General features: G+C 73.0%; 47 protein-coding genes and 2 tRNA genes (1 of these 49 running past the window's edge). 38 read left to right on the top strand and 11 right to left on the bottom strand.

Annotated elements, in window-relative coordinates:
* Window positions 1–565, bottom strand: the beginning of a protein-coding gene (locus AB0C36_RS12285; RefSeq protein WP_358352803.1) for a sensor histidine kinase. 734 nt of this gene lie to the left of the window's left edge; only the first 565 of its 1,299 coding nucleotides appear in the window; its start codon is at window positions 563–565; its stop codon lies off the left edge, out of view.
* 178 nt (window positions 566–743) lie between these two features.
* Between AB0C36_RS12285 and AB0C36_RS12280 the strand changes: the two genes are divergently transcribed.
* From AB0C36_RS12280 to AB0C36_RS12270, 3 genes are all read left to right on the top strand, one after another.
* On the top strand, window positions 744–1,511 hold the full coding sequence (locus AB0C36_RS12280) for an ABC transporter ATP-binding protein (RefSeq protein ID WP_358352801.1): 768 nt from the start codon (window positions 744–746) through the stop codon (window positions 1,509–1,511).
* On the top strand, window positions 1,508–4,081 hold the full coding sequence (locus tag AB0C36_RS12275; protein WP_358352799.1) for an ABC transporter permease: 2,574 nt from the start codon (window positions 1,508–1,510) through the stop codon (window positions 4,079–4,081). The genes AB0C36_RS12280 and AB0C36_RS12275 overlap by 4 nt, the downstream gene beginning before the upstream one ends.
* A gap of 102 nt (window positions 4,082–4,183) precedes the next feature.
* A complete protein-coding gene (locus tag AB0C36_RS12270) occupies window positions 4,184–4,564 on the top strand; it encodes a winged helix-turn-helix transcriptional regulator (protein ID WP_358352849.1) in 381 nt (126 codons plus the stop codon).
* A 36-nt stretch (window positions 4,565–4,600) separates the two neighbouring features.
* Here the strand turns inward: AB0C36_RS12270 and AB0C36_RS12265 are convergent, their stop codons facing one another.
* Entirely contained in the window at window positions 4,601–5,992 is a 1,392-nt protein-coding gene (locus AB0C36_RS12265; RefSeq protein WP_358352797.1) for an FAD-dependent oxidoreductase, read from the bottom strand.
* Between the two features lie 309 nt (window positions 5,993–6,301).
* Between AB0C36_RS12265 and AB0C36_RS12260 the strand changes: the two genes are divergently transcribed.
* The 5 genes from AB0C36_RS12260 to AB0C36_RS12240 all read left to right on the top strand — a co-directional run bounded on the left by AB0C36_RS12260 (window position 6,302) and on the right by AB0C36_RS12240 (window position 11,343).
* Complete coding sequence (locus tag AB0C36_RS12260) at window positions 6,302–7,240, top strand: AraC-like ligand-binding domain-containing protein (RefSeq protein ID WP_358352795.1); 939 nt, start codon at window positions 6,302–6,304, stop codon at window positions 7,238–7,240.
* A 243-nt stretch (window positions 7,241–7,483) separates the two neighbouring features.
* Entirely contained in the window at window positions 7,484–9,889 is a 2,406-nt protein-coding gene (locus AB0C36_RS12255) for a sensor histidine kinase (RefSeq protein WP_358352793.1), read from the top strand.
* Between the two features lie 5 nt (window positions 9,890–9,894).
* Window positions 9,895–10,320 carry a roadblock/LC7 domain-containing protein gene (locus tag AB0C36_RS12250; protein ID WP_358352791.1) on the top strand — a complete coding sequence of 142 codons (426 nt, stop codon included), beginning with the start codon at window positions 9,895–9,897 and terminating at the stop codon, window positions 10,318–10,320.
* Window positions 10,321–10,340: 20 nt separating this feature from the next.
* Window positions 10,341–10,718, top strand: coding sequence for a DUF742 domain-containing protein (locus AB0C36_RS12245; protein WP_358352789.1), 378 nt, complete (start codon window positions 10,341–10,343; stop codon window positions 10,716–10,718).
* Window positions 10,699–11,343, top strand: a complete 645-nt coding sequence (locus AB0C36_RS12240) for a GTP-binding protein (protein WP_358352787.1) — start codon at window positions 10,699–10,701, stop codon at window positions 11,341–11,343. The genes AB0C36_RS12245 and AB0C36_RS12240 overlap by 20 nt, the downstream gene beginning before the upstream one ends.
* 147 nt (window positions 11,344–11,490) lie before the next feature.
* On the opposite strand, the gene AB0C36_RS12235 is transcribed toward AB0C36_RS12240, so the two are convergent.
* On the bottom strand, window positions 11,491–12,306 hold the full coding sequence (locus tag AB0C36_RS12235; RefSeq protein WP_358352785.1) for a DUF4232 domain-containing protein: 816 nt from the start codon (window positions 12,304–12,306) through the stop codon (window positions 11,491–11,493).
* Between the two features lie 222 nt (window positions 12,307–12,528).
* Here AB0C36_RS12235 and AB0C36_RS12230 point away from each other — a divergent pair, with 222 nt between their 5' ends.
* The gene (locus AB0C36_RS12230) at window positions 12,529–14,046 is read left to right on the top strand and encodes a helix-turn-helix domain-containing protein (RefSeq protein WP_358352783.1); all 1,518 of its coding nucleotides are present in this window, start codon (window positions 12,529–12,531) and stop codon (window positions 14,044–14,046) included.
* A gap of 57 nt (window positions 14,047–14,103) precedes the next feature.
* Here AB0C36_RS12230 and AB0C36_RS12225 read toward each other — a convergent pair whose 3' ends face one another.
* Both AB0C36_RS12225 and AB0C36_RS12220 read right to left on the bottom strand, forming a co-directional pair.
* Window positions 14,104–15,732: an ABC transporter permease gene (locus tag AB0C36_RS12225; RefSeq protein WP_358352781.1), complete on the bottom strand. Its 1,629-nt coding sequence runs from the start codon at window positions 15,730–15,732 to the stop codon at window positions 14,104–14,106.
* Entirely contained in the window at window positions 15,729–16,745 is a 1,017-nt protein-coding gene (locus AB0C36_RS12220) for an ABC transporter ATP-binding protein (protein WP_358352779.1), read from the bottom strand. The genes AB0C36_RS12225 and AB0C36_RS12220 overlap by 4 nt, the downstream gene beginning before the upstream one ends.
* 256 nt (window positions 16,746–17,001) lie before the next feature.
* Between AB0C36_RS12220 and AB0C36_RS12215 the strand changes: the two genes are divergently transcribed.
* The 5 genes from AB0C36_RS12215 (at window position 17,002) to AB0C36_RS12195 (ending at window position 20,844) form a co-directional block, all read left to right on the top strand.
* Window positions 17,002–17,487, top strand: a complete 486-nt coding sequence (locus AB0C36_RS12215) for a GbsR/MarR family transcriptional regulator (protein ID WP_358352777.1) — start codon at window positions 17,002–17,004, stop codon at window positions 17,485–17,487.
* 180 nt (window positions 17,488–17,667) lie between these two features.
* On the top strand, window positions 17,668–18,651 hold the full coding sequence (locus AB0C36_RS12210) for a helix-turn-helix transcriptional regulator (protein ID WP_358352775.1): 984 nt from the start codon (window positions 17,668–17,670) through the stop codon (window positions 18,649–18,651).
* Window positions 18,652–18,967: 316 nt separating this feature from the next.
* Window positions 18,968–19,480 (top strand): GtrA domain-containing protein, encoded by a 513-nt coding sequence (locus AB0C36_RS12205; RefSeq protein WP_358352773.1) that lies wholly within the window; start codon window positions 18,968–18,970, stop codon window positions 19,478–19,480.
* Between the two features lie 134 nt (window positions 19,481–19,614).
* Window positions 19,615–20,175: a redoxin family protein gene (locus AB0C36_RS12200; protein WP_358352771.1), complete on the top strand. Its 561-nt coding sequence runs from the start codon at window positions 19,615–19,617 to the stop codon at window positions 20,173–20,175.
* A 285-nt stretch (window positions 20,176–20,460) separates the two neighbouring features.
* Window positions 20,461–20,844 carry a hypothetical protein gene (locus AB0C36_RS12195; RefSeq protein ID WP_358352769.1) on the top strand — a complete coding sequence of 128 codons (384 nt, stop codon included), beginning with the start codon at window positions 20,461–20,463 and terminating at the stop codon, window positions 20,842–20,844.
* Window positions 20,845–20,871: 27 nt separating this feature from the next.
* On the opposite strand, the gene AB0C36_RS12190 is transcribed toward AB0C36_RS12195, so the two are convergent.
* Entirely contained in the window at window positions 20,872–21,441 is a 570-nt protein-coding gene (locus AB0C36_RS12190; protein ID WP_358352767.1) for a TetR/AcrR family transcriptional regulator, read from the bottom strand.
* A 136-nt stretch (window positions 21,442–21,577) separates the two neighbouring features.
* Between AB0C36_RS12190 and AB0C36_RS12185 the strand changes: the two genes are divergently transcribed.
* Together AB0C36_RS12185 and AB0C36_RS12180 are read left to right on the top strand one after the other, a co-directional pair.
* On the top strand, window positions 21,578–23,212 hold the full coding sequence (locus AB0C36_RS12185) for an MFS transporter (RefSeq protein WP_358352765.1): 1,635 nt from the start codon (window positions 21,578–21,580) through the stop codon (window positions 23,210–23,212).
* A 317-nt stretch (window positions 23,213–23,529) separates the two neighbouring features.
* On the top strand, window positions 23,530–24,636 hold the full coding sequence (locus AB0C36_RS12180) for a PucR family transcriptional regulator (protein WP_358352763.1): 1,107 nt from the start codon (window positions 23,530–23,532) through the stop codon (window positions 24,634–24,636).
* 25 nt (window positions 24,637–24,661) lie between these two features.
* Here the strand turns inward: AB0C36_RS12180 and AB0C36_RS12175 are convergent, their stop codons facing one another.
* Entirely contained in the window at window positions 24,662–25,741 is a 1,080-nt protein-coding gene (locus AB0C36_RS12175; protein ID WP_358352847.1) for an epoxide hydrolase family protein, read from the bottom strand.
* Window positions 25,742–26,089: 348 nt separating this feature from the next.
* Between AB0C36_RS12175 and AB0C36_RS12170 the strand changes: the two genes are divergently transcribed.
* From AB0C36_RS12170 to AB0C36_RS12130, 9 genes are all read left to right on the top strand, one after another.
* Window positions 26,090–26,926, top strand: coding sequence for an ABC transporter ATP-binding protein (locus AB0C36_RS12170; RefSeq protein WP_358352761.1), 837 nt, complete (start codon window positions 26,090–26,092; stop codon window positions 26,924–26,926).
* A gap of 141 nt (window positions 26,927–27,067) precedes the next feature.
* Complete coding sequence (locus tag AB0C36_RS12165) at window positions 27,068–28,423, top strand: FtsX-like permease family protein (RefSeq protein ID WP_358352759.1); 1,356 nt, start codon at window positions 27,068–27,070, stop codon at window positions 28,421–28,423.
* A gap of 137 nt (window positions 28,424–28,560) precedes the next feature.
* Window positions 28,561–28,923, top strand: coding sequence for an acylphosphatase (locus AB0C36_RS12160; protein WP_358352757.1), 363 nt, complete (start codon window positions 28,561–28,563; stop codon window positions 28,921–28,923).
* 67 nt (window positions 28,924–28,990) lie between these two features.
* The gene (locus tag AB0C36_RS12155; protein WP_358352755.1) at window positions 28,991–29,161 is read left to right on the top strand and encodes a hypothetical protein; all 171 of its coding nucleotides are present in this window, start codon (window positions 28,991–28,993) and stop codon (window positions 29,159–29,161) included.
* Between the two features lie 153 nt (window positions 29,162–29,314).
* A complete protein-coding gene (locus AB0C36_RS12150; RefSeq protein WP_358352753.1) occupies window positions 29,315–30,256 on the top strand; it encodes an AraC family transcriptional regulator in 942 nt (313 codons plus the stop codon).
* An 83-nt stretch (window positions 30,257–30,339) separates the two neighbouring features.
* Window positions 30,340–31,194, top strand: a complete 855-nt coding sequence (locus tag AB0C36_RS12145) for an arylamine N-acetyltransferase family protein (protein WP_358352751.1) — start codon at window positions 30,340–30,342, stop codon at window positions 31,192–31,194.
* A 93-nt stretch (window positions 31,195–31,287) separates the two neighbouring features.
* On the top strand, window positions 31,288–32,256 hold the full coding sequence (pip, locus tag AB0C36_RS12140) for a prolyl aminopeptidase (RefSeq protein WP_358352749.1): 969 nt from the start codon (window positions 31,288–31,290) through the stop codon (window positions 32,254–32,256).
* Window positions 32,257–32,258: 2 nt separating this feature from the next.
* On the top strand, window positions 32,259–33,374 hold the full coding sequence (locus AB0C36_RS12135) for a winged helix DNA-binding domain-containing protein (RefSeq protein WP_358352747.1): 1,116 nt from the start codon (window positions 32,259–32,261) through the stop codon (window positions 33,372–33,374).
* Between the two features lie 143 nt (window positions 33,375–33,517).
* Window positions 33,518–33,883 (top strand): S24/S26 family peptidase, encoded by a 366-nt coding sequence (locus tag AB0C36_RS12130; protein WP_358352745.1) that lies wholly within the window; start codon window positions 33,518–33,520, stop codon window positions 33,881–33,883.
* Window positions 33,884–33,895: 12 nt separating this feature from the next.
* On the opposite strand, the gene AB0C36_RS12125 is transcribed toward AB0C36_RS12130, so the two are convergent.
* Both AB0C36_RS12125 and AB0C36_RS12120 read right to left on the bottom strand, forming a co-directional pair.
* Window positions 33,896–34,741, bottom strand: coding sequence for a hypothetical protein (locus AB0C36_RS12125; protein WP_358352743.1), 846 nt, complete (start codon window positions 34,739–34,741; stop codon window positions 33,896–33,898).
* Between the two features lie 196 nt (window positions 34,742–34,937).
* Window positions 34,938–35,213 carry a hypothetical protein gene (locus tag AB0C36_RS12120; protein WP_358352741.1) on the bottom strand — a complete coding sequence of 92 codons (276 nt, stop codon included), beginning with the start codon at window positions 35,211–35,213 and terminating at the stop codon, window positions 34,938–34,940.
* A gap of 383 nt (window positions 35,214–35,596) precedes the next feature.
* Here AB0C36_RS12120 and AB0C36_RS12115 point away from each other — a divergent pair, with 383 nt between their 5' ends.
* From AB0C36_RS12115 to AB0C36_RS12055, 13 genes are all read left to right on the top strand, one after another.
* Complete coding sequence (locus tag AB0C36_RS12115; RefSeq protein WP_358352739.1) at window positions 35,597–36,448, top strand: DUF4132 domain-containing protein; 852 nt, start codon at window positions 35,597–35,599, stop codon at window positions 36,446–36,448.
* On the top strand, window positions 36,445–41,619 hold the full coding sequence (locus AB0C36_RS12110) for a hypothetical protein (RefSeq protein WP_358352737.1): 5,175 nt from the start codon (window positions 36,445–36,447) through the stop codon (window positions 41,617–41,619). The genes AB0C36_RS12115 and AB0C36_RS12110 overlap by 4 nt, the downstream gene beginning before the upstream one ends.
* The gene (locus AB0C36_RS12105; RefSeq protein WP_358352735.1) at window positions 41,616–42,818 is read left to right on the top strand and encodes an ATP-binding protein; all 1,203 of its coding nucleotides are present in this window, start codon (window positions 41,616–41,618) and stop codon (window positions 42,816–42,818) included. The genes AB0C36_RS12110 and AB0C36_RS12105 overlap by 4 nt, the downstream gene beginning before the upstream one ends.
* Before the next feature lie 66 nt (window positions 42,819–42,884).
* A complete protein-coding gene (locus AB0C36_RS12100) occupies window positions 42,885–46,796 on the top strand; it encodes a DUF5682 family protein (protein ID WP_358352733.1) in 3,912 nt (1,303 codons plus the stop codon).
* Window positions 46,793–49,117, top strand: coding sequence for a hypothetical protein (locus AB0C36_RS12095; protein WP_358352731.1), 2,325 nt, complete (start codon window positions 46,793–46,795; stop codon window positions 49,115–49,117). The genes AB0C36_RS12100 and AB0C36_RS12095 overlap by 4 nt, the downstream gene beginning before the upstream one ends.
* Before the next feature lie 83 nt (window positions 49,118–49,200).
* Window positions 49,201–49,273 (top strand) — tRNA-Thr (locus AB0C36_RS12090).
* Between the two features lie 47 nt (window positions 49,274–49,320).
* Window positions 49,321–49,393, top strand: a tRNA-Met gene (locus tag AB0C36_RS12085).
* Between the two features lie 81 nt (window positions 49,394–49,474).
* Complete coding sequence (rpmG, locus tag AB0C36_RS12080) at window positions 49,475–49,639, top strand: 50S ribosomal protein L33 (protein ID WP_006604855.1); 165 nt, start codon at window positions 49,475–49,477, stop codon at window positions 49,637–49,639.
* A 210-nt stretch (window positions 49,640–49,849) separates the two neighbouring features.
* Complete coding sequence (locus AB0C36_RS12075) at window positions 49,850–50,323, top strand: FAS1-like dehydratase domain-containing protein (protein ID WP_358352729.1); 474 nt, start codon at window positions 49,850–49,852, stop codon at window positions 50,321–50,323.
* 1 nt (window position 50,324) lies between these two features.
* Complete coding sequence (locus AB0C36_RS12070; protein WP_358352727.1) at window positions 50,325–50,753, top strand: MaoC family dehydratase; 429 nt, start codon at window positions 50,325–50,327, stop codon at window positions 50,751–50,753.
* Window positions 50,754–50,768: 15 nt separating this feature from the next.
* Window positions 50,769–51,833: a UDP-N-acetylmuramate dehydrogenase gene (locus tag AB0C36_RS12065; RefSeq protein ID WP_358352725.1), complete on the top strand. Its 1,065-nt coding sequence runs from the start codon at window positions 50,769–50,771 to the stop codon at window positions 51,831–51,833.
* 141 nt (window positions 51,834–51,974) lie between these two features.
* Window positions 51,975–52,643, top strand: a complete 669-nt coding sequence (locus AB0C36_RS12060) for a TetR/AcrR family transcriptional regulator (RefSeq protein WP_358352723.1) — start codon at window positions 51,975–51,977, stop codon at window positions 52,641–52,643.
* A 149-nt stretch (window positions 52,644–52,792) separates the two neighbouring features.
* On the top strand, window positions 52,793–54,259 hold the full coding sequence (locus AB0C36_RS12055) for a DHA2 family efflux MFS transporter permease subunit (protein ID WP_358352721.1): 1,467 nt from the start codon (window positions 52,793–52,795) through the stop codon (window positions 54,257–54,259).
* Window positions 54,260–54,415: 156 nt separating this feature from the next.
* On the opposite strand, the gene AB0C36_RS12050 is transcribed toward AB0C36_RS12055, so the two are convergent.
* Both AB0C36_RS12050 and AB0C36_RS12045 read right to left on the bottom strand, forming a co-directional pair.
* Complete coding sequence (locus tag AB0C36_RS12050) at window positions 54,416–56,149, bottom strand: SpoIIE family protein phosphatase (RefSeq protein ID WP_358352719.1); 1,734 nt, start codon at window positions 56,147–56,149, stop codon at window positions 54,416–54,418.
* A gap of 256 nt (window positions 56,150–56,405) precedes the next feature.
* Window positions 56,406–57,431, bottom strand: a complete 1,026-nt coding sequence (locus AB0C36_RS12045; protein WP_358352717.1) for an adenosine deaminase — start codon at window positions 57,429–57,431, stop codon at window positions 56,406–56,408.
* Window positions 57,432–57,671: the final 240 nt, after the last annotated feature.

The raw sequence follows: 57,671 nt of genomic DNA, 5'->3' as shown, positions 1-57,671 counted from the left end.
CCGCCAGTCCGGCGAGCCCGATCAGGCCCGACGCCAGGGCGAGCCACCACGACGTGATCTCGAAGAACTGCTCGGCAGTTCTGCCGTCCGGCATCGTCCACCAGTACGTCGGCAGCGCCAGTGACTGCAGCGACAGCAACGGCAGCAGCAGGGCGACGGCACCGAGCGGGATCCCCACGATGACGCGCTGGAGGACGGCGGCCAGGTCGCGGGGCAGTGTGCCGTCGGCGATGTGGTGGCGGGCGACGTCCGGCCCGGCGGTGGCGGTGGTGGCGGCAGCGGGGTGCAGGTACGGCGATGGGATGCGCCGTCCGAGTGTCCGTCCGACCCTGCCGCGTTCCCGGTCGCACCAGCGCCGCAGCAGCCCGGACGCGGCACCGGCGAGCAGGAGCCCGACACCGACCACCGACAGCGCGGCCACCGCCACGACGACCGCGAGGACCAGCAGGCCGTACAGCCCGGAGAGGGCGCTGCCCACCAGATAGCGGAGCGAGGCAGCCGGCCGCCGGACCGACACCGCATCTCGCAGTCTCTCGCCGGTATCGGACCTTGCCTTGGCGCTCACTTGGTGGAGCCTACTTCCACCGTCTGCCCAGATCCCGGTCTGCGCGAGCGTGCTGCGTGCTGCGAGCTGCGCGAGGCGGGGTATAGCCAGCACCACCATCGGGGTGGGCGCGGGTACCACCGCAGGTCGGGTACGCGGGGGACTGTGCCGCGCACGCCACGAACCTACGGTCGAAAACGTGACGAAAAACCAGGGGGAACGCCCCGGAAGCCATGACGACCACGCCGTGACGGTCAGCGGTTTGAGCAAGAGTTTCGGCGCCGAGGCCACCCGTTTCTGGGCGCTGACGAACATCGACCTCTCCGTCGCGCCGCGGAGTTTCACCGCGATCATGGGACCGTCGGGCTCCGGCAAGACCACGTTGTTGAACTGCCTGTTGGGCCTGGAAAAGCCGGACACCGGCTCGATCCGCATCGGCGGCATGGACATCACCGGCCTGGGGGAGGCCCAACTCGCCGAGATGCGACGTTCGCATGTCGGGGTGGTGTTCCAGTCCTACAACCTGATCCCGTCCCTCACCGTCGCCGACAACATCTCGTTGCCGCTGCGACTGGCCGGCCGGCGCATCGACCGCGGCCGCGTACGGGACCTGGCGGAGACCGTCGGTGTCGGTGCCACCCTCGATCGTCGACCGGCCCAGTTGTCCGGGGGCCAGCAGCAGCGGGTCGCATTCGCCCGTGCGCTCGTCACGGACCCGGAGTTGATCGTCGCCGACGAGCCGACCGGCGCCCTGGACACCGCGTCGAGCGATGTCCTACTCGGCCTGCTCCGTTCGATCGTCACCGACCTCGGGCAGCGGGCGCTGCTGGTGACGCACGACCCGCGCGCCGCGGCGGTCGCGGACCGTGTGCTGTTCCTGCGCGACGGGCGCTGGTACGGCGAACTCCGCGGGGCCACCGAAGGGCAGATCGCGGCCACCCTGACCGACCTCGGGCGGCAGCCGTGAACAAGCTCGCCCGATTGATGCTGCGAGCGCGCCGGGGCCAAGTCGTCGCGCTGGCCGTGACCTTGTTCTTCTCGGCCGTTCTTGTCGGAGCGTTCGGCGTGCTGCTGGAGACCGGCGTCCGCGGCGAGGTCTCCACCGGCGAGTACGACGATGCGCCGCTGCTGGTCGCATCCCGGCAGTCGGTGCCGGTCGGCGGCGACGTCGACATGACGGTTCCGGGCCGGGCGCTGCTGCCCGCCTCGCTGGTCGACGAGATCGCCGCGGCGCTGCCGACGTCCCGCGTCGTCGCCGACCGCATCGTGCCCGCGGTCCTCGGCGTCCGGGCCGACGCGGTCGAGCCGGTGGACGTCGAGCCGGTGGACGTCGAGCCCGTGCCCGTCGAGCCGGCGGACGTCGAGCCGGTGGACGCGCACCCCTGGTCGGCGTTCGCGCTCGGGAACCGCGAACTGGCCTCGGGACGCGAGCCGGTCGAGCCAAACGAAATCGTGCTCCCCGACCACGTCGCGCGCTCCCTCGGCGTGGAGGCCGGTGGAAAGGTCCTGCTGGGCTTCGGCGACCAGTCCGTCGAGTACACACTCGTCGGCACCACCACAGCCGACGACACGGGAGTCGACGTCCCGGACGTCTATCTCAGCGACGGGCAGATCGGATCACGGGGCAACCCCGCTCGCAGCGTGGCGGTCATCGGGGTCTGGCCGCAGGCGGCGTCCGACGCACAACTGCTCGCCGGCCTGGCCCCGCAGGCCAACGCCCGGTTGTGGGATCGCGGTGACCGGGGACCCGTCGAGGCGGTGTCCCAAGGGCGGGCGACGGCGGCCCTCGTCTCCGCCGCCGGCGCGCTCGGCGCCGTCGCGTTCATCGTCGCGGTGTTCACCGTCATCGCCCTCACGTCGCTCCAGATCCGCGAGCGGTCACGCGAGTTGGCCATGCTCCGCATCGTCGGCGCCACGCCGCGACAGGTGAACCGGCTGCTGCGCGCGGAGATCCGCGTGGTCGCCGCACTGGCAGGGGGCCTCGGCGGCCTCGCGGGACCATTCGTGGGAGCGCTCATGGTCGGCGCCATCCGATCCTGGGGGGTACTGCCCCGGACCCTTCAACCGGTCTTCGGCCCGCTCCCGTTCGTCGTGGCGATGCTGACCGGTCTCGTCGCCGCGGAGCTTGCCACGCGGGTCGCGGTGCGCCGCGTCGTACGCAGCAGCCCGCTCGCGCAACTCGAGGACGGGGACACAAGTACGTCCGGATCCCCGCGGACGACCCGCCGCATCGTCGTCGGAGTCGTGCTCCTCGCGGCGGGCATCGTGATGGCGTTCGCGCCGACCTACACGTCCAACGTCGATGCGGCCAGCGGACTCCCCGGGATCTCCGGACTCGTCATGGCTCTGTCGATCGGCCCGCTGAGCCCGCTGGTGGTACGCGCGGCGACCGCAATCGTGCGTCGACCGGCGGCTCGGACCGCCGCGGCGTACGCGGCGCTCAACAGCATCCGCCACCGGGCCGCCCGGGTCGGCGGCGCGTTGACCCCGATCGTCCTCGGCGTCGCGCTGGGAGCGGTCCAGCTCTCCGGTGCGGCGACGGTCGGCGCGGTGTCGGCGGCGCAGGCGAGCGCGGGCACGCGTACCGACCTCACGGTCACCGTGCCCGGCGCCGGAGTCGGGGACCGGACGACCGAACTCGTACGGGACGTGCCCGGCGTCGGCTCCGCGACCCCGTTCGTGACCACCGGCGTCATCGTGCGGCCCCCCGCCGGCAGCGGCAACGGCCCGCAGACCCTGAACGCCCTCGGCATCGCCGACGACCAAGTGGAGCGGTACGCCGACCTCGGGCCGAAGGACAACAACCCGATCCGGCTCCGGCAGGGCGAGGTGGCGCTCGGTGTCCTCGGCGCCGCCCAGGTGGGAGTCCACGTCGGGGACGAGGTCACCATCGTGCAGGCCGACGGGCAGGCGATCACGCGGCACGTGAGCGCCCTGTACGAACGCGGCCTCGGCTTCGGCGAGGTCCTCCTCCCATTCACCGACCTGCAGTCGGCGACCGGTTCGGGACTCGCGTCCGGCCTGGCCGTCACCGTCGCCGCATCCGAATCGGCCGCGCAGGTCGAACGCCGCATCCGCAGCCTCCTGGCGGACGTACCCGGAGCCGAAGTCACCCGCTCCGACTCCGCCTTCGCCACCGGCGCCGGCGACGCCCCAGGCGGCGAGGACAAGTTCGGGCTGCTGATCCTGATGGTCCTCTTCGGCTACATCGCCATCGCGGTCACCAACTCCCTCGTCACCGCGACACTTTCCCGTCGATCGGAGTTCGCGCTCCTGGCGGCCGTGGGCGCCACGCCGCGCCAAAGACGCTCGACCCTGCGCTGGGAAGCCGCCTTCCTGGGCGTCACCGCCTGCCTGGTCGGGACGGCGTTCGCGCTGCCCGGCCTGTTCGCCATGACGTACGCCCTGAGCAACGGCGACCGCATCCTGCCCGCAATCGACCCCGTCACCTACACCGGGATCGTCGCCTTCACCTTCCTCCTCGTCTTCGCCGCCACCGCCCTGGCCGGCCGAGCCGCCATGCCCACCCGCCGGTGACCGCCGCGTACCGGAACCTCGTGGTCTCTTGTGGTTACTGAGAAACCATAAGAGAGTGAGGGTCGACCTGGACGAACACAACTATTGGTGACTGGGAACCCGATGGTGACCAAGCAGTTCACGGGCTCGCGCGACGACGCGAACCTGGCGCGCGCGGACTCGCTCGCGCGGGAGATCTTCTCGGACGTCGCCAACAAGTGGGCGTTCCTGATCATCGAAAGCCTGGGCGAAGGCACGCTGCGCTTCAGCGAAGTGCGGGACGCCGTCGAAGGCATCAGCCACAAGATGCTCACGCAGAACCTGCGCATTTTGGAGCGCAACGGGCTGCTCGTGAGGGTCGTGCACCCGACGGTGCCGCCGCGCGTGGAGTACACCCTCACGGAGGCGGGCCACGCGCTGCGGGCCACCGTCGAGGGGATGTGCGCCTGGACGCAGCAGTACCTCGGTCATATCGAGGACTCCCGCCGCCAGTTCGATGCCTGAGACCTCTCGTCGTACGCCGACGACGATGGCCGCTGGTTAGTTGCGGGGGGCGCGGATTGCGCGGAGCAGAGTGCTCGGGGTCATCAGGGTGCGGGGCGGGGCGATCATGTGGAGGACGTGGAGGAACCGGAGACCGACGACCGGGTCGGTGACGGCTGCCCGGTGGACCAGGTCGCCCAGGCGGGTCGCGAGGGCGAAGCCCGGGGGGCGCTTTGCGGTGACGTGCGGCAGGCGGAGGTCGTTGAGGACGGAGGTCTGCCAGGCGTCGTCGGTGACGCGGCGGACCGCCGAGAAGTAGTGGGCCGCGGGTTCACCGGGGAGGCGTCCGGACTCCAGCGCGTCGGCCAGGCACGATGCGTGGGCGGCGGCCGAGGACATGCCCTGGCCGTAGACGGGGTTGAAGGACGCGACCGCGTCGCCGACGCTCACGAGCCCGGCGGGGAACCTGGTCAGGCGGTGGAAGTCGCGCCGGCGGTTGTCGGGATGGCGGTAGACGGCGACTTCGCCTTCCAGGCGCGCGTTTGCGGCGAGTTTGCCGAAGGGCTCCGCGGGGTCTTCGCGGCAGCGCGTGAGGAAGTCCTCCGCGGTACGGGTGGGCTTGTCGTCGGCGTAGCCCGCTGTCAGGGCGATCCAGCGGTCGCCCTCGATGCGACCCAATGTGGCCACGCGCACCCGACCGTCCGGCCGGGTGCTGAGGGACTGGGCAAGTGTCGCGCCGTCCGTGACCGCGCTCGGATCGGAGCCCGACTCGGACCCGGGCCCGGTGCCCGACCCCGACCCGGTGCCTGGCCCGGACCCGGCCCCGGAGCCGCGGAAGATGGCGGTTGCGTACCCGAGATCGACGGTGATGCGCTCAAGGGGCGGCTCCGGCCAGCCGCCCTCGGCGAGCCACGCGGCTATGCGAGTGCCCCGGCCAGTGGCATCGACCACCAGGTCTGTGGGCAGGGTGTCCGGTACGTCGCTACCTCCGACGGCAAGACGTACACCGTCGACGCGCTCGCCGCGGAAGGACAGCCCGCGGACGTTGGCCGTCAGTACCCGCACACCGGGGTACGCGAGGACCCGGCGCCGGATGTGCGCCTCCAGGAACGGCCGTGTCGCACTCACCATCGGCAGGTCGCCGACCAGGACTTTGCGCCTGCCGTCCAGGTAGCCGTACACGTCGGTCCCGGTGTTCGCGCGTACGGCGCCCGCCGCCACGATCTCGTCCGTGAAGCCCGGCAGCCAACGTTCGATGCCGCGTCGGCCCGCCTCCAGGAGCGCGTGCATCTGGGCGCCTTGCGGTACGCCGCGCCGCGGACTCTCCGTGCCGTCCGCGGGGGCCAGCTCGTCGCGTTCGACGATCACCACCTCGTCGGCGTGCTCGGCCAGCACCCGGGCGGCGAGCAGGCCGGCGATTCCGGCTCCGAGCACGGCGACTGTACGCATCAAGGTCCTCTCCCGCGGGATCTGCGCTGCCCAGGATCACCAACGGGACGTTCGTGAACTAGCTGGAACACGAACGTCTTCTGTGCGTTTTTGACGGGCGGCGACGTTCGCGACATCTATGGCCCGTACCATGACCGGTCGCTTCCGAAGTCCCGTTCGCGCGACAGAAAGGCGAAGCCGGTGAGCCGTCGACCGTCTTGGAACCGTGATGCGGGACACCGGGTTTCCGCGCGGCGCCACACCGTCCGACGCGACGGGCTCAGACGGCCCCTGGTCCGGCCGGGACCGGCGGCGAGCGGCGACGGGTACGTGCCGGACGTCGACTCGTGGCGGGCCTCGCTCCGCGACGCCATCGTCGAGATGGACGCCACACCCCTCGACCGGCCCGGGAGTTCCGACTACACCGGCTGGGTCTACATGCTCGACCTCGGTCCGATCAGCGTGACCGACGTCGCGTCGGATCCGGTGCACGTCGCGCGGACTCCGCGCCTGATCAACCACAACCCGGTGGACTTCTACCACTTGTCCGTATCCCGGCGTCCCAGCCTGGCCGAGCAGCACGGTCGGCAGAGTCGGCTGGGGGCGGGCGACGCCATCCTCGTCGACAGCTCCGAGCCGTTCTCCGTGACGGCCGACAGCTTCGCCCACTACCTGATCGTCAACGTGCCGCGCGCGGCGCTGCGGCGCGACCTTCGCGTGGACCGGAACATGCTCGGTCAACACGTGTCGGCACAGAACCCGAGCCTGCGCGTGCTGATGTCGCTGCTGGGCGAACTGGGCCGCGGGGCGCCGGAGCTTACCTCCGAGATGATTCATGAACTCGGCCATACAGCCAGCGAGTTGCTGGTCTCGACGCTGCGTCTGGCGGAGGCGGGCCATCGGCACTACGCCGATACGCGGATGTCGCGCGGCGCACAGCTGCTGCGCATGAAGGACTTCGCCATGCGGCAACTGGCGGACCCGGACCTGTCGCCGAAGCTGCTCGCCGCCGCGTTCGACGTGTCGGTGCGGTACGTCGAACTGGTCTTCCGGGAAAGCGGCGTGTCGCCGTCGCGCTTCATCCGCGAGGCCCGGCTCGCCGAGGCGCGGCGGATGCTCGCCGATCCCAGGCAGCGGCACCGGTCGATCGCCGCCATCGGACGGTCGGTGGGCATCGAGAACGCCAGCGTCTTCGCTCGCATCTTCCGCGCGCGGTACGAGGCCACGCCCCGCGAGTACCGGCAGTTCGCCGGCGTCATGCCCGACTGACGCGCGGGGCACGGTCCCGGCCGTTCGCGAATCGTCGATGAGATGTGCGCAATCGGTCGCATTGCCCGCGTCCGGGGCTGCCAGGGTCACCCGAGTGCATCACCGGGCACGCCCCCCCGCGCCCGGTCGTCGTCCCACCGAGCACCGGGAACTTTCGACTTGCTGCCCGATTCCTCTCGCTCCCGCCGAGGTCGCCTGCGCATTCCGGGCCCGCGCTCGATCCGGGCCCGGATCGTCGTCCTGGTGCTGGTGCCGAGCATCGCGCTGATGGCCGTGTGGGGTACGTACACCTACGGCCGCTACGACCAGGCCGCGGACCTGCGCCAGACCCTCGACGACGTGCAGCGCGTCGCCGTCAAGGGCGAGCTGGCGATGGTGTCGATGCAGGAGGAACGCCGTCTCAGCATGGAGTTCCTGGCCGGGAACGCCGTGGACCGCGCGCGGCTCGACGGGCAGCGCCAGGCCACCGACCAGGCCCTCGGCGTCATGAACCAGGCCGCGGGCCCGGTGGTGGAGCGCCATCCGCCGGAGCTGAAGCGGACGTTCGAGCAGATCACCGCCGGGCTGGGCGGGCTGCCGGCGTTCCGGCAGCAGGTGGACGGACGTCAGGTCGGGCCCGACGCGGCGTTCCAGTTCTACTCCGGTGCCCTCGAAGGCGCGATGGGCTACTTCGAGGCCCAGGTCAGGTCCACGAACGACACCAAGACCGCCACCGAGGCCGGTACGGCCGCCGCGCTGTTCCGCGCCCTGGAGTACCTGGCCCGGCAGAACGCGGTGCTCTCCGCGGGGGTCGCCTCGCTGACCGGCCTGAGCGTGCCGCAGCGCGCGCAGTTCGACCAGTTGGTGGGTGCGCAGCGCGCACAGTACGCGTTCGTGCGACCGCAGTTGCGCGGAGCGCAGGCCGCCCGGTACGAGCAGATCCTCGCCGGTCGCGATTGGGCGCTGCTGAGGGAGGCCGAGAACAGCGCCTCCGGGCGAACCGGCAGAGTGGCCGTCGATGCGGCGGCCCTGCACCAGGCGATGCTCTCGACCGCCCAACAGCTCCAGCAACTCACCCTCGACCAGGTCGAGTTCGCGCGAGGGTACGGGCGGGAGCGGATCGACGACCTGACCACGTCCGTCATCCTGGTCGGTGCCCTGACACTCGCGTCCATCCTGCTGGCCGTGCTGATCTCCGTGCTGGTCTCGCGCGCTCTGCTGCAGCGGCTGCGCGGACTGCGCGACTCGACCCGAAGGCTGGCCAACGAGCAACTGCCCGATGTGGTCGGCAGGTTGCAGCGTGGTGAGAAAGTCGACCCGGCCGAGGTCGGCTCCGACTTCGACCAGGGCCGGGACGAAATCGGCGAGGTGGCGCGCGCGTTCGACGAAGCGCAGCGCACCGCCGTACGGGCCGCCATCGAGCAGGCCGAGACCCGGCAGGGCGTGAGCCGAGTGTTCCTCAACATCGCGCACCGCAGCCAGGGCCTCGTGCACCGGCAGCTTGCGCTGCTGGACGAGATGGAACGCGAGCACGAGGACCCGGACCTGCTCGCCGAACTCTTCCGGGTGGACCACCTGGCCACCCGCATGCGGCGCAACGCGGAGAACCTGTCCGTGCTCGGCGGCACGATGCCGGCGCGCCGCTGGCGGCGCCCGGTGATGCTCGCCGAGATCCTGCGCGGTGCGGCCTCGCAGACCGAGGACTACTCGCGCGTCAAGCTGACCATGGTCCCCGAGGCCGGTCTCGCCGGTCCGGTCGCCGGCGACGTGATGCACCTGCTGTCCGAACTCGTCGAGAACGCCGCGACGTTCTCGCCCCCGCACACCAAAGTGCGGATCAGTGCCGAACTGGTGCCCAACGGCCTCGGCATCGAGATCGAGGACCGCGGACTGGGGATGGCCGCCGAAGCGCGCGAGGAGGCCAACAAACTCCTGCACACGGCACCGGAGTTCAACGTCATGGGCTTCACCACCGATACGCGGCTCGGGCTGTTCGTGGTCGCCCGGCTCGCGCACCGGCACGGGATCTCGGTGAGCCTGCGGTCGTCGCCGTACGGCGGGACGTCGGCCGTCGTACTGCTGCCCCTGTCGCTGCTGGGCGACGCCGGCGATCCGGGTGATTCGAGTGAAATGGGCGCTTCGGGTGACCCGACCGACCCGCGCGCCGGCACGGCCGGTGCGGGAATCGCAGGCAACGCACGGCCCGTCACCGTCCCCGGTTACGTCAGCGGCCCGCAACCCGCCCCACAGCCCACCCCGCCGCACATCGAGCCGGTCCCGACGGGCGCCGACCAGGGCCGCGTCGCGGTCCTCCCCGCACCACCGCAACTGCCTCCACCCCGAGCCGTCACACCGACTGCCCCGGCAACCACCGCTCCCGCCTCCACCTCGCAAGCCGCAGGCGGCCCGTCCGGCGAGCGGCGCCTGCCCCGCCGGGTACGCCGGGCGAGCCTGCAGCCGCAGCTGCTGCGCCGCACCGACACCGAGGCGCCGCATCCGGACGCCGAGGTGGAACACCGCTCCGCCGAGGAAGCCCGTCAGGTCATGGCGGCCTTCCAGCGCGGCTCGTTCAAGGGCCGCACCGAAGCCGGGCGGCTTCAGGACGACGGCGGGCCCCCGCCGTACCCGCACAGCGCGCCCGAGTATCCGAACGGACAAGGACAGTGGTGACCGCGATGAGCTCCGTGACGCACGACAACACCGAGCTGAACTGGCTGCTGGACGACCTGGTCAAGCGCGTCCCGCGGACCCGGCACGCGATCGTCCTGTCCGCCGACGGCCTGCTGATCGGCAACTCGCGGGGCCTGGACCGGGACGACGCCGAGCACATGTCCGCCGTCGCCTCCGCGTTCCAGAGCCTGGCCCGCGGCGCGGGCCGGCACTTCGACGGCGGCCGGGTGCGGCAGACCATCGTGGAACTGGAGAAGGTCTTCCTGTTCGTCACCGGAGCGGGCCGCGGCGCGTGCCTGGCGGTGCTGGGCGAGGCGGACATCGACGTCGGCCTGGTGGCGTACGAGATGAACCTGATCGTCAAGCGGGTCGGGGACTTCCTCGCCGCGGCGCCGCGCCAGGCCGCGGTGGACCTGCGGCCGACGTTCTGACGCGGCGAGGACACGACCCCATGTCGCCCGCAGCCGACGGCACGTGGTGGGACGAGGACGCCGGTCCCGTCGTGCGCTCGTTTGCCCGGACCGGCGGCCGCACCCGCCCCAGCCGCGACGAGTTCAACCTCATCACCCTGATCGTGAACGCCGGCCACGAGGCCGCGCTGCCCGCTCTGGAGCCGGAGCATCTCGGCATCCTGCGGCTGTGCACCGACACCCCGCTGTCCGTCGCCGAGATCTCCGCCAAGCTGAATCTCCCGCCCACCGTGGTGAAGGTCCTGCTGGGCGACCTACTCGACATGGGGGCGATCCACACGCGCGCGCCTATCGCGCTGGCGGAAGCCCCCGACATCCACGTACTCCAGGCGGTTCTCGATGGCATACGCAGGATCTGAGCCGACGCCGACGCCGACGCCGACCTCCGGATCCGGCCCAGGTCCAGGCACCGGTCCCGGCCCGGAGCGACTGCCCGCGGCGGTCAAGATCCTCATCTCCGGCGGCTTCGGTGTCGGCAAGACCACCATGGTCGGCGCGGTCAGCGAGGTGCCGCCGCTGCGCACCGAAGAGGTCATCACGCAGGAGAGCCAGGGCATCGACGACCTGACCGGCGTCGAGGCCAAGACGACGACCACGGTCGCTCTCGACTTCGGCCGCATCACGCTCGGCCGCGGCCTCGTGCTCTACCTCTTCGGTACGCCGGGCCAAGACCGCTTCTGGTTCATGTGGGACGAACTGGCCGTCGGCGCCATCGGCGCCATCATCCTGGCCGACCCGCGCCGCCTCGCCGACTCGTTCCCCGCGATCGACTACTTCGAGGTACGCGGCCTGCCGTTCGTGGTCGCCGTCAACTGCTTCGACGGCGTCAGCGAGTTCGGCATCGAGGAGGTCACCGACGCCCTCGACCTGGACCCGCACGTCCCCGTCGTCATGTGTGACGCGCGGTCCCGCGATTCGGGCAAGCACGCCATGGTCACGCTCATGGAACACGTCGTCGCCATCCGAACTCCGGTCCGCGGGTAGGTCGCCCCGCGGGTAGGTCGCCCCGCCCGAAAGTCCGTCTCCGCACGCCGCCGTGGTTCGGAAACGCCCGGGTGCCCGACCTGGGTACGGGTCGGGCACCCGGGCATCGGCGTTGCCGTCGTCCGCGGCGGGGCGTGGCGGGGCGGGTCAGTTGAGGGCCATGTCCAGGGTCTGCTGCCAGTAGGTCACCTGCAGCGTGGTGTCGACGTACACGCCCGCGGCCGGGAGCGACGGGTTCGCGACCGAGCCGTCCTCGAACGGGATCTCGAGCGTCGAGGTCGTGTACCCGTTGTCGCCGCTGCCGTCGCCGGCGGACAGGCGTACGCCCGCGTAGCCGGACTCGCCGGGCGCGAGGCTGATGACGGCCTGCGGCTTGGTGGTGTCGTCGACCGGCGGTACGGACTGCGCCTCACCGAAGCGCGCGGCCGGGTAGCCGACCAGGTCGCAGTTCTTCGATCCGGTGTTGGTGACGGTGAGGAGAAGGTGGTTCAGCGGGCGGGCGACGACGGTGGCGGTCATCTTTGTGTTGGTCCCGCCGCAGGGCTGGAGCTTCGGGACGGAGTCCGAGCCGCCGGACGCGTTGCCGCCGTTCGACCCGCCCGAGGCCGCGCCGCCGGTGCCGTTGGAATTGCCGGAACCACCGGAACCACCGGTGCCGTTGGATCCGCCGGAGCCGCCTGTGGTGCCGGACGACTTGGCGCCCTGCGTTGCGGAAGAGCCTGTCCCTGCCCCCGTACCCGCGCTGCCCGTGCCCGAGCCGCTCGTGCCGGCTCCGGACTGCGTCGGCGAGGCCGTCGCGCCGCCCGTACCGGAACCACCCGTCTGGGCAGGGGCGCTCGGTGCGGGAGAGGAGGCCCCGGCGCGGGCTTCGTCGTCACCGCTGCTGCACGCGGTCAGCCCGAAGGCGGCGAGCGCGGCGGTCGTGGCGGCGAAGAGGCGGATGCGGGAGGTACGTGCGGACATGGCTGATCCCCTGTGGGTGTGGGCGGGTTCCGGCAAGCTGCCGGTGCACGCCCCGGACTTCGGTCGACGCGGCGTGCTTCGATGCCCCGATCCTGGGCGCGGACCCGTCCCGCCCGCCACCGTTGCCGGGGAGTTTGGGATGCTGGAACGCCCGAGCGGGCCTGACCTGCGGGAACACCGGTTCCCTGGAACGCTGTCCGGTACACGGGAGAAGGAGGAACGGTGGCGGACGAGGAGTTCGCGGCACTGCTGCGGGAGCTCAAGGACCGGTCTGGGCTGAGTTACGGGGTGCTGGGCAAGCGGCTGCACCTCAGCGGGTCGACCCTTCACCGGTACGTCAACGGGGACGCCGTTCCGTTGGACTACGCGCCCGTCGAGCGGTTCGCACGAATATGCGGCGCCACCCCCGAGGAACTGGTCGAACTGCACCGGCGGTGGGTGCGGGCGGATGTGCTGCGGCAGCGCAAAGGCGCCGTGACGCCCCAGCCGGACCCGGCGCCTGCCGCGCCGATTCCGGCCGATACGGCTTCGGGGAACCCGGTTTCCGGGACCCCGACTTCCGAGACCCCGGCTTCCGAAAGTCCCACGTCCGAGACCCCGGTTTCCGAGACCCCGGTTTCCAAGACCCCGACGTCCGAGACCCCGACGTCCGAGACCCCGACGTCCGAGACCTCGACGTCCGAGGACCGGTCCGCCGAGCAGGCGTCCGCGTCCCTCGCCGCGTTGGCCACGCCGTCCGAGCGGTCCGAACCGAACAGCCCCTCGACGGAACCCGCGGCCGGCCGTCGGCGGCGTCGACGTACGGTCGCCCTCGCCGGCGTGGGAACGGCCGCGGCCGCCGTGTCCGTCGCGCTCATGGTGAACCTCCTGCCGGGCGGAGACGACGGTGACACCCGGCAGTCCGTGGGGGCCACGCCACCCCCCGGCGGACCGCCCGCCGCGACTTCCCCGTTCGCGGGAGAACTCCCCGCGGCGCCGGGCCCGGTGCCGGGTGACGACGGCGGCACGCGTACGGGCGTCCCGGGGACCCCGTCCGCACCGTCGGGATCGGCATCCGCATCGGCGTCCGGCTCGACGTCCCCGCGGGGCAACGGGACGTCGCCGCGGCCGGGCGCGGCGGAGACGGTACGCGACGGCTCGGCCCCGACGGTCGCGGCGAACCCGTACAAATGGGAAACCCCCTGTAGCCAGCACTACTTGGTGAACCGCAAGCCCGCGGAGGTGCCTCCGCCGCCCACCGAGCAGGACGCCCGGGGTTGGGTGAGCGCGCTGGGCGGCGTCGCGAGCGGGGACCAGATGCTCGCGCTGACCGTGCAGGGGACCGGGGAGCAGACGGTCGTCGTCACAGCCCTGCACGTGCGGGTCATCGGGAAGCAGGCGCCGCTCGGCTGGAACGACTACGTGATGGGGGTCGGTTGCGGCGGCGAAGTCAGTACGAAGTCCTTCGATGTCGACCTGGACGCAGGGCGCCCGGACACGGTGCCGAAGTCCGGGCAGCGGGACTTCCCGTACAAGGTCAGCGAGTCCGATCCCGAGGTCTTCTACGTGTCCGCGCACAGCCAGGCCCACGACGTGAGCTGGTACCTGGAGTTGGAGTGGTCCAGCGGGGACCGCCGCGGGTCGGTGCGGATCGACGACCACGGGAAGCCGTTCCGGACGAGCGGAAACATCGGACGGCCGATCTTCCAGCAGCCGATCGGCAGTACCGAGTGGACGAAGGCGCCGGAGGACGAGGGATAACACGGCAACACGGCCCGCCGAAGCCGCTGCCTGCGCCGCCTGCCTGCGCCGCCCGCTTCAGCCGGTCTGCAGGTCGCGGCGGCGCAGGGCCGCGAGCCCTCCGCCGATGAGCAGCACCGTCAGCCCGACGAGCACCCCGACCGCCGGCCAGTCCATGGCGTTGCCGGGCATCTTGGGCAGGTGCGCGAACGGCGAGATCTTCAGCGCCCATTGCGGGAGGTCGAACGCGGCGCCGATCCAGCCGAGCCCGAGGCACAGCCCGGCGTACGCCCACCCCAGCACCGCCGCATGCGGGTACGCACCGTACGCCAGCGCCGCCACCGCACCCACCGCCCAGACCGCCGGGACCTGGACGAGGCTGCCGCCGAGGACCGCCGCGACGTCCTGCCGGTAGCCGGCCGCGAGGCCGAGGCCCGCGACGACCATGAGGAGCGCCGCGCCGCCGAAGGCCACGGCGAGGTGCCCTGCGGCCCAGCGAAGGCGTCCGACCGCGTTCGCGAGGACGGGCTCGGCACGCTGCGCGGTCTCCTCGCCGTCCAGCCGCAGCACGGACTGCACGATGTAGACCGCGGCGACCATGCCGAACATGGCGATCATGCCGGCCAGGAACGCGTCGGTGACGCCGGACTGCCCGCCGAGGCGCGCAATCATGTCCTTGGCCTGCTGGTTGTCCCCGATCAGGTCGGCGGCGCCGTCGGTCATCGCCCCGAACATCACGCCCGCCACGAGGAATCCGCCGGCCCAGCCGAACAGGCTGCCGCGCTGCAGCCGCCAGGCGAGGCCCTCGGCCGTGCCGAGCGCGCCCGTCGCCGGGCCCGGGCGGGCCGGGAGGAAGCTCATGCCGATGTCGCGGCGTCCGGCCAAGGTGTAGGCGATCAGCGCCTGTACGGTGGTCGCCGCCGCGAACAGCAGGAGTACCCACCAGCGTTCGTCCGCGAAGGACCGGAGGTTCTCCGCCCAGCCGATGGGCGACAGCCAGGTCAGGATGTTCGACCCGTCGTCCGCCGCGGCGTCGCCGGCCGCCTTCAGCGCCCACGCCAGCCCGAGCACCGCCGCCGTGAGGCCCTTGGCGAGCCTTGCGGTCTCGGTGAGTTGTGCCGCAATCGCGGCCGTCGTGGCGAACAGCATGCCCACGCCGCCGATCCCGAGGCCGAGCGCGAGCGCGCCCGCCCGTCCCTCGCCGGAGAGACCGACGGCGACGATCAGTGCGACGCCCGCGTTCGCGATCAGGGCGGTCAGCAGTGCGGCGGTCAGCGGTGCGCGGCGGCCGACCATCGCAGCGGACAGCATCTCCTGACGGCCCGTCTCCTCTTCCTCACGGGTGTGGCGGACCACGATGAGCAGGCTCATGACGGCGGCGAACGCGGCCATGAAGGCGACGTACCGCCAGGCCACGATGGCGCCGAGGGAGTCGTCGAACACCGGTCCGTAGAGCGACCGCAGCGAACTGTTGGCGGCCATCGAGTCGACGACGTCGGCGCGTTCGGCCGGTGTGCCGTACATGCCGCCGAGACTGCCCGCGGCGCCGGCGGTGGTGCCGCCCACCAGCAGCACCCACAGCGGGACCATGACCCGGTCTCGGCGCAGGGCCAGGCGCAACAGGCCTCCGGTGCCCGCCAGTTGCCGGGATCCTCGGACGGGGGCTGCGAAGCCCGTGGTGGTGGTCGTGTCGGCCGCGGCGGTCATCGCTGCACCGCCTCCTGCCCATCCGCGTCGGCCTGCGCCCTCGCGTCGCCCGGCGTCCCTGCGGCACCCGGCGCCCCCGCGTCGCCCGGCGTCCCCGCGTCGGCGTCTCCGTCGGCACCGGCGCCTTCGGCATCATCCTGGTAGTGCCGCAGGAACAGCTCTTCCAAGGTCGGCGGCGTACTCGTCAGCGACCGTACGCCCGAGTCCGCCAGCGACCGCAGCACCGCGTCGAGCTTGTCCGAGTCGACCTGGAGCCGCACCCGTTGCCCCTGGACCGCCAGGTCGTGCACCCCGGGCAGCTGCGCCAATCCGTTTGCCCGGCCGGCGAGTTCGGCGCTCACGCTGGTCCGCGTGAGGTGGCGTAGCTCGGCGAGCGTCCCGGTCTCGACGGTGCGTCCGCGCCGGATGATGCTCACCCGGTCGCACAGGGCCTCGACCTCGCTGAGGATGTGGCTGGAGAGCAGGACCGTCCGCCCGCGCTCGCGCTCCTCGGCGACGCACCGCTGGAAGACCTCCTCCATCAGCGGGTCGAGCCCGGAGGTCGGCTCGTCCAGGATCAGCAGGTCGACATCCGACGCGAACGCCGCGACGAGCGCGACCTTTTGCCGGTTCCCCTTGGAGTACGTGCGCCCCTTCTTGGTCGGGTCGAGTTCGAAGCGCCGCAGCAGTTCCGCCCGCCGGTCCTTGTCGAGTCCGCCGCGCAGGCGCCCGTACAGGTCGATGACTTCGCCGCCGCTGAGGTTGCGCCACAGGGTCACGTCGCCGGGGACGTACGCGAGCCGCCGGTGCAGCGCCACCGCGTCGTGCCACGGGTCGCCGCCGAGCAGCCGGGCGGTGCCCGAGTCGGCGCGCAGCAGTCCGAGCAGGACGCGGATGGTGGTGGACTTCCCGGAGCCGTTGGGGCCGAGGAAGCCGTGTACCTCCCCGGTCCTGACCTCCAGGTCGAGCCCGTCGAGTGCGTGTGTCCGGCCGAACGACTTGTGCAATCCGGCGACGCTGATGGCCGTGGTCATGATTCTGAACATACGCGAGATTCAGGAAGTTGTGAAATAAAGGAAGCGTATAAACTTGAGCGAGGCTCTGAGCAGGGGAGACAAGACGGCGATGACGTCAGGGAGCGGACGCGGGGGCGCTTCGCGCGAGACTGTGCGCGAGACATCTGCGCGCAAGGCAGCCGGTGCGCGCGGTGCGGCCGGCGTACGAGGCGATGCCGGTGCGCGAGGTGACACCGGCGGCGCCGCACGGGACATCGGGGGCACCGGGGCCGCGGTGGCCGAGGACCGGGGCCGGGACGACGAGGCGGTCTCCCGTTTCGTCGAGTCGTTCGCGGGTGTGTTCGTGGAGGCCGGGGTGCAGCGCATGCCGGCCAGGGTCTTCGCGGCCCTGCTCGCCGCCGACTCGGGCACGATGACGTCCGCCGAACTGGGCGAACGGTTGCAGGTCAGCCCGGCGGCCGTGTCGGGCGCGGTGCGCTACCTCAGCCAGCAGCACATGCTGTCGGTGGAGCGTGAGCCGGGCACCCGGCGGGATCGCTACCGCGTACGCAACGACCAGTGGTACGAGGCGCTGGCCAGCCGCGACGTGGTCATAAAGCGCTGGCAGGAGTCGCTGCGCGACGGCGTGCGCAGCCTCGGCCCGGACACCCCGGCGGGGCGCCGGATGGCCGAGACGCTGGCGTTCTTCGAGTTCGTCGGCGAGGAACTGCCGCTGATGCTGGACCGCTGGCGCGCCCGACGCGACGAACTGTTCGGCTAGGCCTGACGGTTCTGGACGACGCGGGCCGCCGGTGAAGTTCCGGCTGTCGGCTCGGTCGGCACAGTCTCGCCCGGCGTCGCACAGGCCGGCCCGGTCTCGGTCCGCGCCGTACGCCACCCGCGCCGCACCGGACAGGGAGTGTCGGCGGGCTACCGGGGTGTGCTGCGGGAGTATGGGCGGGTGCGCGCCGCCCGGTTGATCTCCCTCGTGCTGCTGCTGCAATCCCGCGACACCATGACCGCGGCCGAACTGGCCGGGGAACTGGGCGTGTCGGAGCGCACGGTCTACCGCGACGTGGTCGCGCTCTCCGAGGCGGGCGTGCCGGTGTACGCGGACCAGGGCCGGCACGGCGGCTACCGCCTCGTCGGCGGGTACCGCACCCGGCTGACCGGGTTGAGCCAGGCCGAGGCCGAGGCGCTGTTCCTGGCCGGACTGCCCGGGCCCGCCGAGGACCTGGGACTCGGGGACGCGGTCGCCAACGCGAGGCTCAAGGTGCTGGCCGCGCTGCCCCCGTCGTTGCGCGCGGCGACGGCGCGTACCGGACAGCGGTTCCATCTGGACGTGCCCGGCTGGTTCCACAATGCCGAGCCGCCGCCGCTGCTCGCCGAACTTGCCTCGGCGATCTGGCAGGACCGGCGCCTGGAGGTGCGGTATCGGCGTGGGTGGCGGGTCGTCGAAGAGGTCACGCGTGAGCTGGACCCCTACGGCGTCGTCCTGAAGGCGGCCGTCTGGTACCTGGTCGGCCGCGTCGGTGACGACTTTCGGACGTACCGCGTCGACCGCATGGTGGGTGTGTCCGACACGGGCCGCTCCTTCGAGCGTGAGGAAGGCTTCGACCTTGCGGGCTTCTGGGCGCAGAACGCCGCACGGTTCGCGAGGTCACTGCTCGCGGACGAGGTGGTGGTGCGGATCAGTCCGGCGGGGCGTACCGCTCTTGTCCGCGTCGCGGAACCACCCGCCTTGGAGGCCGCCGATGCCGCCGCAGGCGAGCCCGACGAGCACGGCTGGGTGACGACCCGGCTGCCCGTCGAGTCCCTCGCGGTCGCCTACGACGTACTCCTCACCCTTGGGCCCGAGATCGAAGTGCTGGAGCCGCGGGAGCTGCGCGACCGCATGGCGGAGGCCGCGGCGGCGATGCGGCGGCTGTACGCGGACAGCCGCTAGCGAACCCCTGACCCCCTGCGCCCGGCGGCGTACGCCCGCGGGCCGGTATCCGCCGATCGGCATACGTCGGCGGGAGCACGCCCGGCGTCCGGGCGACAACTGTCGGCGTAGCGAAGATGCCCGCCGTGGGCGGATGCCCCACCCCCTGTCCACGCACGAGGGTTGGGTCATGCCGAGGAACGGTCCGCCGGAAGCGAGCAACCCCACGTCGAATGGTGGGGCTGTCCCCACCCCGGTTGGGATGTCGGCCCCATGGGTTGGCGCGCCTCCGGTTCCTAGGTTGGAGGTACGCGGACGACGAGGCTCCGCCGAGCGGATGAGGGGAACAACAGTGAGCAGCGGACAGCCCGGCCCCGTCGCCTCGTTCGTGCGGTTCGTGGTCTGCGGCGGAGGCACCGGACTCGCCTCCAGCGCCGCGCTGGTGTACCTGTCCGGCAGCATGTCCGTCGCCGTCGCCAACGCGATCATCACGGTAGTGTCCACGCTGCTGGCCAACGAGCTGCACAGCCGGATCACGTTCCGCAACGGCCGGGCGAGTTGGCGCGTGCACGTGGAGTCCACCGGAACCGCGGTGGTCTGCTACCTGTTCACGACGGCCGCGATGCTGGTCCTCGACACGGTCGCCACGAACCCCGGTGCGCTCACCGAGCAGGCGGTCTACCTCTCGGCGTCCGGCTTGGCCGGGATCGGCCGGTTCCTCGTGCTGCGGCTGTTCGTGTTCGCCCGCCCGAAGGCAGCCGCCGCCCGCACCGCGACGGTCACCGCCCTGCCCGCCCCGGTGGTCCCGGCGGCCGCCTTCGACCGCGCCGCGGTGGCTGTCGCCGCCTGACGCGGCAGGGGGCGCGAGGCGCCAGGACGCGCCGCCGAGGTGCTACCGGAATCGCGAACTCCCCACTCGGCGACGGGTGGTCGTTCTAGCATCGTTGTCGTTCGCGCCCTGCTCCTCCGTCCTGGGAGTCTGCGATGCGTGTACGGCTGATCCTCTCGGTGCTCGCCCTCCTCGCCCTGAGCGCGGTGTCCGGGTGCGGCTCCGCGGCCAAGTCCGCGGACTCCGGCGGGGGTACGTCCCCCGCCGGGGCCGTCGCTCCCGCCCCTGCCGCGGCCTCCCCGACGAGCACGCCCGACCTGCTGGTCTTCACGACCGTCACCATCGACCGGAAGCCGTTCGCCGGCGTCACGCTGCTGGGCAGGCCCGCGGTGCTGTGGTTCTGGTCGGCGGCCAGTGCCGAATGCCGGGCGCAGGCCGCGGAGACCGACAAGGCGGCGGTGCTGCACGGCGACCGCGCCACGGTGGTCGGGGTCGCGGCGGCCGCCGATCCCGCCGCGCTCCGCGAGTTCGTCACCTCGACGGGAGTCGGCGCCTTCCCGCATCTCGCCGACACGAGCGGCGACCTGTGGCGGCGCTTCGGGGTGACCGAGCCCGGCACGTACGTCTTCCTCGACGCGGGCGGCACGGTGGTCCACCGGGGCGTGCTGCCACGCGCCGAAGGCCTGCTGGTGCGTACCGGCGAGTTGGTCGGCTGACCGCGCGGCGTGCCGCGGGGCCGGTGTACGCGCCGCCGCGGGGCGGCTCCCCGGTGACCGGAAGGCATCCCTCGCCCCGACCGGTGCCGTCGCGCGCGGGGACTGACACAATCACCGCCCATGATGAGGCTGACTCCAGGAATCGCCGCGTTGTCCGGGGCCGGGATCGGTTCGGTTGCCACGATCTTGGGAGTGTGGGTCTCCCAGGCGCTGAGCGCACGACGGGAACGGGGGCATCGCACCTGGGAACGCCGGGCGGCGGCCTACGAGGACATTCTGATATCGATGGCCAGGCTGCGCGGTGAGCGCAAAGAGGCCACGAGTACCGGGGATTTGCGCCTGGCGAGACTCGCCAACCCGGACTCCGAGGACGGGGCGCGACTCGCGGCGCAGGCCAACCTGTACGGCGGTCCGGAGTTGCGCCGCGCGCAGGAGGCGGCTTTCGCGTCGCTCCAGAAGTGGCTGATGGCGCTGATGGCCTGGCGCTCGTACCACGACACCTACAGCTCGCTTCCGGACTCCCCGCCGCACAAGGGCGCGGACGCCCTGTGGGACTCGGTCCTGGAGGCGGGCGCCGCCGCGGACAAGGCGGATCTGGCGCTGACCGCCCAGGTGCGCAAGGAAGCGCTGGGCGAACGGCCGAAACGGTTTCTGCGCAACGGGAACTGACGCGGCGTCGGACGTCGGCCGGGGGTGTCAGCCCGGTTCGGTGCCGCGCAGCAGGATCGCGATCAACGCCTCGAAGTCCATCGGCGGGTCGGCCGGGAAGTCGGACTGCTCGACGGCGATCCAGCCCATAACGGCGGCCGCGAAGGCGTACCAGCACTGCCGTGCGTACGCGTGCGGGTGGCCGCCCATCACGAACGCCTCCACCACGGCCCGCTCGACGGGTCCGTGCCCGGCCTCGCGGTGGACGCCGGTCGACAGCATGCGTGCGGCGAATCCCGGTACAGCGCGGAACTCGCGCCGGATGCCGTGCGCCAGGTCGGCGAGCCAAGGCTGCCACGTCCGCGCGGTCGGCGGCTCGTCGGGCACGATGCGGCGGCCCATTTCGGCGCTGGCCAGGTCGAGAAGCTCGTCGCGGTTGCGCACCCAGCGGTAGAGCGCGGACGGCGCGACGCCCAGGCTGCGCGCGACGCCCTGCATGGTCAGTGTGTCGAGGTCCTGGGCGAGGACGGCGGCGATGATCCGGTCGAGGTCCAGGGTCGGCGGGCGGCCCACGCGCGGGGTGTGGGCGCGAGGGCGCGGGGGGTCGGCCGGGGGCATGGTGGCAGCTTAACGATGTACGTCAGCCGTTCCGCGCGCGTTCCGCGCGTTCGTTAGTGAATGGCCTTCACAAATTAATTAGGTCGACCTAAGCTCCCTGGCGTGCCCGGAATCCGTCTCGTCGGAAGGTGCCTCCATGCCCGCACGCCGCAAAACCGCCGCCCCCGCCGCCATCACCCCTGGCGTCACCCCCGCCGCCGGCTCCCACGCGCCTTCGGCCGCGGCCGGACAGCCGCCCCCGAACTCCGGTGTCCTGCTCGCACTTGCGTGCCTCGTCGTCTTCGTCGTGATCCTGGACGCCACGATCGTGTCCGTGGCCCTCCCGGGCATCCGCGACGGACTGGACATGGATGCCACGTCGCTGCCGTGGGTCGTCAACGCGTACACGTTGGCGTTCGCCGGGTTCCTGCTGATCGGCGGACGCTGCTGCGACCTCTACGGCCGCCGCCGTACGTTCTTCGCCGGGCTGGCCCTGTTCACCGCCGCCAGCGCCGCGTGCGGCGCCGCGAACGGACCCGCCGCCCTGCTGGTCGCACGGGCGGCCCAGGGCCTCGGCGGCGCGCTGCTCACCCCGACGACGCTCGCGGTGATCACCCACACCTACCCGGAGGGCCCACGCCGTGCCCGGGCGCTCGCCCTGTGGAGCGCGGTCGGCGCGATGGGCGCTTCGGCGGGCACCGTGCTCGGCGGCGTCCTGACCGAATGGTTCAGCTGGCGCTGGGTGTTCCTCATCAACCTGCCGGTCGGGATGCTCGCCTTCGCGGTCGCCGCCCGCCACCTGCGCGACCACCCGGCGGCGCGTTCCGGCACGGACCGGGCCCGCCTCGACGTCCCCGGCGCGGTCCTCGCCACAACCGGGATCGCCGGACTGCTCTACGGGCTCATGGAATCGTCCGCGTACGGCTGGTCCGCCGCCCGCGTGTGGGCACCGCTGGTGGCCGGAGTCCTCCTGCTCGTCCTCTTCGGCATCCATCAGACACGCATCGCCGCGCAGCCGCTCGTGCCCTTGGCGGTGGTCCGCGCCCGCCCGGTGGCCAGTGCCAACCTGGTCATGTTCCTCATGGGCCTGGGGTTCTTCGCCAGTCCCGTCCTGCTGTCCCTCTACCTCCAGGGCGCGCGCGACTGGTCGCCGCTCCGCGCGGGACTCGCGTTCCTGCCGGTCAGCGTGGCCCTGATGACCGGCGGCCTCGCCGCCGGACGCCTGATCCCGCGCTTCGGCCCGCGCACCGTCGCGGGGTGCGGAACTCTCGTGGGCGCGGCCGGATTCGGGTGGCTGGCGCTCGCCCTGGACGCGGACGCCGGCTACCTCGCGTCCATCGGCCTGCCGGGAGTGCTGTTCGGGCTCGGCATCGGCGCGTCCTTCACGCCCATCACCGTCGCGGCCACCAGCGGGGTCGCCCCGCAGCTCGCCGGCATGGCCTCCGGACTGCTCAACACCACGCGCCAACTCAGCGGCGCGGTGGGGCTGGCCGTGCTGACGACCCTCACGGCCTCGGCGGCGTCCGGCTACGCCGAGGACCACCCGGGGACGCCGGGCGGCGAGGCGGGCGCGGCGGCGCTGGCACACGGCAACGCCGTGGCGTTCGGCGCCGCGGCGCTGGCCGCGGTGCTTGCGGCGGCCGGGGCGTGGGGCCTGATGCGCTCGGGCCAGGGCGGCGGACCGGGCCGCGCGGAGCACTCGGCCGAGAAATTGGCCACACCTCCGGCGGGAACGACCCCTTCCGCACCGGTGCCCGCGCCGGCGTCGGGAGCGGCCGGCGCGGGGACGTAGGCCGTCGGCCCGCGACGCCACGAAACCTGTTGTGCCGGGCGCCGGTTCAGGGCCGGTGTCGTTCGGCGAGGGGGCGTCCCCGGGCGGCGGACCGCGCCGCCCGGGGACGCGGCCGCGCCGCCGGGTGCGGAGTGAGAAGGCTCCGACGGCGCGGCCGATCCGCATCCCCCGGGCGCATCGTGAGGCATATCCCGCTCGCCTGCATTGCCGGACTCCGGCAGTCTTGACGCGTTCTTGATGCCGGGCGCTGCCGGGCGCCGCCGGCCGCCCGCCGGGCCGCTCGCGCCGCGCGGCACGACAGATGGGGAGTGGGCGGGGTGCGGGACTCACAGGACGCCGAGGACTACCTCGCCGGCTACGCGGTGCTCCTGGACGAGGTCTCGCGCACCGGGCGCCGGCTGACCCGGGACGAGATCGTCGTACGTCGCCAGGAAGGCGAACGCGCGGCCGTGGCCGGCCGCCGACTCCGCGACATGGTGGTGGGGCACCTCGCCGCCACCCGCGCCGCGTGGCCCGACCTCTCCGGGATCAAGGGGGCCGTCGGCCAACGTGACCTGAGCGCCGCGGCACTCGCGGTGCTGGGCGCGACCGAGCAGGCGGTCGACGCGTTCACCGAAGGGTACGACCACGCGCAGCGCCTCGCCGTACGCCGTGAGGAGGCCGCCCGCCGCGAGTTCGTCGACGACCTGCTCTACGGCCGCAGCGACCTCGGCAGTCTGTCCGAACGGGCGCAGCGGTTCGGCCTGCGGCTGGCCCGTTCGCACACGGTCGCGGTGGCGGTCGGCGACGAGCCGTACGACGAGACCCACCCCGTCACCCGCCGCGTGGAGAGCGCGCTGATCGGACGGTTCGGGCACCGGCGGATCCTGATCACCACCAAGGACGGCCGCCTGGTATGCATCGCGCCGAGCGACGGCGAGGACGGCGGGGGAGCGGGCCCGGCACGCTACTTCGCCAAGCAGGCGCACGCGGCGACCGGCGGCCGGGTGGTGCTCGGCCGCTCGCACCCGGGGCCGGGCGGCGTCGTGCTGTCGTACGAAGAGGCGCTCAGCGGCCACAACATAATCAGCCGGATGGGACTCGACAGCCCCGTCGTCGACGCCGCGGACCTGCTGGTCTTCCCGGTTCTCGCGCGGGACCGGGGAGCGCTGGCCGACCTGGTGCGGTCCGTGCTCGGCCCGCTGGATTCCGCCCGGGGCGGCGCCGAACCGCTGCTGCGCACGCTGGAGGCGTACTTCGACGCGGGGTGTGTGTCCGCCGAGGCGGCGCGGCGGCTGGGGCTGAGCGTACGGGCGCTCACGTACCGGCTGGAGCGCATCGCGCGGTTCACCGGGGCCGACCCCGGCGAACCGCTCGACCGCTACACGCTCCAGACCGCCGTCATCGGCGCCCGACTGTTGGAATGGCCCGCCAAGGAGCTGTGAGACCAGCGCTCCGGCGGCGGCGGGATCACCCGACCGACAGGAAGAACTTCCTGATGTCGGCGGCGAGCAGGTCCGGGGCCTCCAGGCCGGGGAAGTGGCCGCCGCGCTCGAACTCCGACCACTGCGCGATGTGGAACGTCTTCTCGGCGAACTGCCGGATCGGCCGCGTGATGTCCTGCGGGAACGACGCGATGGCGACCGGCTGCGTGGTCCGCCAGCGCGGCGGGGCGACGCTGTCGTGGTGCAGCCGCGGCGCCGAGCCGGCTGTGCCGGTGAGCCAGTAGAGCATCACGTTGGTCAGCACGCGGTCGTCGCTGATCGCGAAGTCGTCGCCCGCCCACTCGGTCATCATGTCGACGATCCAGGCGAGTTGGCCGATCGGCGAGTCGGTCAGCGCGTACGCGATCGTCTGCGGCTTGGTCGAGTTGAGCACGCGCGCGCCGGGCTGGTTCGCCATGTAGCGCTTGAGGTGGTCGAGGCGCTCCTGGTCGGACTCGGACAGCTCGAAGGCCTCGCCGGGCGGCGGGGGCGTGGGGAGGTAGTTGAGGTGGACGGCGACGACGTGTTCGGCGTCGTGGTCGGAGAGCGCCCGGGAGATCGCGGCACCGAAGTCGCCGCCCTGCGCGCCGTACCGGTCGTAGCCGAGCCGGCGCATCAGCTCCGCCCATGCGCGGGCCACGCGGTCGACGTCCCAGCCGCGTTCGTTGGTCGGGCCGGAGAAGCCCCAGCCGGGGATGGACGGTATGACGAGGTGGAAGTCCTGCGAGAGGGGCTCGATGACGTCCAGGAACTCGACGACCGAGCCGGGCCATCCGTGCGTGAGGATCAGCGGGAGGGCGTCCGGCTTCGCGGCGCGTACGTGCAGGAAGTGCACACGCTGGCCGTCGATTTCGGTGGTGAACTGCGGGTGGCTGTTGAACTCGGCCTCGTGCTTGCGCCAGTCGTAGCCGTGCCGCCAGTAGTGCGCGAGCTGCCGCACGCGCTCCAGGGGTAGTCCGTAGTCCCAGCCGGCGTCCGGCAGTTCGTGCGGCCACCGGGCGTGGTCGAGGCGCGCGTGCAGGTAGTCGAGGTCGGCCTGCGGGATGTCGATGCGGAACGGCTCGATGGCGGTCGGGTCGGTGACAGTCGGGTCGGCTTCGGTCGGGCTGACGGCGGTCGGGTTGACGGCGGTCGGGTCGATCGTGGTCACGGTGTCCTCCTGGGTCGGTGCGGCGCCGGTGCCGCTTGGCCTTCGCGAGATAATGTACATGGCTATTAAGTACATGGCTAGTATCTGCCCCGATGGCCGTCGGCGGCCGCCGACGGCCCGCTGACCGTCGCCTGGACCGGACGGTCGGCGTTTGGTGCGCGGACGGTCAGCGGGCCGGGCGAACCTCTTCCTCGTCGGAACACCCCGGGAAAGCCCGGGGAACGCCCGCGGGACGCAGCCCCGGGCCGAGTCGAGGAGACCGCCATGTGGACTCGCACCAGCAACCGCCGCCGCACCGCGCCCATCACCGATGCCCGCGTACCGGCGACCGCCGAAGGCCCGGGTGAGGCGCTGCGCCTCGACCGCGTCGGCAAGGTCCACGGCACCGAGGGCAACCGCGTCGTGGCCCTGGACGACGTATCGCTGACGCTGCGCCCGGGCACCTTCACCGCGATCATGGGCCCGTCCGGCTCCGGCAAGAGCACGCTGCTCCAGTGCGCCGCCGGCCTCGACCGGCCCACCAGCGGACGGGTGTTCGTGGACGGCAGCCCGATCGACGGCGCCGACGAGACCGCGCTGACCGTGTTCCGCCGCGACCGGATCGGGTTCGTCTTCCAGCAGTTCAACCTGATGCCGACGCTGACGGTCCTGCAGAACACCACGCTTCCGCAGCGCCTCGCCGGCCGCCGGCCCGACGACGCGCGCGCCGCCGCCGTCCTGGAGCGCATGGGCCTCGGCGACCGCCTCGGCCACCTCCCCTCGGAGTTGTCCGGCGGCCAGCAGCAGCGGGTCGCGATCGCCCGGGCCCTGGTCGCGGAGCCCAAGGTCGTGTTCGCGGACGAGCCGACCGGCGCGCTCGACAGCCGCAGCGCCCGCGAGGTGCTGGGCCTGCTCGCCGAGGCCGTGCGGCTGCACGGGCAGACCGTCGTGATGGTCACGCACGACCCGGTCGCCGCGGCGTACGCGGACTCCGTGGTCTTCCTCGCCGACGGCCGCATCGTCGGCGATTTGCCCGCCCCCACCCCGGACGCGGTCGCCGAGCGCATGACGCACCTCGGGGACCTGGCCGACGGAGGCCGGCCGGTGGCCGCCGGGTTGTGAGCCGGCCGCGGTCCCGACCGATCGCGTACGCCCGCGCCACGTCCACGCTGTGTGCACGGCCACGCGTACGACCGCTCGCCCTGCCTGCCGCCCTGCCTCGTCGCCCCGTCCCCGGCTCCACCCACCCGAAGGAGTAAGACCGTGTTCGCTCTGGCCCTCCGCTCCCTGCGGCACCGCATCTCCGGATTCGCGGCGAGCTTCCTCGCGATGTTCCTCGGCGCGACGATCCTCATGTCCTTCGCCGCCATGCTCGACACCGCCGGCGGCACGGGCGTCGACGCCACCAGCAAGGAGACCCTGACCACCATGGGCGCCGTGGTCGGCGGCTGGGGTCTGCTCCTCGTCGTGTTCGCGGTCTCGTCGACGCTGACCCTCTCGGTGCGCCAGCGCTCCGCCGAGATGGCACTGCTGCGCAGCATCGGCGCGACACCCCGCCAGGTCACCCGCATGATCGTCGGCGAGAGCGCGGTGCTCGCCGCCGCGGCCGCCGTCCTCGCGGTCGCCCCGGCCGTGCTCGGCGGGCGTCTGCTGCTGGACCTGCTCGGCTCGACCGGGCAGGTCGACGCCGACGTCGCGTACGTCTTCGGTCCGATCGCGCTCGGCATGGGCATCACGATCACCTTTGCGGCGGCCACGCTAGCGGCTCTGATCACCGCCCGCCGGGCTGCGCGTACCAGCGCCGCGGAAGCCCTCGGCGCCGCGGCGGTCGCCGACGACAGCCGGCTGTCGAAGAAGCGCATCGCCGTCGGCGTCGTGTTCCTGTTGCTCGCGCTCGACCTGGCGGTCGTCACCGCGACCGTGATGAAGGGCAAGGGCTCGGACGCCATGCAGACCGCGGGCCAGACCTCGATCTGGGCCGCCATCGGACTCGCGGTCCTCGCCCCGGCGATCATCCGCAAGGTCGCGGCGGTTGTCGCCGGCCCGCTGGAGCGCCGCGGCCTGACCGGCTACCTGACCGCGCAGAACCTGCGCCGCCACACCGGTCGCCTCGCGTCCGTCGTGATGCCGGTGGTGCTCTTCACCGCGATCGGCGCCGGCACGCTGGTCATGCAGGCGGTCGAGAACGACGCGATGGCCGCCTCGGGACTGCTCAAGAGCAACGAGCAGAAGAACATCGAGACCCTCAACTTCGTGGTCACCGGCATGATCGTGGCCTTCGCCGCCATCATGCTGATCAACACCCTGGTCGCCGCCACGGCCGCGCGGCGCCGGGAGTTCGCGCAGGTCCGGCTCGCCGGGGCGACGCCCCGCCAGGTGCTGAAGGTGGTCGCCCTCGAAGGCGCGATCCTCACCGCGGTCGGCGTGGCGCTCGGCACGGCCGCCGCACTGCCGACGATCCTTCCGTACAGCTACGCCCGTACGGGTGACGTCGTGCCGGGCACCGGGGCCGGGATCTACCTGGCGATCGTCGCGGTCGCCGCGGTGCTGACCGTCGCCACCGGGTATGCGGCCGCGCGCCGCACGATCCGCACCCCCGCGATCACCGCGGTGGCATGACGGACGCCCGCGGTGCGGCCCGTGCACCCCTCACCCGTGCCGGCGGGTGGGGGGTGCTTCGCGTCGCACGGCACCCGGTGTTCGCCGCCGCGGTCGGGCGCGGCGGTACGTGATCACGCGATCGTGGGTGATCGTGCGTGGCAGGACAGGGAAAAGGGGAGTCGCACGGGGTGGACGACGCGGCACTTCACCAGGACGGGCCCATCCGCGACGACGGCACGCGGCGGGTCCGCGTCGTCGTCTCGGGGCGGGTGCAAGGGGTCTTCTTCCGGGCGACCTGCGCCACCGAGGCGGACGACGCCGGCGTGTCCGGCTGGGTGCGCAACAGGGCGGACGGCCGGGTCGAGGCCGTCTTCGAGGGCCGTCCCGCCGCGGTGGCGCAGATGGTCGCGTGGATGCGCCACGGCCCGCCCGAGGCGCGCGTCGACGCTGTCGCGGTGACCGAGGAGCCGGCCGCCGAACCCGTGGCCGGGGGGCCTGGGTTCGTGGTCCTGCGCTGATCAGGGGCCCGGGTGTTCCTTCGGCCGGAAGCCGTTGCGTTGTCGCTACCGGATCGTTGGAGGCGGCATGCAGCATATTGACGTCGACCTGGTGGGTCCGGCCTCCGCAATGGCGCACATCGTCGCGCGGCTCCGTGCGATGGAGGTCCTGGTCGAGGCCCGCGACGTGGTCCGCAACAGCGACAACCCGGAGTACGGCTGGTGCAGCATCACCGTCGCGGTGCCCGACGAGGAGTGAGCCCGAGAGCCTGCGCCGAGATCCGCGTCGAGACCCTGCACTGAGGTCTGCACTGACGTCTCCACTGAGACGTTGCATCGGGACCGTGCGCGGGCTGAGACCGCCTGTGAATTCTCTGAACTTATTCATATTCGCGCGTCTAGAATCCGCGGCATGGATGCACTCGCCGGACTGCTCGACGGCCCTCGCGCGCAGGGCGCCTTCCTGCTCCGCTCGCTCCTGGCCCCGCCGTGGTCGATGCGGATCCAGGACGAGGCGCCGCTGACCCTGGTGTCGATGGTGCGCGGCGGCGCGTACATCGTGCCGGACGGCGGTCGGCCGGTCGAACTGGAGCCGGGGGACGTCGCCATCGTGCGCGGACCGGACTCGTACCTGGTCGCCGACCGCCCGGACACCCCGCCGCAGATCGTCATCCACCCCGGGCAGCGCTGCACGACGCCGGAGGGCGTCGACGTCGCCGAGCTCATGCACCTGGGCGTGCGGACGTTCGGCAACGACCCGTACGGCGGCACGATTCTGCTGACCGGCACGTACAACATGGAGGGCGAGATCAGCGGGCGCCTGCTCGCCGCGCTCCCGATGCTCGTGGTGGTCCGCGCCACCGAGTGGAACAGCCCGATCGTCCCGCTGCTCGCCGACGAGATCGTCAAGGACGAGCCGGGCCAGGAAGCGGTCCTGGACCGGCTGCTCGACCTGCTGCTCATCGCCGTGCTGCGGGCCTGGTTCGCGCGGCCCGAGGCGGAGGCGCCGGCCTGGTACCGCGCCAACAGCGACCCGGTGGTGGGCCGTGCCCTGCGCATGCTGCACGGCGACCCGGCACACCAGTGGACGGTCGCCAACCTGGCCCGCGCGGTCGGGGTCTCGCGCGCCGCCCTCGCCCGACGGTTCGCGGACTTGCTGGGCGAGCCGCCGATGACGTATCTCACCACCTGGCGGCTCTCGCTCGCCGCCGACCTGCTGCGCGAGCCCGAGGCCACGATCGGCTCGGTCGCCCAACAGGTCGGGTACGGCAGCCCGTTCGCCCTCAGCACCGCGTTCAAGCGGGTGCGCGGCATGAGCCCCAAGGAGTTCCGGGCCCAGGTCGTCCGCGCCTGACCGCCCGCGCGCCACGCCTTGGGACGTCGCATCGCTCCCGAAATCGTCGGCTCCCGTCACCCGCTTCGCATAAAGTCCGGATCATGACGACCATGGACGTGCGCGGCTACCTGACCCGGCTCGGACTGGAGGACATATCCGGGCCGCCGTCGACCGAGCTGCTGTTCGCGCTGCACCGCGCACACGTCGAGCGGGTGGCCTACGAGGGCCTGCACGCGCAGCTTGGCCAGACCACGGGACTCGACCCCGCCGAGTCGGCGGCCCGCATCGCGGGCGGCCGGGGCGGCTACTGCTACCACCTCAACGGCGCTTTCGCGGCGCTGCTGGAACGCCTCGGCTTCGCGGTCGCCCGGCACCTGGCCGGCGTGCAGGTGCGTTTCGAGGACCCGCCCGGCGTGCTCGGCAACCACTGCGCGCTGACCGTACGTTCGGAGAACCGCGACTGGCTCGTCGACGTGGGCCTCGGCGACGGCTTCCACGAGCCGCTGCCGCTGCGGGCGGGCGTCTACGACCAGGGGCCGTTCTCGTACGCCCTCACCCCCTCGGACGTCGTCCCGGGCGGCTGGCGCTTCACCCACGACCCGCGCGGCTCCTTCCCGCGCATGGACTTCGCCCGCGAACCGGTGGCCCTCGACGTCTTCGCCGAGAAGCACGAATGGCTGTCGACGTCGCCCGAGTCGTCCTTCGTCCGCACGTGCGCCCTCCTGCGCCGCGACGCCAAGGGCGTGGACTCCCTCATCGGCTGCGTCCTCAAGCGCGTCGACGCCTCCGGCGAGGTAGTCGTCGAACTGGAGACCGAGCACGACTGGTACACCGCCGTGGCCGACGTGTTCGGCCTCACCCTCTTCGACATCGGCGACGAACAGCGCCACGAGCTGTGGGCCGCGGTCCACGCCCGACACGAGGCACGAAAGTCCGCCCGGGACGTCGACCGGTAGCCGAACCGCCCGCCACGACGCGCGTCGGGCGGGCGGCGGCCCACGCGCTGGGTAGGGTCGACGGGGCCGGTCGGATGTCGGGAAGGTGGTCCTGTGAGGTCGTTCTATCCGGAGATCGAGCCCTACGAGCAAGGCATGCTCGACGTCGGCGACGGCCAGAGCATCTACTGGGAGTTGTGCGGCAACCCCGACGGCAAGCCCGCGGTCTTCCTGCACGGCGGGCCCGGCGGCGGGTGCGCGGCGAACCACCGGCGGCTGTTCGACCCCGCCAAGTACCGCGTCCTGCTCTTCGACCAGCGCGGCTGCGGCCGCAGCACGCCGCACGTCAGCGGCCAGGACACCGACCTCGCCCCGAACACCACCTGGAACCTCGTCGCCGACATCGAGCGCCTGCGCGAACTCGTAGGCGTGGAGCGGTGGATGGTCTTCGGCGGCTCGTGGGGGAGCACGCTTGCGCTGGCGTACGCGGAGACGCACCCCGACCGCGTCACCGAACTGGTCGTGCGCGGCATCTTCACGCTGCGCGCGAGCGAACTGCACTGGTTCTACCAGGAGGGCGCCTCGCAGCTGTTCCCGGACCTGTGGGAGGCGTTCCTCGCGCCGATTCCGGAGGCCGAGCGCGGCGACCTCATGGCGGCGTACCACCGCCGTCTCAACCACGAGGACCCCGAGGTGCGCGCCGAGGCGGCCGTCGCGTGGAGCGTGTGGGAGGGCTCGACCATCTCGCTGCGCCCGCGGCCCGACGTGATCGCGGTGCACGGCGGGCGGGAGTACGCGCTCGCGTTCGCGCGCATCGAGAACCACTACTTCGTGCACAAGGGCTTCATGGACGAGGGCCGGCTCATCGCCGACGCCGGCAAGCTGCGCGGCATTCCCGGGGTGATCGTGCAGGGGCGCTACGACGTGTGCACGCCCGCCCGCACCGCGTGGGACCTGCACCGGGCCTGGCCCGAGGCGGAGTTCGTCATCGTCGACGACGCCGGGCACGCGTACGACGAACCCGGCATCCTCGACGCGCTCGTCACCGCGACCGACCGCTTCGCCGCCGGGGCGGGGGAGTGACCGTGGCCCCGGCCGCGCAACTCGGGATACGCGACCTCAACCGGGCCACCCTCGACCGGCAGCTGCTGCTGCGCCGCGAGGCGCGGACCTCGGCGGACACGGTCGAACACCTGGTCGGCATGCAGGCGCAGGCGCCGCGGGCGGCGTACGTCGGCCTGTGGTCGCGCCTGGCCGCCTTCGACCCGGCCGAGCTGGCCGGCCTCGTCGCGGAACGGGCCGCCGTCCGCACGGTGCTGATGCGCGGCACCGTGCATCTGCTCACCGCCCGCGACGCGGCGGCCCTCACCCCGCTGTTCCGCCCGATGCTGGAACGCGCTTTCTCCTACTCGACGTTCGCGAAGGCGCTGGACGGCGACGACCTCGCGGAGATCGCGGCCCGTGCGAGGGAGCTGCTGGCGGCCGAGCCGATGACCCGCAAGGAGATCGCCGAACGCCTGGGCGAGCGGTGGCCCGGCCGGGACCCGCAGGCGCTGGGCTACCTCGCGACGGACCTCGTGCGCTGCGTGCAGATCCCGCCGCGCGGGCTGTGGGACGAGGTCGGTCCGCCCACCTGGACACCGGTCGAGACGTGGCTCGGTCGCGAGTGCGACGCCGGCGGCACCTCGGTCGACGACCTCGTGCTGCGGTTCCTCGGCGCGTTCGGCCCCGCGTCGGTCAAGGACGCCCAGACGTGGTCCGGCCTGACGCGCCTGCGTGAGGTCTTCGACCGCCTGCGCCCGCGCCTGGCCGTCTTCCGCGATCCGGAGGGCAAGGAGCTGTACGACCTGCCGGACGCCCCGCGCCCCGGCCCCGACACCCCCGCGCCGGTCCGCTTCCTGCCCGAGTACGACAACCTCCTGCTGTCGCACGCCGACCGCTCCCGGGTGATCGTCGGGCGCCGCACGGTGCCGCTGCCGCCCGGACACGGCGGGTCGGCGGGCACGGTGCTCGTGGACGGGTTCTTCCAGGGCGTCTGGAAGATCGTGCGCGAGGGTGGCAGGGCGGTGCTGCGCGTGGATCCGTTCGTCCCGCTGTCCGCCGAGGACCGCGGCGAGGTGGAGCGGGAGGGCCGCGACCTGCTGGCGTTCGCGGCGGCGGATGCTGGGGACTACGACGTACGGGTGACAACGCCGGGGTGACAACACCCGGGGTGGGCGGCGGAGCCGGGCCCAGGTCGTGCCCGGCGTCCGGCCCGTGCCCGGAAGGGCCGCCCGTGGCGCCCGGGCGGGGTTTCCGAAAAACCAGTGGCAGCCGCCGAATTCCATGCGGCAGTCTGCGGAGCATGGGCTTGCTGGATTCCATGGCCACGCGCGTCGCGGGTGGGGCAACCGTCGAGTTCCGTCCGAGCGGCACGTCGATGGCACCGCTCATCCACAGTCGCCAGCTCGTCTCCGTCGCACCGGTCGATCCGGCGAAGCTGGAGATCGGCGACATCGTGCTGGCGCGGGTCGCCGGCACCACGTACCTGCACCTGGTCTCGGCGCTCGACCGAGCGCGCGGGCGCGTGCAGATCAGCAACAACCGCGGCCGGGTGAACGGCTGGACCGCGGCGGCGCGTGTCTACGGCATCTGCGTCGCGGTCGACGGCCGGCGGTGTGCCTCGGCGACGTCCAAGGTGCGTACCGGCTGCGCGGTTCCGGCCGAGTGACCCGGCCGGGGGTCACCGGGCGCCGGTGAACCCCGGCAGTCCGCGGAACGCGTGCTGCCGCTTGATCGCCGACTTCTTCGGCATGCTCGGCATCTGGAAGGTCGGCGTCTGGAACGTCGGCATCGTGATGTCCGGGAACGTGAACTCCGGCATCGTGAACTCCGGCATCGGCGGGAGCTGGATGTCCGGGATCCGCACGTCCGGCACCTGCACCTCGGGCATGTCCGGCAGCGTGCCCGCACCCGCGGTGATGCCCGACAGCGAGCCCGTGATGCCGGAGACGCTACTCGTCAGCGACGACAGCGCGCCGTCCAGCAGCGTGGTCAGCGACTCCAGCACCTTGCCGAGATCGAGGCTCTTGACGGCCTCCAGGAGGGCGTCCAGGCCGAGGTCGGGCAGCGGCGGTACGTCCGCCCGGGCCTCGGGCGCGGCATCGCTCTTCGTGTTCCACGGGAACGCGGGCCGCACCGCGAGCGTCCAGGACTGTGTGTACTTCTGCGCGGTGGAGTGGGCCCGGACGGAGGCCACCGCCTTTTCCGCGGTGACCATGGCCTGCTTGAGGCGGGCGTCCAGCCGCGGGTCGGCACCGGGCACGCCGTTCCGGATCAGGTTCCGCATTTCGCCCAGCGCCCGGGCCGTCCGTGCGTCCGCCCCGGCCGTATCGGGCCCCGCCTTGGTTCCGGAGTTCTTTCCGGCATCGGCCCCTGCCTCGGCCCCGGTTCCGGTCGCGGCCGGCGGCACCGCGGGCTTCGCCGCGTCGGCCCCGTCCGCCGCGTTCGCGGCGGCTACGCCGCCCAGGCTGGTGGCTCCCAAAAGAGCGGTCCCCATCAAGACCGCCACAAGCTTCTTGCTACGCACGAGGGTTTCCTCCATCGGGCCGACATACATGAGCAAAACGTCACCCGACGCACAGCCGCACGCAATTTCTTGTGGGATTAATGAGGCAAATGGGTTGTCCGGTAGGCCGAAAGGGGCACGTGTCCCAACGGCTTGCGCCGACCCGCCGACGCTCCGAAAACGAGGTCGCCGACGGCTCGGACGCCTTCGCGCCGCCTCAGGACTCGTCGAGTACGAACACCAGTTCGGTGCCCGGCGGGTCGTCCGACGCCTGCTTCGCGGCCAGCGAATAGCCCTTGCTGACGGCCAGTCGGACCAGCATGTCGACGCGTACCTCGCCACCGTGCTCGGGGACGACGACCCGCGGCGAACCGTCGAACAGGTCCTCGTCGCGCCGGAGTTTGCCGCGCAGCCGCCAGGCGGCGAGCACGAGCAGCCCGACCACGACCGCCGCACCGATCAACGCGCCCAGGACCCGCATCGCGATCCTCACCCCCGAACCCTCGGGCGGTGCCGACTGGCGTCGGCACCACGAAGCAAGCGTGGCGCGGCGGGTCCGCCGCGTCTACGCCCCACACCGAGGGACGCGGCTCGTTCCCCGGGGGTTCGCCGGTCGTTGTCGCCGGATACCGCTAACGTTCCCGCCATCCTGATCGCGGTCGCCGCCGCACCGGTGCCACCATCCCCTTGCCCCCGGCGGTTCCGGCCGCGAACGGCCGCGATCAGGACCCCGGACAGGCATGGCGATCAACGGGATCACGCCGGATCACACCGGATCACACGCGATCACTCGGGACCGGTCGGCTCGGTCGAGACCACCGGCGGTCGCCAACACGGGTCACATCGCGAACAACACACTCGGCGGGTGGTTCATTCATGAGTTGGGTCCAGGCCGGCGACTACGAAGTCGCTCTCGAGGACGGCACCGTCGTGTGCCGCAACGCGGCGGGCAGGCGGCTGAAATCCGTACCGCCGAAGCTCTCCGACGACCCGGCGGTCGTCGGACTGCGCCAACTCGTCGAATGGCTGGAACGCCACGAGCGCGAGTGCGTCGCCGACGTCGAGCGCTGGATGGTCCGGTCGCTCGCCGTCCCCGCGCCCCTCGTCGCCCGCGTGTGGCCCGACCCCGCGTGGCAGCGCGTCCTGCGCGACCTCGTCGTGGAGACGGACGGCGGCGGGACCGGGTTCCTGCGCGACGCCGACCCCGAGCGCGGCATCGGCATGGTCGACCTCGACGGCGACACCGTGCGCGTCGCCGCCCACGAAGTGCGCTTCCCGCACCCGGTCCTCCTCGACGACCTCGACGACCTGCGCGAGTTCGCCGCCGAACTCGGCGTCGAACAGCAGATAGGCCAGCTCTACCGCGAGGTGTGGCACAAGCCCGACGACCTGGACGCCGAGCGCACCTCGGTCGACGACTACGCGGGAGGCCGCTTCGACCAACTCCGCTTCCTGTTCGGACGTACGACCTCGCTCGGCTACCAGGTACGCGGCGGACAGGCGGTGTGCCCCGTCCTGGAGGACGCCCGCGCCGTCGAGGCCCGCGTCTGGCTCGGCGACTTCGACCCCTACGAGAGCACCGAGACCGGCCCGCTGAGCTGGACCGACGCCTCCGGGAGCACGCTGCGCGCCGGCGAGGTCGGCCCCGTCGCGTGGTCCGAGGGCATGCGCATGGCCGCCGCACTGTACGCAGGACGCTCGACCGAGAAGCAGGAGGAGGCCGCGTGACCACCGCAGCCCAGACGGCCGGCACCCCCGAAGGCGCCGCCGCGACCGCCGCGACCGCCCCGACCGGCACGACCGGTACGACCGCCGCGGACGCCGCCCGTGCCGCCGCCCTCCTGGACGCCGGGGCCGTGCTCTCCACCGGCACCGCCTCCGGCGACGACGTCGACACGCTCACCGCCCGCACCTACCTCCACCCCGCGCTCGGCGACCGCGCCATCGTGCGGCTGGTGCCCGGCACGCTCGGCCCGGCCGAGGACCTCGCCCTCGACTTCCTCGGCCTCGCCCGCGACGGCGACGCTCCCGAGGTCGGCCAGGTGCGCCGCGAGACGCTCGGCTTCCCCGCATGGGCCCTGGTCAACGACCCCGCCAACGGCCACCACGCGCTCGCGCTCGTCCGCGACATCGAACGGCTCGACCGCCAGGCCCGCAACAAGCCCGGCGCCGCCAAGGAGGGCTTCGACCAGCTCGGCACCACGCTGGGCCGCGCCGTACCGCATTTCCTGCCCACGTTCTACGAGCAGGCCGCACGCATCTTCCTGAGCCACGAGAACAACACCTACGCCGCGACCTTCTTCGGCAAGGCCCGCGAGGCCGAGCGCGTGCACAACCTCGCCGTCGAAGAAGCCCGCCTGCGTGCCGTCTTCCTGGAGTTCGCCTTCGCCGGGGCACTCACCGCCAAGGCCCTCAAGGAGTACGCCAAGGACCTCTCCAGGCGTCTCGAACCCGCGGCCGCCTGGGCGGAGTTCCGCCAGCTCTGCGTCGAGCGCTGCGCCGCCGGCATGCCGCCGTACGCCGGCCTCGCCGAGGACGCCCGCGCGATGATCAAGGCCATCGGCGGCGGTGCCGACGCACAGGGCGCCGCCGAGCGCGCACTGCTCGCCGACCTGCTGCCGAGCCCCGCGATCGTGCGCGCGCCGCTGTCGTTCTGGAAGACGTTCGCGAAGTCCCTGACCGCGCTGGCCGAGGAGCGCGATGACGTCCGGGAACGGCTCCTGGAGATCTTCCCGACCCCGGGGTCCGGCGAAGCCGCCGACGTCGACGCGTACTGGCTCTCGCTGCTCCTGTCCGCCGGCTGCGACACGCTCCTGACCACGCCCGGCGCCCTCGAACACGGCAAGGCCGCCGCGTGGCTCACCCGGTGGGCCAAGCACATCGCCCGCAGCTGGCGCGGCCGTTCGCGCGACGCCGCCACGCTCGCCCTCGCCGAGCGCATGGCGCCGGTCCTGGCCGCGGAAGGCGTCGCGGTCAACCTGTTCGCCGGCTCTTGGCGGGGCGAGGCATCCCCCGACCTCGTCGACATCTGCCTCGCCAACGGCGTTCCCCTGACCGACCCGGAGCAGGGGAACTCCATCAGCCTCGGCTCCTGGTTCGCGGACACCGCGCCCGGCCGCCGCGACCTGGTGGCCGCCGGAAACGACGAGCGCTACGCCGCCGTCCTGCGCAACGCGGTCGGCAACCTCGGCACCGAGGACGGCGGGCGCCACCAGACCACCGCGGCCGCGCACCCGGTGCTGCGTGTGCTGCTGCACCAGTGGCTCGACGCCCGCGCCGACGAACTGGAGAAGGAGTCCGGACTCCCCGGCGCCGCCACGGCGCTCGGCCGGCTCACGGTGTTCCACCGCGTGGCGCTCGACGTCAACCCGGGCGTCGTCGCGCGGGTGCGGGACTTCCGCGTCGCGCCCATGCTGGCACGTACGCTCCGCGTCGGCATCTTCGACGAACTCGCCTGGCCCGCGCTGGAAGAGGCACTCGCCCTGATCGGCGCGGTGCCGCAGGGCCCCACCCCGGGCCTGTCCGCCCCGGACAACGGCAGCGGCAACCAGCCGGTGGCATTTGAGGTCTCCGAGGCATGGCCCGCACTGGTGCTGTCCACCGCCACCAAGGCCGTCGTGGTCGGTCCGGAGGGCATCCTGCTCGACCACGACCTGCGCATACCGGAAAAGCTCGACGACTGGAACAAGCCGAAGTACCGCTACGTGGACGGCGACCTGATGGTCGTCTGGTGGCACGAGGACGGCCCGAAGGCCTACTGGTCGTCGCGCCCGGGCGAGGTCTTCGAGCCGACCGGCGAGGTTCCCGGACGCTGGGGCAACGAGTCCGCGGTCGTCTCGCTGCCGCACCCGGACGGCGGGCGCGTCACGGGCGGCCGCGTCCTGCACGCCGGCGACACCGAACTGCCCGTGCGCCGCCCGGTCCTCACCGACGGTGTCGGCCACTGGGTACTCAACTGGGAGCAGCACCCCGCCCGCTGGTTCGAGTACGACCCCGCCACCGGCACCCGAGGCCGCGCCTCGCTGCCCGCGCTCCTGGCCGCCGCCGTCGAGGGCGACGGCACCGGCGAGGCCGGCACACTCGCCGCCAACCAGTGCGAACTGCTGCCGCTGCTGCCCGGACTCGAAGGAACCCCCTTCGGCACCGACGGCAAGCTCCTCGGCCGGTGGATCCGCATCGACCGGGACGCCGTCACCACCGGGTCCCCGGACGGCCACACGGTCACCTTGCCCATCACCGAACGGGGCTGGAACGGCCACCCGAAGGTCACGCCCCTGGGGGCACTGCGCCTCCCGGGCGGCGCCCGACCGACCGTTGTGGCGGCGAACGACGGCATCGACCTGACGGCGGACGGCATCCGACTCGGCCAGGTGCCCACGTGGGCACGCGGCGGCTTGCACGCGGCGGGCACGGTCTACGCCCCCGGCCTGGCCTTCTGGCACGCCCTGCGCCCGCGTGACGAGGCCGCGTCGGCGGTCCTGCGCGGCCTCACCGACACCGATGCGGAAGCGCTCATCGCGGGCGCCACGGCCGAGTACGAGGCCTTCCGGGCCACCCTCGCCGAGGCCGGCCCCGACCAGGTGGCGGTCGCCCGGGAACCGGTTCCGCTCGCCACCGTCGGCACCGTGCTCCCGGGCGTCGCGCATCCGCACATGGCGGCGGGCGTCGCGGGCATCACCTGGTCCGCCGGCGACCTGGCCCGGCGCCTCGCACGGTTCGGCGAACCTCCGGCGGAGGCGGCGGCGGAACCCGAGGAGTACCGCCCGGAGCACGGCAACGACGAGATCCTGAACGAGGCTTCGGCCGGCCTCGTGGAACGCCGCGGCTACCACTACGGCAGCTCGGCGTCCTCCTGGGCCGTGCTCAACCAGATCCGGGCCGTGGCCGCACTCCTCGACGCCGGAAACCCCGACGACAGCGCGGATTCCGACAGCGGCACCGACACCGACACCGACGACGCGCCTGCCACGGGGGACGCCGCCGGAACCGCGGCCTCCGCGACCGCCCCCGCCCCCCGCGCGGACGGCTGGACGGTCGGCTACCTGAAGATCCCGTCGGGCGCCTTCGACTGGACGAGCGCCCTCGGCCGCGTCGGCCCGCTGCTGGTGCGCGCCGCGTCGCCGGTCACCTCGGCCGAGCACCGCGAAGGACTGCTCCTCCTCACCGAGGAACTCTCCGCGGAGGTGTTTCGACGGCCCGGGTGCCTGCGCCGCGTCACCATCTGCGCCGAGGAGCGCGGGGCGTTCAACGTCGGCGCCGTCCTGCGGCACGGCGACCGCGTCGTCATGGTCACCAGTGCGTCCGGCTGGGGCGCGGACCGGCGGCAGCACTGGACGGCGCTCGACTACGACCCGTCCGGCCGCTTCGGCGCGGTCGCCGACGTCACCACGCACGACGAGCAGGTCGTCGAGCCCCTCGACGACCCCGCGCGCACCGACGAGTTCCTGCGCCTGCTCCGCGAGTCGGGCGCACCGCAGTGGCGCCCCGAGTCGGCCGACGCGATCGCCGACGCCACCGGCGCCCGCCGCGCCGAAGCGGTCCTGCTCCTCGCCGGTCTTCCGGCCATCAACGGGTACGGACGGGTGGGACTCGAACCCGCCCAGCGCCAGATCCTGGGCCTGAAGTCCACCGAGATCGGTGTTGCGCGCGATCGGCTGCGCATCCTGGACACCCAGGAGCGCCTGCGGCTGCTCGCCGCCCTCATCCCGACCGACCCCGCCGCGGTGTGGAGCACCGGGTTCGACACGGAAGCCGCCGCGGCGCAGTGGCGGCGCCAGTTCGGCGACGCCGTACGCCTGCCCGAGGACATCGCCGTCGAGGCCGTCGCCGCGAAGCTCGACGAATCCTCCCTGGAGATCGTCCTCAACCCGGAGTCGTACGCGGCGCTGACCCGCACGACGACCCAGCGCCTCGACAAGGACCGGAACCTCGTCGCCGACGACCCGGCCGCGCTGCCGGGCACGCACCTGCTGACCGGCAGCGTGCGGGCGATCTCGTGGCTCGCGTACCGGCTGCCGTACGGCCACCCGCTGCGTGCCGCGCTGCCCCGCGCGCTCGCCGCGCTGCGCAACCGCCTCGCCGACCCCGGGCTCCTGCTCGACCTCGGCGTCTCGTGGACCGAGCGCGGCGAGTTCACCTCGAAGGCGCTGCGCCTGGCCGAGGGCATGCCCGAGGAGGGCGGCGCCGACGCGGACGGCCTGGTGCGGGTCGGCGAAAAGATCGTGCTGACCCCGTGGTACGCGTCGGGCGAGCACGTCTGGGTCCGGGTCGGTGCCCTGGACGGCCCCGAAGACCCGGACCTGCTGGGGTTGTTCGCGCTCCGCGGCGACGCCGACCGGCAGGGCGCCGGGGCAATCGCCGTCATCCTCGGCGACGCGCTGGAGCGCCTCGCGAACGTCGGCCTCGCGGGCCGGGCCGCGGACGACGGCGCGGAACCCGCCGTCGGATTCGCGCAGGACCCCTCCTGGTCGCTGCCGGACCTCGTCGAGGAGGTCGCCAAGACGCACGGCATCGACGCGGACGTGGCGACGCTCTACCTCCAACTCCTCGCGCTGCCCGACCCGACCGACCGCAACGTGGCGCGCTGGACCGGCTGGAAGCCCGCGCGACTGAAGGCGGCCCGGGCCGCGTTGGCCGCCACCGACCTGGTGGTCACCGCCAAGCGCACGCGCGCGTCGCGCAGCCTGTTCCTGCCGGGCGGCTGGCACGAACTGCGCCGCTCGCTGCCGCTGGAGACCTGGAAGGACCGCCTCTACCCGGTGCACGACAGGGGGGCGCTCATCCCGGACAGCCCCGTGACCGAGCTGTTCGAGGCCGCATGGCAGCGTGTCCGCGAGGGCGACGCGCCCGGCTTCGAGCAACTGGAGACCCGCAAGGCCCGGAGGGGGCGCCGCCGATGAGCACGAACACGCGCACGAACACACGCACGAACACCCGTGAGAACCAAGGTCCTGAAGAGGTGACCGCGGACCCGGCGGGGCGGCAGGTGCAGCCGCCCGAGGACGCCTTCGCCGACGAACTGGAGTTCCTGGCCGCGTACGACACCGGGCCGCGCCCGCCGGCGTGGCGCCTCACGCCGCGCGCCGTCGTCACGTTCGTCGTGGGCAGCAACGGCGAAGCGCTCAAACTCGCCGACGGCTCCCGCTCGCTGACGATCAGTCAGAAATTCGTGGGAGAACGCGCGCTCGTGGAGCGCTGCGTGGTCACGCTCGCCGGTGAACGAGGGCTTCTCCTCGTCGGCGAGCCGGGCACCGCCAAATCGATGCTGTCCGAACTCCTCGCGGCGGCCGTCTGCGGCACCAGCGGCCTCACCGTGCAGGGCACCGCGGGCACCACCGAGGACCAGCTCAAGTACGGCTGGAACTACGCGATGCTGCTGGCTTCGGGGCCGAGCCGGGACGCGCTCGTACCGTCGCCGGTCCTGACCGCGATGACCCGGGGCGCCGTGGCCCGCGTCGAGGAGGTGACGCGCTGCCTGCCGGAGGTGCAGGACGCGCTCGTCTCCCTGCTGTCGGAACGCCGCATCGCGGTGCCCGAACTCGCCGGGACCCCGGACGGACAACTGCACTCCGCGCCCGGCTTCACCCTGATCGCCACCGCGAACCTCCGCGACCGGGGCGTCTCCGAGATGTCCGCGGCGCTCAAGCGCCGCTTCAACTTCGAGACGGTCGGCCCGATCACGGACCTCGACGCCGAGACCGCCCTCGTCCGCCGCCAGGCCCGCGGCGCGGTCGAACGCGCCGGGGCGGCCTTCGCGGTCGACGACGCGGTGCTCGAGGCACTCGTCACCGCGTTCCGCGACCTGCGCACCGGGCGGAGCGCGGAGGGCTGGGAGGTGGAGCGGCCTTCGACGGTCATGAGCACCGCGGAGGCCGTGTCGGTGGCCGGCGCGCTCGGGCTGGCCTCCGCGTACTTCCCCGGCGATCGCGACGTTCTCAGCCTGCTGCCCGGCCATCTCCTCGGCGTGGTCCGCAAGGACGACCCGACGGACGCGGCCCGGCTGCTCGGCTACTGGGACGCGGCGGTGCGGCGCCGGGCCGAACAGGGCGCCGCGACCTGGCGCACCCTCTGGGACCTGCGGCATGTGCTCGAAGGCTGATGCACGTACACGCACACGCACAGGCACGTCGCGGACGGTCGAGTCGGGGAAGGCGGGGCACGGAGCATGAGTGAGCGGATGGCGCCCGGAGACGCGGTGGAGTGGCTCGCGGACGCGGACCGGCCGGTCCTGATCGGCGTACGGCACCACGCGCCGTCGCTGGCCGCCGCCGTGCCCGCCCTGCTCGACGCCGCGCGCCCGGACGTCGTGCTGGTCGAACTCCCGGCCGACCTCCAGGAATGGATGCCGTGGCTCGCCCACCCGGAGACCCGGGCCCCGGTCGCCCTCGCGGGGGCGGGGCCGCACGGGCTGGGCTTCTATCCGTTCGCGGAGTTCTCGCCCGAGCTGGCCGCCGTGCGGTGGGCGGCACGGCACGACATCCCGGTGGTGGCCTGCGACTTGCCGCTGGCGCACCGGGCATGGGCGGATGCGGGCGGACCGGCTCCGGGTGAGGTGACCGGGTCGGAGCCCACTGGCTCGCGGCCTGGCGGGTCGGAGACCGCCGGGTCGGGGGCCGCGGCCTCCGCCCCGGCGGCCGGTCCGGGCCTCCACCAGGCGCTCACCCGGAACCTCACCGGTCGTCCCGGTGACGACCTGTGGGACCGGCTCGTCGAGGCCGCCGCGCCCGGTTCGTCGGCGGAAGCCGTACGCCGTGCCGCGCTCGCGGTGGGCTGGGCGCTGCGCCAGGACGCCGTGGAGACGCGCGGCGTGGACCTCCTCGACCTGCGCCGCGAGGCCTGGATGCGGCGGGCTCTGCGCGAGGCGACGGCCGACGGGCAGCGGGCGGTCGCGGTGGTGGGCGCGTTCCACACACCGGGGCTCCTCGACGAAGGGGCCGACGACGGCGTCGTGTTCCCCGGCGAGGCGGACGGCGCGGAGGTGGTGACGTCGTTCGTGCCGTACACGTACGCGCTGCTCGACGAACGCTCCGGCTACCCCGCCGGGATCCGCGACCCCGAATGGCAGCACGAGGTGTACGAGGCGGGCGGGGACCTCGACGAGCTGTACGGCGTGCTGACCCGCGCCGCGACCCGGCTCAGCGTCGAACTGCGCACCCAGGGCCACCCGTCCGGCCCGGCGGACGCCCGCGAGGTCGTACGGGTCGCGGGGGACCTCGCCCGCCTGCGCGGCCTGCCCGCGGCCGGGCGCGGCGAACTCGTCGAGGCGGCGCAGACGGTCCTCACACACGGCGAATCACTCGGCCGGGGGAACGCGGTGGCCCGTGCCCTCGAACGCGTGCTCGTCGGCACCCGCGCCGGGCGCCGTGCCCCCGGCACGCCGCGGAGCGGCCTCGGCCCCGCGGTCGAGGCGGCGCTTGCCGAACTCGGGCTGCCCGGCCCGCATGCGGCGAACCCGGGGGAGGAGCGGGACATGCGCCTCGACCCGCTGCGCACCCCTCTCGACCGCCGCCGCGAACTGCTGCTCAAGCAGCTTGCGGTGTGCCGGATCCCGTACGCAGAAGCCGACGAGGTGGTCGGCGCGGGCGGGGCGGACGCGTTGACGACCCGGTGGCGGATCCGCTGGTCGCCGTCCACGGCCGCGATGCTCGACGTCGCCGTAATTCGCGGCGTGACCCCGGCGCAGGCCGCCGAAGGGGTGCTGCGGGACCGGCACCGCCGCGAGGTGGAGGAGGAAGGGCCGACGGCCGCGCAGGTCCTGGCCGGGCTCGAACAGGCCGCCGAGTGCGGGCTCGACGCACTCGCCGCCGAACGGGTGCGCGAGATGGGCTCAGTGCTGCCCGCGTGCGCAGCGCTGCCCGAACTGCTGGCCGGACTGGCGCTGTTGGACCGGTTGCGGGCCGGGCACATACCGGGGATCGCGCGGGTGCCGGAGGAGGTCCCGGCGATCGCCGCGGACCTCACAGCGGCGGCGGTCCGGCAGATCGACGGCCTGACCGGATCGGAGGAGGTCGGCGACGCCCGGGCGCTGGTCGAACTCGCCGGGCGGGCCGACGCGTTCGGAGGCGTACGCCTGGCGGACGCGCTGGCCCGGCTGGCCGCCGACGGGGCGCCGTTGATGGCCGCGGCGGCGGGTGCGGTACGCGTGCTGCTGGGGCAGGAAGAGGCCGCCGGCTTCGGGGTGCGCGTGGCCTCGTGGCTGGACGACGCGACGACGGGCGAGCGGCGGACCGACCTGGTGCGGCGCCTCACCGGCGTGCTGACCGCGGCGGGGCCGCTGCTGGAGGCGGGCGGCGCGGCGCTGGACCCGTTGCTGGCACGGGTGGTCGAACTGCCGGACCGGGACTTCCTGGCGCGACTCCCGGCGCTGCGGGGCGGGTTCGACGCGCTCTCGCCGGCCGCCCGGGGGCGGGTGCTGGCGGTGGTCGAGGAGCGCCTCGACGACCGGATCGAGACCGAGACCGCGGTGGCGCCGGAGTCGTTGGCCGCGTGGGCGTCGGCGGACCTGGCGGCGCGGGAGGCGCTGGCGGGCCGGGGGCTGTGGCCGCAGGCCGAGACAAGCCTCCCGCCGGGCCGGGCGGAGGCAACCGAGCAGGCCGACGTGGTCGGACGAGCCGAGGCGCTCGGGAGACTGGACGCGGTCGGGCAGCCGGAGGCGGTCGTACACGCCGGGGCATCCCGGCAAGCCGAGGTATCCAGGCCGGCCGAGGTATCGAAGCCGACCGACGTATCAAAGCCTGCCGAGGTGTCCAGGCAAGCGGAGGTATCCAGGCAAGCGGAGGTATCCGAGCAAGCCGCCGGGGGCGAACACGCCAAGGTAGTCGGACAATCGGACCCTGCCTGGGGACAAGCCGACGCATCGCAAGACGTCACCCTGCTAAACCCCCAAGGTGGGGGCCCGCAGGCAAAGTCGGATGATCACACCGCCGAACCGGCCGACGGCGAGACGGCCGCGGGCGACGCCACGACCCTTACGCCGCAAGCACGTTGGCGGCTCGTGCTCGGCCGCCGCGCCGACCCCCGCGACTCCCGCGCCGGCCGGATCGGGGCCGCGCTCGACGAGCTCTACGGCACCGGCCGCGGCGAAGGCTCCCGCGGCGACCTGGGCCTGCCCGCGAACGGCGGCGGCCGCCAAGCCGCCTACCCGTCCGCGCGCGACTGGTCCGAGGACCTCGCCGCGCTGTTCGGCCCTTCCGTACGCGAGGAGGTCCTCGCGGCCGCCGTCGCGGCCGGACGCCGCGACGCCATCACCGAACTCGACCCCGCCGCCGCACGGCCCTCCGTCGACCTGCTCCGTGCCGTACTCGAACACGCGGGCGGCCTCCCGGAGTCCCGTATCGCGGCACTGCGCCCGCTGGTGAACCGGATCGTGGCGGAGCTGACGCGGGAACTCGCGACCCGTATGCGCCCGGCCCTCGCCGGGCTGACCATCCCGCGACCGAGCCTCCGCCCCGGCGGGGGCCTCGACCTGCCGCGTACGCTCCGCGCCAACCTCGCGACCGCGCGCCGCGAGCCCGGCCCCGACGGCCGCGTCACGGTGGTCCCGGAAAAGCCCGTCTTCCGCACGAAGGCCCGGCGCAGCGCCGACTGGCGGCTGATCCTGGTCGTCGACGTATCCGGCTCGATGGAGGCGTCGACCATCTGGTCCGCGCTCACCGCGTCGATCCTCGCCGGAGTCCCCGCCCTCACCACGCACTTCGTGGCGTTCTCGACGGAGGTCGTCGACTTCACCGACCGGGTGCACGACCCGCTCGGCCTGCTCCTCGACGTGCGGGTCGGCGGCGGCACGCACATAGCGGCCGGCCTGCGGTACGCCCGCGACCTGGTCACCGTTCCGTCCCGCACGCTCATCGCCGTGGTCAGCGACTTCGAAGAGGGCTGGCCGCTCGGCGGGCTGCTGGGCGAGGTCCGCACGCTGGTCGGCTCCGGCTGCCACGTCCTCGGCTGCGCGAGCCTCGACGACCGGGGCAAGCCGCGCTACTCGACCGCCGTTGCATCGCAGCTGGTCGCGGCCGGGATGCCCGTCGCGGCCCTCAGCCCGACCGAACTGGCCCGCTGGGTAGGAGAGAAGGTCCGATGAGCACACCAGACGCGGCGCTCACGTCGGTCGCGGTACGCCCCGGCGCCGTGGCCGACATCGTCGAGGCGCTCCCGCCCCGGCTGCGCAAGCGGCTGGACGGGGCTGTGGAAAAGCTCCTGGCGCGGCCGGTCACCCGCGACGGGGACACGGTCCGGATCGCCGTCGACGACGACGCCGATCTCACCCTGAACGCCCCGGGCGGGGTGGTGCGGACCGCCGAAGACGTCGTCTGCGCCTGCCTGTTGGCACCCAGTTGCCTGCACCGCGCCGCCGCGGTGTCGGCGCTGACCGTGGCGCTGGACGACGACCTCGATCTCGACGCCGACGGGGACCACGTTGTCGCGGCGAATGCCGGGGCGGCGTCCGCGGGCGGCGCGGCCGAGCCCGACGGCGCGACAACGAACGAATGCGACGGCTCCGCCGAGGCCGGGGAAGTCCGACAATCGCACACGGCCGGTGGACGGCCGGACGCACGCGACGAGCCCTCTCCACTAAACCCCCGTCGTGGGGGGCCGCGCGAAAAGTCGGACGATCACACCGGCGCCCACGCCGCTCCGGGCATGCCCACCGCAACCGCCGTCGCCACGGCCTCCGCCCCGGGCACCGGCACCGGCACCCGCGCTGGCACCCCCACCGCCACCGGCACTGGCAACGGCACCGCCACCGAGATCACCCCCGCCCAACACGCCGCCGCCCACACCCTGTGGAAGGCCGCCGCCCTCGTCCTCGACGCCGGCATCCCCGGCGCGGGCGCCGTCCAACAGGCCGAACTCCTCCGCGCCGCCCACTCCGCGAAGCTCGCCGGCCTCCATCGCGGCGCCGCCGCGGCCGTGTCCGTCACCACCGCCCTGCGCGCCGCCCGCGCCGACGACCCCGCCCACCGGCTCCCGGACCTCGCCGAATCCCTCCGCGAACTCCTCGACACCGCAGACCAGTTGGCTTCGCCCTCGGCTGCCGCCGAACTCCTGGGCACCGCGCGGCAGGCGTACGCCCACTCCGGATCACTGCGCCTGTACGGGCTGTTCAGCGAGCCCCTGCGCACCGCCTCCGGGCACGCGGGCGTCGTCACGTACACCGTCGGCCCGGACGGGGCCCTCCGTACCGTCTCCGACGTCATGCCCGGTACCCCGGAGCGCATCGCGGGCGCCGCGGCACGCGCCGTACGCATGGGCGACACCGCGCTCGACCACCACGCTCTGACGCGCGCGGGCCTGATGGTCTCCGGGGCGACGGAGTCGCCGACCGGCCGTCTGGGCGCGGGGGCGTCGGTACGCGCCGTCAGCGCATCCGGCGCCGCCTGGGACGCCGACCCGCTCGCCGCCCTGTGGGCCGAACCGCCGTCCGCACAGGTCGCCCGGGTGCTCCGCGCCCGCGAGCTGCCGGCCGACGCCCGGCGCGCCGGGGCGGAACTCCTCTTCCTGGACGTCGAGATCCTCGGCCCCGTCGCGGCGTCGCTCGCTTCGGGGCGCGGGGACCGGGTGGCCGCGCGATGCCTGCGTACGGGGACGCCGGTCCAGCTCCTGGTGGCCGACGACCACCCCGCGCTGGCCTTCCGCGACAACCTGCGGCTGATCGCGAGCCACCGCGGCTTGGCCCTTCGGCTGGTCGGCCGCCTCGAACCGGGGACGGAGCCGGCCGTACGCGCCTTCGCCGTCGCTCCCGCCCCCACGACCCACGGGCCCGCAGCCGTCCTCACGCGCGAAGGGACCCCCGCATCCGAAGGGCATCCGGTGCCCGTCCTCACCTTGGCCCCCGCACTCAAGGGCCGCGTCAACCTGGGTCTCGACCGCCTCCAACGGGCCGACTTCACGACCGCCCGTCCCGCCGCCGTCACCACGGCCGCAGCCGCGGCCAGGGCGGATTCCGGGTCCGCCGACGGCTCCGGAGACATCTCCGCCGACATCTCCGCCGACCCGGCTCCCGCCCGGACGGAGCACGCCGGCCCCGGCGATCACTCCGGCGTACGCCCCGTCGCGCCACCGGTCGCCACCGTCGCGCCGCCGCACGTCGACGAGGCACCCGCGTACCTCGTACACCGCCAAGTGGAACGGGCGGTCGCCGGCGGCCGTCCCGCGGTCGCACTCGCCGGGACCCTCGCGCGCGACACCGCGCGACTGCGCCGCGACGGCCTCACCACCGGCGCCGACCTGCTGGAACACCTCGCCGCCTCGGCCGCGGACCGGGGCCGCGACGTGTTCGGACGGCTCCTGCCCGCCGACACCGAACGGCTCGCGCGCGCGTGGCTCGCGACCGCTGCCTACGCGCGCGCGGTGGATGCGGCGCTCACCGCACACGCCTGGGGTCCGCCAGGGGAGCTCTGACCTGCGCCCGAACAACCGGGCCGGGGCGCCCGGGTAACCGATTTCCGATGCGGGGCACAGGCCGTGTATGGTTTCACCTGCTCGCCCCAATAGCTCAGTCGGCAGAGCGTCTCCATGGTAAGGAGAAGGTCTACGGTTCGATTCCGTATTGGGGCTCTGACGAGGAAGACCCCGTCCAGGCAATGGGCGGGGGCCTTCGTCGAGGCGGCGTAGCTCAGTCGGTAGAGCAAGCGGCTCATAATCGCTGTGTCACCGGTTCAAGTCCGGTCGCCGCTACCCAAGGAGCCGATGTGGGGGATACCCCAGGTCGGCTGCTTCTGCTGAAATCACATCCACGACTGTCAGGAAGGCGCTCCCGTGGCTGCCACAGATGTCCGCCCGAAGATCACGCTTGCCTGCGTGGAGTGCAAGGAGCGGAACTACATCACGAAGAAGAACCGGCGTAACGACCCGGACCGTCTCGAGATGAAGAAGCACTGCCCGCGCTGCAACTCCCACACCGCGCACCGCGAGACCCGCTGACGCCGGTCCGCTCACGCGGCACCGCGCACCAAGGCGTTTCGACGAGGCCACCCCGCACCGGGGTGGCCTCGTTCGTCGTTCCAGCGTGCGCCCAGCGCGATCCGGGATACTGCTCCGGCGGCGGCATCTGCCACCCACGCCGGCCCTCGACCGGCACTCGACCGCACTCATATCGGCACACACATCGGCTGCGTTGGAGGCGACCCTCGGATGGCGCTGGATCCCAAGTTCATCGGGCGCACGTACCCGCCCACCGCCCCGTACGAGGTGGGCCGCGAGAAGATCCGCGAGTTCGCCGACGCGATCGGCGACGCGAATCCCGTGTACCGCGACCCGGAGGCCGCCGCCAAGTACGGCCACCCGGACGTCATCGCGCCGGTGACCTTCCCCATCGTGATCTCGCTGGGGGCCGCCGAGCAGATCGTGATGGACCCCGAACTGGGGCTCGACTACTCGCGCGTCGTGCACGCCGACCAGCGCTTCTCGTACGCACGCCCGGTGCGCGCCGGCGACCGCCTCGTGGCCGTGGTCACGGTCGAGAACATCAAGACGATGGCGGGGAACGACATCATCACCACCCGCGCGGACATCGCGACGGTGGACGGCGAGCACGTGGTGACCGCCCGCTCCACCCTCGCCGCGCGCGGCACCGGCGACACCGACACCAAGACCGGGGAGAACTGACGTGGCCGCGGGCATCAGCTACGACGACGTCGAGGTCGGCACCGAACTCCCGCCGCAGTCCTTCCCCGTCGGGCGCGGCGACCTGGTCCGGTACGCGGGCGCCTCGGGCGACTTCAACCCCATCCACTGGAACCCGCGCTTCGCGGTCGAGGTCGGCCTGCCCGACGTCATCGCGCACGGCATGTTCACCATGGCCGAGGCGGTGCGCGTCGTCACCGACTGGGTGGGCGACCCCGGCGCGGTGGTCGAGTACTCCGTGAAGTTCACCCGTCCGGTGGTCGTCCCCGACCCCGAGGGCGCGGTGGTCGAGGTGACCGGCAAGGTCGCCCAGAAGCTCGACGACCGCCGCGTACGGGTCGACCTGCACGTCACGTGCGGCGACGCGGGCAAGGTCCTCGGTGTCCCGCGCGCCGTCGTGCAGCTCGCCTGACCGTACGCTGTTCGGGTGCAGCATCTCGCCGATTCCCCCCTCGCCCCGTTGACCACGCTCCGCCTCGGCGGACCGGCCCGTCGCCTGTACGAGGCGACCACGACCGCCGAACTGGTCGCCGTCGTCAAGGACGCCGACGACCACGGCACACCGCTGCTGCTGATCGGCGGCGGCAGCAACCTGGTCGTCGGCGACCAGGGATTCGACGGCATCGTCGTGCGGATCGCCACCAAGGGCCATTCGCTGGGCGCCAACGGCCTGCTCAGCGCGGACGCCGGCGTCCGCTGGGACCACCTGGTCGAGACCGCGGTCGACGCGGGCTGGGCGGGTGTGGAGTTCCTGTCCGGCATCCCCGGCAGCGCCGGGGCCACACCGATCCAGAACGTCGGGGCGTACGGCCAGGAGGTCGCCGAGACCGTCGCCATGGTCGAGGTGTACGACCGGCGGTCCGGGCGTATGGAACTGCTCGACCCGTCCGAGTGCGGCTTCGCGTACCGCGACAGCATCTTCAAGGCGCCGGAGAACGCCGACCGGTACGTCGTGCTGCGCGTGCACTTCCAGCTCCGCGCCGAGGGCGGCGCGTCCGCCCCGGTGAAGTATGCCGAGGTGGCCCGCGCCCTCGGCGTCGAGCAGGGCGCGTGCGTGCCGCTGGCCACCGCCCGTGACACGGTGCTGGGCCTGCGGCGGGCCAAGGGCATGGTGCTGGACGAGGCGGACCACGACACGTGGAGCGCCGGGTCGTTCTTCACCAACCCGATCCTGACCGAGGCGCAGTTCGCCGACCTGGTCCGCCGCGTCACCGAACGCCTGGGCGCCGAGGCCGAGCCGCCGCGCTATCCGGCGGGGGAGGGGCTGGCGAAGACGTCGGCCGCGTGGCTCATCGAGCGCGCGGGGTTCCCCAAGGGCTACGGAACCGGGCCGGCGCGCATCTCGACCAAGCACACGCTCGCGCTGACGAACCGCGGCGGGGCCAAGACCGAGGACCTGCTGTCGCTGGCCCGCGAAGTGCGGGACGGCGTACGCGAGTTCTTCGGTGTCGAACTGGTCAACGAACCGATCTTCGTCGGCGCGGTCCTGTAGTAGTCGGCCGTCACGGGCCCTTACCCCTCGGGGTAGGGGCCCGTTGCGCCGTCCCGCCGACCGCGGGCGGCGCGAGGCGGGGAGAATCCGTCTCGCGCCGGCGGTTGACAACCCTAGTTATTGAGTAATAACTTACTTCACATGGCAGCCCCCAGCAGCACCCGAGCCGGCACCGTCCGGATGAGCGCCGACGAGCGCCGCACCGCGGTCATCCGCGCGGCGGTCGCGGAGTTCGCCAAGGGGGGCTTCAACGGCACTTCGACGGCCACGATCGCCGGCCTGGTCGGCGTCTCGCAGCCGTACCTGTTCCGCCTCTTCGACGACAAGAAGGCCCTCTTCCTCGCGACCGTGGAGTACGGCTTCCAGCGCGTCGAGCAGACCTTCTCGACCGTCACGGAGGGGCTCCAGGGGCACGAGGCCATCCACGCGATGGCCCACGCGTACCAGGACCTGCTGGACGAGGACTCGGACCTGCTGCGGATCCAGCTCCAGGCGTACGTCGCCGCGCACGACCCGGAACTGAAGCCGCACATCCGGAAGTTCTGGGACAGCCTCGACTCGCTCGTCCGGGGCATCACGGGTTCCGACCCCGAGGTGATGACCACCTTCTTCGCGCGCGGCATGCTCTGCAACGTGATCGCCGCCATCGACCTGCCCCGTGAGCGCTACTTCGGCGACTTCCTCTCCGAGGACGGCCGCCTGGTGGAATGCGAGATCTGCGAGGCGGCCCGCCAGATCGGCCCAGGCGGGACCGCCGCGGGCTCGACCGCCGCACCAGAAGACCCGGTCACCCCGGGTGCGACCGACTGAGTCGCGCCCGCCCCCTCTCCTCGCCCCCCTCGGGGCAGCACCATGCCCGACAAAGTTAGTAATCAATAACTCAGCTTCGCGTCAAAAGTTAGTAATCAATAACTATCCAGTCCGGCCGTCCCCGGCCGACGACCCTTCAGGGGGATGACATGAGTTCGACGCAGGCGCCGCCCGCCGCCAAGTCCCGCACCGTGGTGTGGACCTTCCTGGCCTCCAGCTTCGCCCTGTTCATGGCCAGCCTGGACAACCTCGTGGTCACCACCGCAATACCGTCGATCCGCGACGACCTGGACGCCGGGATCTCCGAACTCGAATGGACGGTGAACGGCTACACCCTCAGCTTCGCCGTCCTGCTCATGCTCGGCGCCGCACTGGGCGACCGCTTCGGCCGCCGCCGCGTCTTCGCCGCCGGCATCGGCGTCTTCACCTTCGCCTCCGCCCTCGCCGCGCTGGCACCGAACACCGACATGCTGATCGCCGCCCGCGCCATCCAGGGCGCCGGAGCCGCCGCGATCCTCCCGTTGAGCCTCACCATCCTGACCCGGGCCGTGGCCCCCGAGAAGCGCCCGATGGCCCTCGGCCTCTGGGGCGGCATCAACGGCCTCGCCGTCGCCCTCGGCCCGCTGGTCGGCGGCGCCATCGTCGAAGGCGGCTCGTGGCAGTGGATCTTCTGGATCAACGTGCCGATCGGCCTCGTGCTCATCCCGCTCATTTTCCGCAAGGTCGAGGAGAGCCACGGCCCGGGCGGACGCCTCGACCTGATCGGCACCGTGCTCGTCAGCCTCGGCATGCTCGGCGTCGTCTTCGGCCTGGTCCGCGGCGAGGGCCACGGCTGGACCAGCGCGACCGTGCTCGGCCCGATCGCGGCCGGCGTCCTGTTCCTCGCCGCCTTCATCGCCCACGAGCGCCGCACCCCGCAGCCGATGCTGCCGATGACGATGTTCCGCAACCGCGCCTTCGCCGCCCTGACCGTGTCCGGGCTGCTCATGTTCGCGGGCGTGTTCGGCTCGATCTTCCTGCTGACCCAGTACTTCCAGGGTGTCCAGGGCTACTCCGCGCTCGGCGCCGGCCTGCGCATCCTGCCCTGGACCGCGATGCCCGTCCTGATCGCGCCGCTGGCCGGACCGCTCGCGGGCCGCATCGGCGGACGCCCGCTGGTCATCCTCGGACTCGCGCTGAGCGCGGCCGGACTCGCCTGGTTCGCCGTCACCGCGTCGCCCGACGTGACGTACGCCGAGCAGATCCCGGCCCTGATCCTCTCCGGCGTGGGCATGTCGCTGTACTTCATCCCCACCGCCAGCCTGCTGATGGCCTCGGTCCGCACCGAGCAGCAGGGCGTCGCGTCCGGCGCCAACAACGCGATGCGCGAACTCGGCGGCGTCCTCGGTGTCGCGGTCCTCGCCTCGGTGTTCTCGTCGCAGGGCGGGTTCGTCTCGCCGCAGGCCTTCGTCGACGGCCTCGTCCCCGCCCTGTGGGTGGGCGTCGCGCTCGCCGGCGTCGGCTCGCTGACCGCCGCGCTGATCCCGCGGCGCAGCGCGGACCGGATCCGGACGTCGTCCGGCGAGCCCGGCGCCGGCACCGACGCGGACAACCGCAAGGTCCCCGTCGCCGCCTGACCGCCCGACCCGTAGCTGCCCGGGGCGTACGCACACCCCGCACCGTGCCCGAGAATCGTCCGCACAGCGCGACGCCCGGTGGGCGTGACCTCAACCCCGAGGCCACGCCCACCGGGCGTCGCGGCGTTCCCGGCCGGGGATTCGACCGGCCGGATCTCAACCGCTTCGACGGCCGTACCTCAGCCGCAACCGCGACGCCATCACCGCGATGTCGTCCTCGGCATCCGGACCGAGCTGGTCCACCACGTAGTCGACCAGGTCCCCCAGATCGGCACCCACCGGCGGCGGGCGCAGGTCGGTCAGTCGGCGCAGGGACACATCGATGTCCTCGCCCCGCCGCTCCACCAGCCCGTCCGTGTAGAGCAGCATCACCGGTCCGGGCGTACGCGGGAACGCCGTCGACGTGTAGCCGCCCGCCCCGGTGCCCAGCGGCGGACCCGTCGGTACGTCCAGCAGCCGGATGCCGCTCCGTTCCACGAGCGCCGGAGGCAGATGGCCCGCGCTGGCGATCTGGGCGGTCCCCGCGCCCGGGTCCACCACCTCCAGCAGGCACGTGGCGACCCGGTCGAACCCCGCCGCCGCGACCATGTCGTCCATCCGCGCCAGCATCTCGTGCGGTGCCGCGTCCGTCGCGGCCAAGGCCCGCACCAGCATGCGGTAGTGACTCATGGCCACCGCCGCGTTGAGGCCGTGGCCCATGACGTCGCCCATGACCTTGAGCGTCCGGCCGCCGCTCAGCGCGACCACGTCGAACCAGTCGCCGCCGACCAGGGCCTCACTGCCCGAGGGCAGGTACCGGGTGGCGATGTCGATGTCCGGGCGCGGATCGCGTGGCTCGCCGAGCAGCGACTCCTGCAGCTCCCTGGCCACCGCGTGCTCGTGTTCGTAGTGCAGCGCATGGTCCAGGCTGACGGCGGCCCGGGTGGCGATCTCGCGGGCGGTGAACTCGTCCTGCTCGGTGAAGGCCGGGGACGCACCCGCACGCATCATCGTCAGCACACCGAGCGGCCGGCCGCGCGAGACCAGCGGGACCGCCATCCCCGAATGGGCCCCGGCGGCCCGGTATGCGGCCACCCGCGCGGCCGCGGGCCCCCGCCACGTCGCGGCGCCGAAGTCCTCGCGCGCCGGCCGCCCCTCTCTGAGCACCCGCGCGACCGCCGAATCCGCCTCGTAGTCCACCAGCTCCCCGACGCCGGCCATCTCCTCGGTGACCCTGCGCAGCTGCGGCACCCCGGCCAGCGCCTCACGGCGCAGCGACACCGGACCGCGCCCGCCCGGGTCCGCAGCCGCCGGCCGCTCACGGTGGCCGCCGCCCGGCGTGGTGAACTCGGGCAGCAGGTCCACCGTCGCCCCGTCGGCCAGCAGCGGCACCGCGAAGGCCGCCAGTTCCCCACACGTGGTGTCGCGGTCCAGGGTCGTGCCGATGCGCTGCCGAGCCGCGTCGAACAGCCCGAGGTGATGCTCCTCCCGCCCGCCGTCCAACCAGCTGCGGTACGCCTCGGAGACCTCCACCACGACGCCCACCAGGCCGCGGACCTCGCCGTCGACCTCCCAGCGGTCGTACACGCCGAGCCAGTACCGCCGCGCCGACATGTGCGCGTCCTGCGTCTTGCGCGACGACACCACCTCGCGCGTACGGCCGTCGGAGAGCACCGCACGCAGCACCGGTTCGGCGTGCTCGGAGAGCGGCATGACGTCGCGCGCCGGCCGCCCGCGGTGGTCCTCGGCGGACACCCCGTTCATCCGCGCCAGCGCCTCGTTGACGTGGACGTAGCGCAGGTCGGTGTCCAGGACCAGCAACCCGGAGGACGACGAGGCCGCAAAGGAACGCGCCACTCGCGCCAATTCGCCGTCGTCGGAACATCCGGTCGCCGGGGGCCGAGTCGTCATGTCCTTGCCTTCCGCCTGCCTTGCGCGGTCGGGAGCGTGCGGGGGAGCCTCCCCGACCCGCCACGCGGGCAAACATGAAGGAATCAGGACAAACAGCCACATGAATCAGCGCCGGCCCGGGCCGTAACCCCGGCCACCACCCCTGCCGCAATCCGGCCGCGACCCGGCCACAACCGGGCGCCAGCCGTGTCCGCCCCCCGCCCGTGACCACCGGGCCACCGGGCCACCGACACCCAGAGCCACAGCCGTCCGTCCGTCAAGCGGCCAGCCAGGCGTCCACGCCCGCGAGCAACTTGTCCTGTACCCCCTCCGGCGCGACGGAGCCGCGGATCGACTGCCGGGCCAGCTCCGCCAGTTCCTCGTCGGTGAAGCCCTGCGACGTACGCGCGATCTCGTACTGCGCCGCCAGCCGCGAACCGAACAGCAGCGGATCGTCGGCACCCAGCGCGATGGGCACCCCCGCCTCGAACAGCCGCCGCAGCGGTACGTCCGCCGGATCGTCGTAGACCCCCAGCGCGACGTTCGACGCCGGGCACACCTCGCACACCACCCCGCGCCGGGCCAGCTCGGCCATCAGCCGCGGGTCCTCCGCCGCGCGTACGCCGTGCCCCAGCCGCCGCGCGCCGAGCACGTCGACGCACTCGCGCACGCTGCGTGGCCCGTCCAGCTCGCCGCCGTGCGGGTTCGCGAACAGCCCGGAGCGCCGTGCGATGTCGAAGGCGCGCTCGAACTCCAGGGCGCGGCCCCGGCGTTCGTCGTTGGACAGGCCGAAGCCGACGACCCGCCCCCGGTCCGCGTACCGGGCCGCGAGGCGGGCCAGAGTGCGCGCCTCCAACTGGTGCTTGGTCCGGTTCGCCGCGATCACCACCGCGATGCCGACGCCCGTCGACCGCTCGGCCTCCTCCACGGCCTCGAGGATCACCTCGACCGCGGGTGTCAGGCCGCCGAGCCGGGGGGCGTACGACGTCGGGTCCACCTGGATCTCCAGCCACCCCGACCCCTCCGCGAGATCGTCCTCGGCCGCCTCGCGGACCAGGCGGCGCACGTCGTCGGCGTCGCGCACACACGAGCGGGCGATGTCGTACAGCCGCTGGAAGCGGAACCAGCCCCGCTCGTCGGTCGCGCGCAGGCGCGGGGGAGTGCCGGAGGTCAGGGCGGACGGCAGGTGCACGCGGTACCGGTCGGCGAGTTCCAGCAGGGTCTGGGTCCGCATCGAACCGGTGAAGTGCAGATGCAGATGGGCCTTCGGGAGCGCGCGCACATCGCGGACGGGGTGATCCATCTCCCCGATCATGGCCGACCGCGGGCCCGCGCGGGCCCAGACCGCGCAGGTTGCCCCGACCGGATGACAACTCGGAGACCCCATACCGTGCTGCTGGCACACCCGAGGCAGCCCAAACGTGGGCGGGTGCCGCCTACCGGTCCGGGTTGGGGGCCCCCCCCCCGGCGGGGCGAAAACCAGGGCGGCAAAATTTGCGGACCCCCCCCCATAGCCCAGCCCCACACCCCCCCCGCCCCGTCC

Source organism: Streptodolium elevatio, assembly GCF_040649515.1.
GTDB classification, from domain to species: domain Bacteria; phylum Actinomycetota; class Actinomycetes; order Streptomycetales; family Streptomycetaceae; genus Yinghuangia; species Yinghuangia elevatio.
Note: the sequence above shows the minus strand (reverse complement) of the source record. Positions and strands in the feature narration are given on the sequence as shown.

What these genes read in the sequence shown, in the direction of transcription:
- AB0C36_RS12270 (WP_358352849.1), top strand. Translation starts at nt 4,184, where the DNA reads ATGGTGACCAAGCAGTTCACGGGCTCGCGCGACGACGCGAACCTGGCG.
- AB0C36_RS12265 (WP_358352797.1), bottom strand. Translation starts at nt 5,992, where the DNA reads ATGCGTACAGTCGCCGTGCTCGGAGCCGGAATCGCCGGCCTGCTCGCC.
- AB0C36_RS12250 (WP_358352791.1), top strand. Translation starts at nt 9,895, where the DNA reads ATGAGCTCCGTGACGCACGACAACACCGAGCTGAACTGGCTGCTGGAC.
- AB0C36_RS12245 (WP_358352789.1), top strand. Translation starts at nt 10,341, where the DNA reads ATGTCGCCCGCAGCCGACGGCACGTGGTGGGACGAGGACGCCGGTCCC.
- AB0C36_RS12240 (WP_358352787.1), top strand. Translation starts at nt 10,699, where the DNA reads ATGGCATACGCAGGATCTGAGCCGACGCCGACGCCGACGCCGACCTCC.
- AB0C36_RS12235 (WP_358352785.1), bottom strand. Translation starts at nt 12,306, where the DNA reads ATGTCCGCACGTACCTCCCGCATCCGCCTCTTCGCCGCCACGACCGCC.
- AB0C36_RS12225 (WP_358352781.1), bottom strand. Translation starts at nt 15,732, where the DNA reads ATGACCGCCGCGGCCGACACGACCACCACCACGGGCTTCGCAGCCCCC.
- AB0C36_RS12220 (WP_358352779.1), bottom strand. Translation starts at nt 16,745, where the DNA reads ATGACCACGGCCATCAGCGTCGCCGGATTGCACAAGTCGTTCGGCCGG.
- AB0C36_RS12205 (WP_358352773.1), top strand. Translation starts at nt 18,968, where the DNA reads ATGAGGGGAACAACAGTGAGCAGCGGACAGCCCGGCCCCGTCGCCTCG.
- AB0C36_RS12200 (WP_358352771.1), top strand. Translation starts at nt 19,615, where the DNA reads ATGCGTGTACGGCTGATCCTCTCGGTGCTCGCCCTCCTCGCCCTGAGC.
- AB0C36_RS12195 (WP_358352769.1), top strand. Translation starts at nt 20,461, where the DNA reads ATGGCCAGGCTGCGCGGTGAGCGCAAAGAGGCCACGAGTACCGGGGAT.
- AB0C36_RS12190 (WP_358352767.1), bottom strand. Translation starts at nt 21,441, where the DNA reads ATGCCCCCGGCCGACCCCCCGCGCCCTCGCGCCCACACCCCGCGCGTG.
- AB0C36_RS12185 (WP_358352765.1), top strand. Translation starts at nt 21,578, where the DNA reads ATGCCCGCACGCCGCAAAACCGCCGCCCCCGCCGCCATCACCCCTGGC.
- AB0C36_RS12170 (WP_358352761.1), top strand. Translation starts at nt 26,090, where the DNA reads ATGTGGACTCGCACCAGCAACCGCCGCCGCACCGCGCCCATCACCGAT.
- AB0C36_RS12155 (WP_358352755.1), top strand. Translation starts at nt 28,991, where the DNA reads ATGCAGCATATTGACGTCGACCTGGTGGGTCCGGCCTCCGCAATGGCG.
- AB0C36_RS12150 (WP_358352753.1), top strand. Translation starts at nt 29,315, where the DNA reads ATGGATGCACTCGCCGGACTGCTCGACGGCCCTCGCGCGCAGGGCGCC.
- AB0C36_RS12145 (WP_358352751.1), top strand. Translation starts at nt 30,340, where the DNA reads ATGACGACCATGGACGTGCGCGGCTACCTGACCCGGCTCGGACTGGAG.
- AB0C36_RS12130 (WP_358352745.1), top strand. Translation starts at nt 33,518, where the DNA reads ATGGGCTTGCTGGATTCCATGGCCACGCGCGTCGCGGGTGGGGCAACC.
- AB0C36_RS12115 (WP_358352739.1), top strand. Translation starts at nt 35,597, where the DNA reads ATGAGTTGGGTCCAGGCCGGCGACTACGAAGTCGCTCTCGAGGACGGC.
- AB0C36_RS12105 (WP_358352735.1), top strand. Translation starts at nt 41,616, where the DNA reads ATGAGCACGAACACGCGCACGAACACACGCACGAACACCCGTGAGAAC.
- AB0C36_RS12100 (WP_358352733.1), top strand. Translation starts at nt 42,885, where the DNA reads ATGAGTGAGCGGATGGCGCCCGGAGACGCGGTGGAGTGGCTCGCGGAC.
- AB0C36_RS12095 (WP_358352731.1), top strand. Translation starts at nt 46,793, where the DNA reads ATGAGCACACCAGACGCGGCGCTCACGTCGGTCGCGGTACGCCCCGGC.
- AB0C36_RS12075 (WP_358352729.1), top strand. Translation starts at nt 49,850, where the DNA reads ATGGCGCTGGATCCCAAGTTCATCGGGCGCACGTACCCGCCCACCGCC.
- AB0C36_RS12060 (WP_358352723.1), top strand. Translation starts at nt 51,975, where the DNA reads ATGGCAGCCCCCAGCAGCACCCGAGCCGGCACCGTCCGGATGAGCGCC.
- AB0C36_RS12055 (WP_358352721.1), top strand. Translation starts at nt 52,793, where the DNA reads ATGAGTTCGACGCAGGCGCCGCCCGCCGCCAAGTCCCGCACCGTGGTG.
- AB0C36_RS12050 (WP_358352719.1), bottom strand. Translation starts at nt 56,149, where the DNA reads ATGACGACTCGGCCCCCGGCGACCGGATGTTCCGACGACGGCGAATTG.
- AB0C36_RS12045 (WP_358352717.1), bottom strand. Translation starts at nt 57,431, where the DNA reads ATGGATCACCCCGTCCGCGATGTGCGCGCGCTCCCGAAGGCCCATCTG.